44 protein-coding genes and 1 pseudogene (1 of these 45 running past the window's edge) are annotated in these 42928 nt (G+C 63.5%); 27 read left to right on the plus strand and 18 right to left on the minus strand.

Annotated features, from left to right (window positions below):
• The 3 genes from G0P99_RS05340 to G0P99_RS05350 all read left to right on the plus strand — a co-directional run.
• Positions 1-676 carry the 3' end of a peptide chain release factor 3 gene (locus G0P99_RS05340; RefSeq protein WP_164128361.1) on the plus strand. It extends 932 nt beyond the left edge of the window, so the window shows 676 of its 1608 coding nt (coding positions 933-1608); its start codon lies beyond the left edge, outside the window; its stop codon occupies positions 674-676.
• 52 nt (positions 677-728) lie between these two features.
• Entirely contained in the window at positions 729-1664 is a 936-nt protein-coding gene (locus tag G0P99_RS05345; RefSeq protein ID WP_164128362.1) for a glycosyltransferase family 2 protein, read from the plus strand.
• 192 nt (positions 1665-1856) lie between these two features.
• Complete coding sequence (locus G0P99_RS05350; RefSeq protein ID WP_203582977.1) at positions 1857-3299, plus strand: DEAD/DEAH box helicase; 1443 nt, start codon at positions 1857-1859, stop codon at positions 3297-3299.
• Between the two features lie 195 nt (positions 3300-3494).
• Here G0P99_RS05350 and G0P99_RS05355 read toward each other — a convergent pair whose 3' ends face one another.
• From G0P99_RS05355 to G0P99_RS05365, 3 genes are read right to left on the minus strand one after another with little or no spacing between them, the layout of a single operon-like run.
• Complete coding sequence (locus G0P99_RS05355) at positions 3495-4397, minus strand: EamA family transporter (protein WP_164128363.1); 903 nt, start codon at positions 4395-4397, stop codon at positions 3495-3497.
• A 20-nt stretch (positions 4398-4417) separates the two neighbouring features.
• On the minus strand, positions 4418-5320 hold the full coding sequence (locus G0P99_RS05360; RefSeq protein ID WP_164128364.1) for a fatty acid desaturase: 903 nt from the start codon (positions 5318-5320) through the stop codon (positions 4418-4420).
• Positions 5313-5516: a DUF2061 domain-containing protein gene (locus G0P99_RS05365; protein ID WP_164128365.1), complete on the minus strand. Its 204-nt coding sequence runs from the start codon at positions 5514-5516 to the stop codon at positions 5313-5315. Before G0P99_RS05365 ends, G0P99_RS05360 begins: the two co-directional genes overlap by 8 nt.
• A gap of 106 nt (positions 5517-5622) precedes the next feature.
• On the opposite strand from G0P99_RS05365, the gene G0P99_RS05370 reads away from it, so the two are divergent.
• The 3 genes from G0P99_RS05370 to G0P99_RS05380 all read left to right on the plus strand — a co-directional run bounded on the left by G0P99_RS05370 (position 5623) and on the right by G0P99_RS05380 (position 7407).
• Positions 5623-6486, plus strand: coding sequence for a helix-turn-helix domain-containing protein (locus G0P99_RS05370; RefSeq protein ID WP_164128366.1), 864 nt, complete (start codon positions 5623-5625; stop codon positions 6484-6486).
• Positions 6487-6583: 97 nt separating this feature from the next.
• Positions 6584-6766, plus strand: a complete 183-nt coding sequence (locus G0P99_RS05375; RefSeq protein ID WP_164128367.1) for a hypothetical protein — start codon at positions 6584-6586, stop codon at positions 6764-6766.
• 74 nt (positions 6767-6840) lie between these two features.
• Positions 6841-7407 (plus strand): hemerythrin domain-containing protein, encoded by a 567-nt coding sequence (locus G0P99_RS05380; protein ID WP_164128368.1) that lies wholly within the window; start codon positions 6841-6843, stop codon positions 7405-7407.
• A 148-nt stretch (positions 7408-7555) separates the two neighbouring features.
• On the opposite strand, the gene G0P99_RS05385 is transcribed toward G0P99_RS05380, so the two are convergent.
• Genes G0P99_RS05385 through G0P99_RS05400 form a run of 4 tightly spaced genes read right to left on the minus strand, consistent with a single transcriptional unit; the run spans position 7556 to position 11271 of the window.
• Positions 7556-8317: an SDR family NAD(P)-dependent oxidoreductase gene (locus G0P99_RS05385; RefSeq protein ID WP_164128369.1), complete on the minus strand. Its 762-nt coding sequence runs from the start codon at positions 8315-8317 to the stop codon at positions 7556-7558.
• The gene (locus tag G0P99_RS05390) at positions 8314-9777 is read right to left on the minus strand and encodes a carnitine 3-dehydrogenase (RefSeq protein WP_203582978.1); all 1464 of its coding nucleotides are present in this window, start codon (positions 9775-9777) and stop codon (positions 8314-8316) included. Before G0P99_RS05390 ends, G0P99_RS05385 begins: the two co-directional genes overlap by 4 nt.
• A 34-nt stretch (positions 9778-9811) precedes the next feature.
• On the minus strand, positions 9812-10357 hold the full coding sequence (locus tag G0P99_RS05395; protein ID WP_164128371.1) for a lipocalin family protein: 546 nt from the start codon (positions 10355-10357) through the stop codon (positions 9812-9814).
• On the minus strand, positions 10354-11271 hold the full coding sequence (locus G0P99_RS05400) for a 3-keto-5-aminohexanoate cleavage protein (RefSeq protein ID WP_164128372.1): 918 nt from the start codon (positions 11269-11271) through the stop codon (positions 10354-10356). The genes G0P99_RS05395 and G0P99_RS05400 overlap by 4 nt, the downstream gene beginning before the upstream one ends.
• A 133-nt stretch (positions 11272-11404) precedes the next feature.
• Here G0P99_RS05400 and G0P99_RS05405 point away from each other — a divergent pair, with 133 nt between their 5' ends.
• Positions 11405-12391: a GlxA family transcriptional regulator gene (locus G0P99_RS05405; RefSeq protein ID WP_164128373.1), complete on the plus strand. Its 987-nt coding sequence runs from the start codon at positions 11405-11407 to the stop codon at positions 12389-12391.
• A 3-nt stretch (positions 12392-12394) separates the two neighbouring features.
• Here G0P99_RS05405 and G0P99_RS05410 read toward each other — a convergent pair whose 3' ends face one another.
• Both G0P99_RS05410 and G0P99_RS05415 read right to left on the minus strand, forming a co-directional pair.
• On the minus strand, positions 12395-12646 hold the full coding sequence (locus G0P99_RS05410; RefSeq protein ID WP_164128374.1) for a hypothetical protein: 252 nt from the start codon (positions 12644-12646) through the stop codon (positions 12395-12397).
• A gap of 10 nt (positions 12647-12656) precedes the next feature.
• Positions 12657-13157 carry a helix-turn-helix domain-containing protein gene (locus G0P99_RS05415; RefSeq protein WP_164128375.1) on the minus strand — a complete coding sequence of 167 codons (501 nt, stop codon included), beginning with the start codon at positions 13155-13157 and terminating at the stop codon, positions 12657-12659.
• 424 nt (positions 13158-13581) lie between these two features.
• Between G0P99_RS05415 and G0P99_RS05420 the strand changes: the two genes are divergently transcribed.
• From G0P99_RS05420 to G0P99_RS05465, 9 genes and pseudogenes are all read left to right on the plus strand, one after another.
• A complete protein-coding gene (locus G0P99_RS05420; protein WP_164128376.1) occupies positions 13582-15402 on the plus strand; it encodes a transposase domain-containing protein in 1821 nt (606 codons plus the stop codon).
• Positions 15403-15469: 67 nt separating this feature from the next.
• Complete coding sequence (locus tag G0P99_RS05425; RefSeq protein WP_164128377.1) at positions 15470-16246, plus strand: AAA family ATPase; 777 nt, start codon at positions 15470-15472, stop codon at positions 16244-16246.
• On the plus strand, positions 16239-16550 hold the full coding sequence (locus G0P99_RS05430; protein ID WP_164128378.1) for a hypothetical protein: 312 nt from the start codon (positions 16239-16241) through the stop codon (positions 16548-16550). The genes G0P99_RS05425 and G0P99_RS05430 overlap by 8 nt, the downstream gene beginning before the upstream one ends.
• The gene (locus tag G0P99_RS05435; protein WP_164128379.1) at positions 16547-16945 is read left to right on the plus strand and encodes a hypothetical protein; all 399 of its coding nucleotides are present in this window, start codon (positions 16547-16549) and stop codon (positions 16943-16945) included. The genes G0P99_RS05430 and G0P99_RS05435 overlap by 4 nt, the downstream gene beginning before the upstream one ends.
• A complete protein-coding gene (locus G0P99_RS05440; RefSeq protein WP_164128380.1) occupies positions 16942-17352 on the plus strand; it encodes a regulatory protein GemA in 411 nt (136 codons plus the stop codon). Before G0P99_RS05435 ends, G0P99_RS05440 begins: the two co-directional genes overlap by 4 nt.
• A 395-nt stretch (positions 17353-17747) precedes the next feature.
• Positions 17748-18179 carry a hypothetical protein gene (locus G0P99_RS05445; protein ID WP_164128381.1) on the plus strand — a complete coding sequence of 144 codons (432 nt, stop codon included), beginning with the start codon at positions 17748-17750 and terminating at the stop codon, positions 18177-18179.
• Between the two features lie 11 nt (positions 18180-18190).
• Entirely contained in the window at positions 18191-19090 is a 900-nt protein-coding gene (locus G0P99_RS05450) for a Mu-like prophage major head subunit gpT family protein (RefSeq protein WP_164128382.1), read from the plus strand.
• Positions 19091-19092: 2 nt separating this feature from the next.
• Positions 19093-20034 (plus strand): annotated as a pseudogene (locus G0P99_RS05455) (phage protease).
• A gap of 188 nt (positions 20035-20222) precedes the next feature.
• Complete coding sequence (locus tag G0P99_RS05465; RefSeq protein ID WP_370462716.1) at positions 20223-20585, plus strand: helix-turn-helix domain-containing protein; 363 nt, start codon at positions 20223-20225, stop codon at positions 20583-20585.
• On the opposite strand, the gene G0P99_RS05470 is transcribed toward G0P99_RS05465, so the two are convergent.
• Positions 20558-20923, minus strand: a complete 366-nt coding sequence (locus G0P99_RS05470; RefSeq protein ID WP_164128385.1) for a hypothetical protein — start codon at positions 20921-20923, stop codon at positions 20558-20560. The genes G0P99_RS05465 and G0P99_RS05470 overlap by 28 nt on opposite strands.
• A gap of 215 nt (positions 20924-21138) precedes the next feature.
• On the minus strand, positions 21139-21558 hold the full coding sequence (locus tag G0P99_RS05475; protein WP_164128386.1) for an Hsp20/alpha crystallin family protein: 420 nt from the start codon (positions 21556-21558) through the stop codon (positions 21139-21141).
• A 140-nt stretch (positions 21559-21698) separates the two neighbouring features.
• Between G0P99_RS05475 and G0P99_RS05480 the strand changes: the two genes are divergently transcribed.
• From G0P99_RS05480 to G0P99_RS05520, 9 genes are all read left to right on the plus strand, one after another.
• Entirely contained in the window at positions 21699-22367 is a 669-nt protein-coding gene (locus G0P99_RS05480; protein WP_164128387.1) for a nitroreductase, read from the plus strand.
• Positions 22355-23269 carry a carbohydrate kinase gene (locus tag G0P99_RS05485; RefSeq protein WP_164128388.1) on the plus strand — a complete coding sequence of 305 codons (915 nt, stop codon included), beginning with the start codon at positions 22355-22357 and terminating at the stop codon, positions 23267-23269. The genes G0P99_RS05480 and G0P99_RS05485 overlap by 13 nt, the downstream gene beginning before the upstream one ends.
• Positions 23257-23694, plus strand: coding sequence for a D-aminoacyl-tRNA deacylase (gene dtd / locus G0P99_RS05490; protein ID WP_164128389.1), 438 nt, complete (start codon positions 23257-23259; stop codon positions 23692-23694). Before G0P99_RS05485 ends, dtd begins: the two co-directional genes overlap by 13 nt.
• Complete coding sequence (locus tag G0P99_RS05495) at positions 23691-24797, plus strand: DUF4147 domain-containing protein (RefSeq protein ID WP_239059692.1); 1107 nt, start codon at positions 23691-23693, stop codon at positions 24795-24797. Before dtd ends, G0P99_RS05495 begins: the two co-directional genes overlap by 4 nt.
• Before the next feature lie 51 nt (positions 24798-24848).
• Complete coding sequence (locus G0P99_RS05500; RefSeq protein ID WP_164128390.1) at positions 24849-26843, plus strand: CocE/NonD family hydrolase; 1995 nt, start codon at positions 24849-24851, stop codon at positions 26841-26843.
• Positions 26844-26965: 122 nt separating this feature from the next.
• Complete coding sequence (locus G0P99_RS05505) at positions 26966-28549, plus strand: ABC transporter substrate-binding protein (RefSeq protein ID WP_164128391.1); 1584 nt, start codon at positions 26966-26968, stop codon at positions 28547-28549.
• Between the two features lie 15 nt (positions 28550-28564).
• A complete protein-coding gene (locus G0P99_RS05510) occupies positions 28565-29521 on the plus strand; it encodes an ABC transporter permease (RefSeq protein WP_164128392.1) in 957 nt (318 codons plus the stop codon).
• A complete protein-coding gene (locus G0P99_RS05515; RefSeq protein ID WP_164128393.1) occupies positions 29518-30333 on the plus strand; it encodes an ABC transporter permease in 816 nt (271 codons plus the stop codon). The genes G0P99_RS05510 and G0P99_RS05515 overlap by 4 nt, the downstream gene beginning before the upstream one ends.
• Positions 30330-31967 carry an ABC transporter ATP-binding protein gene (locus G0P99_RS05520; RefSeq protein WP_164128394.1) on the plus strand — a complete coding sequence of 546 codons (1638 nt, stop codon included), beginning with the start codon at positions 30330-30332 and terminating at the stop codon, positions 31965-31967. Before G0P99_RS05515 ends, G0P99_RS05520 begins: the two co-directional genes overlap by 4 nt.
• Before the next feature lie 68 nt (positions 31968-32035).
• Here the strand turns inward: G0P99_RS05520 and G0P99_RS05525 are convergent, their stop codons facing one another.
• Positions 32036-32263 carry a tautomerase family protein gene (locus tag G0P99_RS05525; RefSeq protein ID WP_164128395.1) on the minus strand — a complete coding sequence of 76 codons (228 nt, stop codon included), beginning with the start codon at positions 32261-32263 and terminating at the stop codon, positions 32036-32038.
• A gap of 161 nt (positions 32264-32424) precedes the next feature.
• Between G0P99_RS05525 and G0P99_RS05530 the strand changes: the two genes are divergently transcribed.
• On the plus strand, positions 32425-33111 hold the full coding sequence (locus G0P99_RS05530) for a helix-turn-helix domain-containing protein (RefSeq protein WP_164128396.1): 687 nt from the start codon (positions 32425-32427) through the stop codon (positions 33109-33111).
• 8 nt (positions 33112-33119) lie between these two features.
• Here the strand turns inward: G0P99_RS05530 and G0P99_RS05535 are convergent, their stop codons facing one another.
• Entirely contained in the window at positions 33120-34355 is a 1236-nt protein-coding gene (locus tag G0P99_RS05535; protein ID WP_239059693.1) for a hypothetical protein, read from the minus strand.
• Positions 34356-34619: 264 nt separating this feature from the next.
• Here G0P99_RS05535 and G0P99_RS05540 point away from each other — a divergent pair, with 264 nt between their 5' ends.
• Complete coding sequence (locus tag G0P99_RS05540; RefSeq protein WP_164128398.1) at positions 34620-35456, plus strand: alkaline phosphatase family protein; 837 nt, start codon at positions 34620-34622, stop codon at positions 35454-35456.
• Positions 35457-35528: 72 nt separating this feature from the next.
• On the opposite strand, the gene G0P99_RS05545 is transcribed toward G0P99_RS05540, so the two are convergent.
• The 5 genes from G0P99_RS05545 to G0P99_RS05565 all read right to left on the minus strand — a co-directional run bounded on the left by G0P99_RS05545 (position 35529) and on the right by G0P99_RS05565 (position 41400).
• The gene (locus G0P99_RS05545) at positions 35529-35912 is read right to left on the minus strand and encodes a RidA family protein (RefSeq protein ID WP_164128399.1); all 384 of its coding nucleotides are present in this window, start codon (positions 35910-35912) and stop codon (positions 35529-35531) included.
• A 146-nt stretch (positions 35913-36058) separates the two neighbouring features.
• A complete protein-coding gene (locus tag G0P99_RS05550; RefSeq protein ID WP_164128400.1) occupies positions 36059-36982 on the minus strand; it encodes an alpha/beta hydrolase in 924 nt (307 codons plus the stop codon).
• Positions 36983-36993: 11 nt separating this feature from the next.
• On the minus strand, positions 36994-38883 hold the full coding sequence (locus G0P99_RS05555) for an acyl-CoA synthetase (RefSeq protein ID WP_164128401.1): 1890 nt from the start codon (positions 38881-38883) through the stop codon (positions 36994-36996).
• Between the two features lie 225 nt (positions 38884-39108).
• Positions 39109-39537, minus strand: a complete 429-nt coding sequence (gene lysM, locus G0P99_RS05560; RefSeq protein ID WP_164128402.1) for a peptidoglycan-binding protein LysM — start codon at positions 39535-39537, stop codon at positions 39109-39111.
• Between the two features lie 63 nt (positions 39538-39600).
• Positions 39601-41400 carry an ABC transporter transmembrane domain-containing protein gene (locus tag G0P99_RS05565; RefSeq protein ID WP_164128403.1) on the minus strand — a complete coding sequence of 600 codons (1800 nt, stop codon included), beginning with the start codon at positions 41398-41400 and terminating at the stop codon, positions 39601-39603.
• Positions 41401-42928 lie beyond the last annotated feature (1528 nt).

The following is a 42928-nucleotide window of genomic DNA, read 5'->3' on the forward strand; positions in this document are numbered from 1 at the left end:
CATGGACCCCAAGCATCGCGACCGGGTCGCCTTTGTCCGGCTGGCCTCGGGTCATTTCCAGCGCGGCATGAAGCTGACCCATGTGCGGTCGAAGAAACCGATGGCGATCTCGAACCCGGTGCTGTTCCTTGCCTCGGACCGGGAACTGGCCGAAGAGGCCTGGGCCGGGGACATCATCGGCATCCCGAACCACGGCCAGTTACGGATCGGCGACACGCTCACCGAGGGCGAGGCACTGCGGGTGACCGGTATCCCCTCTTTCGCGCCGGAACTGTTGCAGGGCGTGCGCGCGGGCGATCCGATGAAGGCCAAGCATCTGGAAAAGGCGCTGATGCAGTTTGCCGAGGAAGGCGCCGCCAAGGTGTTCAAGCCGATGATCGGCTCAGGCTTTATCGTCGGTGTCGTGGGCGCACTGCAATTCGAAGTGCTGGCCAGCCGGATCGAGCTGGAATACGGGCTGCCGGTGCGGTTCGACGGCTCGCAATTCACCTCGGCCCGCTGGGTGTCGGGCGACAAGGTGGCGATGGACAAGTTCGTGAACGCCAACAAGCAGCACATCGCGCATGACCATGACGGCGACGTTGTCTATCTGACGCGGCTGCAATGGGACATCGACCGGGTGATCCGCGATTACCCCGAGCTTAAGCTGACCGCGACCAAAGAGATGATGACCTGAGCCGCGCCCTGCCCTAGGCTGTGCGCACAGGCAATGGGCAAGGAAATCGGGCATGGGCGACAAGGGCGTGACCTGGGGCGTTGTGGCGACCGTCAAGGCGCCCGAGCGCGATATCCTGCGGTTTGCCGCATGGCATCTGGAACTGGGCGCGCACCGGCTCTTTCTCTATCTCGACGACCCGGATCCGGGCGTGTTCAACCGGCTCAAGGCGCATCCGCGCCTCCGGGTCTGGGCCTGCGACGAGGCCTATTGGACGCGCCGCAAGCTGGCCCGTCCGGCCAAGCACCAGGCGCGCCAGACAATGAACGCGCGCCACGCCTATAACCGCGCCGATGTGGACTGGCTGGCGCATGTGGACGTGGACGAGTTCATCTGGCCGGAAACGCCGCTGGCCGGGATCCTGGGCGGGTTCGGGCCGCAGGTTCTGTGCGCCCGGATGCGCCCGATCGAGGCGCTGGCCGGTGACCCTGCGCTGTACAAGGCGTTCATCCCCGGTGGGCCTGAGCGGGATGAAACGGTACGGCGGCTCTATCCGACCTATGGCGCCTTTGTCAAAGGCGGGTTCATGAGCCATGTCGCGGGCAAGGTGATCGCGCGCACCGGGCTGGAAAAGGTCGATTTCCGCATCCACAACATCTTTCGCAACAAGGAGATGAACCCCGGGCAGGTGGAGCTGGACACTGTCGATCTGTGCCACCGGCACGGTGCCGACTGGGATCACTGGATCGCGGCCTATCGCTATCGTATCGCCAAGGGGTCGTACCGGCCCGAACTGGCCCCCAATGTCCCGCGCGAGGTGGGCGGGCTGAGCATGCATGAGTTGCTGAGCACCATCGAGGAGGAAAGCGGCGAGGCCGGGCTGCGCGCCTTTTTCGACGAGATGAACGCGGTGTCGCCCGAGGCGCGCGCGCGGCTGGAGGCGGCAGGGATGCTGAAACGGCGCGCGCTGGATCTGGACGCGGCGATGCAGAAACAGTTTCCCTATTAAATACTCACTGTTGCCCGTTTCGCAACAGTGCGTGTAAATCTCGGTGCTGCACCTGCAACATTTGACGCTGGCCGGGGATTTTGCTATGCCCCGCCCAGCCGTAGCGCGCCCTGACCGGCGCAGCGCCCATGATGGGCCCGGCAGTACGACTGACGCGCGGGCCCGGTGAGTGTCCGCATATATCGGACACACATGACAAAATTCTCTGAACTGAACCTGAATCCCAAGGTCCTCAAGGCCGTCGAAGAAGCCGGTTACGAAACCCCCACCCCGATTCAGGCAGGCGCGATTCCTCCCGCTCTGGAAGGGCGCGACGTGCTGGGCATCGCCCAGACCGGCACCGGCAAGACCGCCAGCTTTACCCTGCCGATGATCACGCTCTTGGCCCGTGGCCGCGCCCGGGCGCGGATGCCGCGCAGCCTGGTGCTGTGCCCGACGCGGGAACTGGCCGCGCAGGTGGCCGAGAACTTCGACACCTATACCAAACACCTGAAACTGACCAAGGCGCTGCTCATTGGCGGGGTCAGCTTCAAGGAGCAGGATGCGCTGATCGACCGGGGCGTCGACGTTCTGATCGCCACGCCGGGCCGGTTGCTCGACCATTTCGAGCGCGGCAAGCTCCTGCTGACCGGCGTGCAGATCATGGTGGTGGACGAGGCCGACCGGATGCTCGACATGGGGTTCATCCCCGATATCGAGCGCATCTTCAGCCTGACCCCCTTTACCCGCCAGACGCTGTTCTTCTCGGCCACGATGGCGCCCGAGATCGAGCGGATCACCAATACCTTCCTCAGCGCGCCCGCGCGGATCGAGGTGGCCCGCCAGGCCACCGCGTCGGAGACCATCGAACAGGGTGTGGTGCAGTTCAAGGGCTCGCGCCGTGACCGCGAGGCCAGCGAGAAACGCGCCGTTCTGCGGGCGCTGATCGACGCCGAGGGCGAGACATGCACCAACGCGATCATCTTCTGCAACCGCAAGACGGATGTGGATATCGTCGCGAAATCGCTGCAAAAATACGGCTATGACGCGGCGCCGATCCATGGCGATCTGGACCAGAGCCAGCGCACCCGCACGCTGGACGGCTTCCGCGAAGGCAAACTGCGCCTGCTGGTGGCCTCGGACGTGGCGGCGCGCGGGCTGGATGTGCCCTCGGTCAGCCATGTGTTCAACTTCGACGTGCCCGGCCACCCCGAGGACTACGTGCACCGGATCGGCCGCACCGGCCGCGCCGGCCGCGACGGCAAGGCGATCACGCTCTGCATCCCGCGCGACGAAAAGGCGCTGGATGCGATCGAAAAGCTGATCCAGAAAGCCATCCCGCGGCTGGAGAATCCGGTCAACCTCGAAGAACTGCCCGAGCCGAAACCACGGCGCGAGGAGCGCAAGGGCAAGTCGGACAAGCCGCGCCGCGAGACCGAGAATCGGGCCGACAAGGCCCCGCGCGAGGACAAGCGCGAAGCCCGTCCCGAGGAGACCCGGAGCGAACCGCGCGAGGACAAGCGCGAGCGCACACCCCGGACCGACGACAAGCGCGGCCGCGACCGGTCCGAGGATCGCGGCGGCAAGGTGGTGGGCATGGGCGACCACCTGCCCAGCTTCATTGCGCTCAGCTTCGAGGAACGCCGGGCGGGCTGAGCCCGGCGCACGCGGAGTACAGGCCCCCGGATCGACGCACGTGCAATCGGGCTTCTTTCTGGTCAGGAAATACTCCGGAGCGCGAGGCAGCGCCTCGCAAAAACCCGCCGCGCGGCACGCGCGGCCCGGCCCAACGCCGGACGGGGCGCTCGCAAGAGCGCACCAGGCCGGGGGCGGGAGCGCCCCGCGCTCGGGTCAGATCGCCAGCACCAATGCCAGGATCGAGAGGCCCAAGAGCCCGATGCCCGCGATCTCGCGCCCGGTGATCTTTTCCCGGAAAAACAGGGTCGAGGCCATCAGGCTGAAGATCAGCTCCACCTGCCCCAGCGCCTTGACATAGGCCGCGTTCTGAAGCGTGAAGGCGAGAAACCAGCAGAACGATCCGCCAAGGCTGGTCAGCCCGATAAAGGCACCTGTATTCCGCGTGGCCCAGACCGCGGCCAGCTGCGCCCGGTCGCGCCACCAGAGCCAGAGCGCCATCGACACCAGCTGGAACGACACCACGGCGGCCAGCGTCACCAGTGCCCGGAACCAGGGCGTCAGATCGCCCAGCTCCAGCGAGGCGGCCCGGTAGCTGACCGCCGAAAAGGCAAAGAGCACGCCCGAGCCCAGCCCCAGTTGCGAAGCGCGGTTGGTCAGGTGGCGCCACCAGGCGCCAGATCCTCCGGGTGTTTTCGACAACAGCAGCACCGCCGCCAGCCCCAGCAGGATCGCGCCCAGCGCGCCGATGGACACGCCCTCGCCCAAAATGACAAAGCCGACGATCGCGGTCTGGATCACCTCGGTCTTCTTGAAGGTGATGCCGACGGCAAAGTTGCGCTGTTTGAACAGCGCCACCACGCAGATGGTGGCAAGGATCTGGGCGGTGCCACCGATGGCCACGAACAGCCAGAACCGTGGTCCCAGCTCTGGCAGGTCATAGCCGCCTGCGGTGGTGGCAATCAGCAGCCCCGCCAGCGCCAGCGGCGCGGAATAGAGGAAGCGGGCAAAGGTGGCGCCCGAGGCCGACAGTTTCACCGTCGCCAGCGATTTTTGCAGCATGAACCGCACGGTCTGAAACAGCGCAGCGGCGAGGGTGACGGGGATCCAGAGGCTCATGCGCCTCTTGTGGCCTCAAATCAGGGCTTTGGCCAGAGCGGATGCGGCACCGGATCCTTGGCGCGCCAGAAATAGCGGCGGAACACCTCGGCATAAGAGGCGTAGCTGTAGCCCTCGTTGCAGTTGAGATACCGCTCCTTGCCGGCCCTGTAGAGCGCGGGCAGCGCATACCAGGGCGCGCCCGGGTTCATGTGATGGACCACGTGATAGTTATTGTTTAGGAACAGAAAGGCGAGCGGCCCCCTGTCCTCGATCACCACGGTGCGGGCGCGTGATTTTTCATGCGCGCGATGCTCCAGAAAAGTGCGGATCTTGAGCAGGCCCAGACCGATATAGGCCGAGAGTGCAAAGGCCCAGATGGGCATGGGCGACAGCGACACGACCCAGAGCACCACCGCCAAGCCAGGCAGGTGCAGCGCCCAGGCGAGAAGGATCGCGCGGTCGCCGCGTAGCGCGCCGCGCGCCTCGTCACGCAGGAAACAGGCGGTTCCGATCAGCGGACCCAGCACCATGCGCCCCGCCAGCGTGTTGTTGAGCGCATAGAGGCGCCGCTGCCAGCCCGGCAGGCGGCCCCAGATGGCGGGGTCGAGATAGTTGCTCTCGGGGTCGTCATAGGGGTCGGTCAGGTTGGCATCTTGGTGATGGGCCAGATGCAGGTCGCGGAACCGGTTATAGGGGATGCAGAGCGTCAGCGGCAGCGCCATCAGCGCCTCGTTCAGCCAGCGATAGCGGAACGGGTGGCCATGCAGCGCCTCATGCGTCAGCGAGGAATGCAGCGCCGCGACCAGCCCCATCGCAGGAATGGCGAGCCAGAGCGACAGCCCGGCCAGCCCGAAAATCACCAGCAGCCAAGCCGCATAGCAGGCGAGGATCAGCGCGAAAGTGCCCCATTCGGCGCGCTCGGGCAGGCGCGGCTCAGACATGGCGGCCCCAGCGGATGCCGGCCCAGACACGTTCGTAGACCAGGTAGAGGGTAAAACCCAACGCCGTGTTCACCAGTGCCAGCGTGCCGCCGATGGCGGCAGATCCTGTCGCCGCAAGGCCCACCAGGGTCATCGTGACAAGGCCCAAAAGGTTCCAGATCAACGCCTTCAGGACCGATCTTCGCCGCGTTTCCATTCCATCTCCTGCCTGTAGTTTTCACAAAACTGTTACTGCCTTGTGAGGCGTGCGGGAATTCGGAAAATGATTAACAAAATTCAGCAACTGTGATAATTATCACCGCATGTGGGAAAAGATGGACAAGCGTGACCGGGCGGCGCAGTTCCGGATTCGGCTCGGGCGGGCGATGGATCAGCGCCAGACCAGCCAGAGCGCGCTGGCGCGGCAAGTGGGGGTGGATCGCTCGACGATCTCTCAATTGCTGACTGGCGATGGCGCGCGCCTGCCCAATGCGCATGTGGTGGGGGCCTGCGCCTCGGCGCTGGGGGTGTCGGCCGACTGGCTCCTGAGCCTGTCGGATCGGCCCGAAAGTGCCGCCGAACTGCTGGCCAGTTCGCTGACCATGGCCGAGGCGCCCCGCGCGCTGGTGGATGAGCGAATCTATGAATGGCACCGAGAGGCGGCGGGGTACAAGATCCGCTATGTGCCCGCCGCCCTGCCCGACATGATGAAGACGCGCGCCTTTCTGGAATGGGAATACGCGCCGCATCTGGGGCGGACGGCGGATCAGGCGATCGGCGCGTCCGAGGACAGGCTGGCCTGGATGCGCAGCGCCCAGTCGGATTACGAGATCGCCATGCCCCTGTTCGAGTTGCACAGTTTTGCCCATGCCACCGGGTATTACCACGGGCTGCCGCTGGATCTGCGGCTGGAGCAGATCGACCGGTTCCTCGCGTTGAGCGAGCAGCTCTACCCGCGACTGCGCATCTATCTCTACGATGCCAAGCGGCTATATTCTGCGCCGATGACGATCTTTGGCCCGCTGCTCTGCGCCTTTTATGCGGGCAGCCATTACATGGCGTTCCGCGACAAGGACCGGATCGAGGTGTTCACCCGCCATTTCGACACGCTGGTGCGCGAGGCGGACCTGACCGCGCGGGACCTGCCTGAGCATCTGCGGCAGCTCAGGGCGGCGATTGCCCGCTGAATTCGGCGCGCGGGATGCGCGCGGCGCGGTTCTCTGCTATGATGGGACACCTGACACCAGACAGGACCAACCGGACCCAAAGAACGGAGGAGACCCGATGGACGCAATCAGGAGCGCTGAATATGCCCGCGCGCTTTATGCAGCACATGGCGACCGGGCCGAGGCAGAAGCGGCCCAAAAGGAACAGCATTGCAAGGCAATGGGCAATCTGGACGAGGCCGAGAGCTGGCAGGCGGTGCGCCGTGCCATCCGGCAGATGCGCGGCGCGAACCAGAGCTGAGGCCAGAGGTTTTTCTGCGCAATATGGCTGCCGGGTGCCTGTCACGCGGCAAGTGATGCTGTATATCGTCCGGAATGGATGATTTGCTTTTCGATAGCAGGGCCGGATTGCCCGAAGCGTTGCGGGTGCTGCTTACCGCGCATCCGCGCGAGAGCTGGCAGGCCGATCCCAATTTTCACGGGCTGGTCAGTTTCTGGCTGGAGCGTCACATGATGTTCCGTCAGATCATGGCGCATATGCAGGCCGAGACCCGGGCATTCCTGGATGCCGAGCGGGACCCGGCGCGGTTCGCGCAGGGCATCGCGCGCTATGGCGGCATGTTCGTGAACCAGTTGCACGGGCATCACCAGATCGAGGACCAGCACTATTTTCCCCTTCTCAGGACCAAGGACAGCCGTATCGAGGCGGGGTTCGACCTGTTGGATGCGGACCACCATGCGCTGGACGGCCTGCTGAACCGGTTCGTGGAGCAGGCAAATGCGGCGATCCAGGGGGCCAATGGCCCTCAGGCGCGCAGCAGCGCCGGGAGGCTGCTGGCGGGACTGGGCGATCTGGAGCGGATGATCGGCCGACATCTGGAGGATGAAGAAGACCTGATCGTGCCGATCATCCTGAAACACGGCGCCGACAATCTGGGATAGCCATAGGAACAGCGGTTGGCGAACAACAGTGGTCCTTGTACCCGATAGCCTGTCCGCAAGGCGCGACGGTCACACGATTTCGACGAAATCGTGTCCACAAGGTTTGTGACAAACCTTGTTCCCGCGCATCTGCGCGGTGCCGCCCCAATCAGACCTTGGGGTCGGGGTTCACCGTATGGCCATCGACCGCGATCACCTGCCCTGACACCAGCCGCGCCGCGTCGGACCCCAGAAACACCGCCATGTTGGCGATATCCGACGCCTCGACAAACCGGCCCATCGAGGTGCCTGAGGCATAACCGGCATAGACCTGGTCCCGGGTCATGCCCTTGGCGGCCGCCTCGCGCGCCAGCACGCCCTCCATCCGTGGCCCTTCGACCGCGCCGGGGCAGATCACGTTGCAGCGGATCCCGTGCGGTCCCAGCTCCATCGCCAATGTCTTGGCAAGGCCGATCACCCCCCATTTCGCCGCCGCATAAGGCGAGCGGTGCGGATAGCCATACTGCCCGGCGGTGGACGACGTGATGACGATACTGCCCGCGCCCTGCCGTTTCAGCAGGGGGGCGGCGTATTTGGCACACAGAAACGCGCCGTCGAGATTGACCGCGATGCAGGCGCGCCAACCGTCGAGCGGCATGTCCTCAACCAGCGCGGTCGGCCCGGCGATCCCGGCATTGGAACAGAGCGTATCAAGCCCGCCCCAGTCGGCCTCTATTTCGGCAAAGAGCGCCGCGACCGACGCCTCATCCGCCACATCGACAACACTCTGTCGCCAGTGGTCGGGACAGGCGGCAAGCGCCGCCTTGTCCACATCCGCGATCCAGACCCGCGCCCCCGCCGCATCGAAGGCCTCGGCCATGGCGCGACCGATCCCCGAGGCGCCGGCGGTGATCAGAACGCGCGCGCTCATGCCGGTTTCCGGATCGCGCTGCCCGCGCCCTCAGGGTAGGACAGGTCTGCCTGCGCCTCGGCGATGCGGGCCATGGCGGCCTCGATTTCGGGCGAGGGCGCACAGGGTTTGCGGGTTTCCAGGCTCACATGCAACAGGAAGCTTTCGCCGGTGGCGAGCAGCGTGTCGCCTTCGTACATGCGGTGGAAGAGATGCAGCTTCTTGCCCTGCCCCAGCAGCATCTGGGTTTCGACCCGGATCCGCGCCCCCGCGTGGGTCTCGTCCAGATGGCGGATATGGGTCTCGGCGGTGAAATAGCTGCCACCGCTGGCGATGTAGTCGGCATCGCAGCCGATGATCTCCATGAACCGGTCGGTGGAATTGGCAAACGCCTCCAGATATTTCGACTCGGTCATGTGGCCGTTGTAATCCGTCCAGTCGAGCGGCACCGCGCGCGACAAGGTCAGGATCGGCTGGGTCAGATCGGCAGTCTCCAGATCGGGCAGCGCCTTGGGCTTCAGCGCCGCGTCATGCTTGTTCAGCACCGCGCCCGCACCCCAGTTCTGCGCCTTGAGCGCCCGCATCATGCCGACAAGGTTGTTGTCGCGGATGCGTTCCAGCTCGCGGATCGTATGGTGCCCCGATTGCGCATCCGACTGGCCCGCGATCAGGTCGACCAGTTCGTCAGTGAATTCGGGCACATCCATCAGCTTGGTCCAGGGCCAGCTGAGGCAGGGGCCGAACTGCGCCATGAAATGCTTCATGCCCGCTTCGCCGCCCGCCACGCGGTAGGTTTCGAACAGGCCCATCTGCGCCCAACGGATACCAAAGCCCATGCGGATCGCCTCGTCGATCTCTTCAGTGGTGGCGATGCCGTCCTTGACCAGCCACAGCGCCTCGCGCCAGACGGCCTCCAGAAAGCGGTCGGCGATATGGGCGTCGATCTCCTTGCGCACATGCAGCGGGAACTGCCCCAGTCCTCGCATGATCTCCTTGGCGCGTTCGATCATCTCGGGGCTGTTTTCCGGCGTTGTCACCAGTTCGATCAGCGGCAGCAGGTAGACCGGGTTGAACGGGTGCGTCACCACGATCTGACCGGGGCGCAGCGCGCCCTCCTGCAATTCGCTAGGCTTGAAGCCAGAGGTCGAGGAGCCAAGGATCGCCTGCGGATCGCAGGTCTCCTGGATCGAGCGATAGACCTTGAGTTTCAGGTCCAGACGTTCGGGCACACTTTCCTGGATCCAGGCGACTCCGTTGACCGCCTCACCAAGATCGGTGTGAAAGCTGAGCTTGCCTTCGGGCGGCAGCGGCACGTCGCTGAGGCCAGGCAGCGAGCGGCGGGCATTGGCCAGCACCTCGCCAATCTTGCGTTCGGCCTCGGGGTCGGGATCGAACACCCGCACATCCCAGCCGTTGAGCAGAAAGCGCGCGGCCCAGCCGCCGCCGATCACGCCACCACCGATGATTGCAGCCGTTGTCATGACGGCCTCTCCTTCTTTGTCCATATTCCGTGTTTCAACGCGGATCTTGTGCCACGTCGATCAGTTTGCTCGTGTCATAGCCATTGGCGGTCAGTGCCGCCTCGGCCCGGGCGCGTATGTCGGCGCCGATCCGGGGTTCGCGCGCCAGGATCCAGCCGGTCTTGCCGCGCGGGGTGCCGATGGCGGCGACGGTGTAGCCCTCGTCGATATAGAGAACCCAATAGTCGCCGCGCGCAAAGGGCAGCCAAGGCACAAAGGTGACAGACAGCTTGCCCGGCCCCTCGACCCGCGCCACACCTTCGGCCGTGGTCACCGGCCCGTCGAGCGCGCCCTTGCGGCAGGTGTTGGTCACACTCACCTGCCCGTCGTCGCGCAGGGCATAATCGGCGGTGACGCCGACGCAGCCCTCTTCGAACCGGTTCGGAAAGCGCGCGATCTCGTACCAGCGGCCCAGATAGCGGTCGATGTCCAGCGCCGGCACCGCGCCGATCGCGACCGAGCGGTCGCGATAGGTCTCGGCCCCTGCCACTGACGCGGCAAGGGCGAGGCCCGCAGCAAGCGCCGCCGCGAGCCGGTTCACTTCGCCACCGGTGCGCGTTTCACCAGGCCCAGCTTTTCGCGCACTTTCTGCGGGCCGATCACCCGCGCGCCCATGTTCGACACGATGCCTGCGGCCCGTTCGACCAGTTGCCAGTTCTCGGCCAGCACGCCCTTGTCGAGCCAGAGATTATCCTCGAGCCCGACGCGCACATTACCCCCCGCCAGCACCGACGCGGCGGCATAGGCCATCTGGTTACGGCCCAGCGCAAAGGCCGAGAAGGTCCAGTCGTCGGGCACATTGTTGACCATCGCCATGAAGGTATTGAGGTCATCAGGCGCGCCCCACGGCACGCCCATGCAGAGCTGGACCAGCGCCGGACCCTCGAGCACGCCATCCTTGACCAGTTGCTTGGCGTACCACAGGTGGCCGGTGTCGAACGCCTCGATCTCGGGTTTCACCCCCAGTTCGGTCATCATCCGGCCCATGGCGGTCAGCATGCCGGGCGTGTTGGTCATCACGTAATCGGCCTCGGCAAAGTTCATGGTGCCGCAGTCGAGCGTGCAGATCTCGGGCAGGCATTCGGCCACATGCGCCACCCGCTCGGTGGCGCCGACCATATCGGTGCCCTTTTCACGCAGCGGCAGCGGGTTCTCGACATCGCCGAATATCATGTCGCCGCCCATGCCGGCGGTCAGGTTCAGAACCACGTCGACCTCGGCGTCGCGGATGCGGTCCGTCACTTCGCGATAGAGGTCCAACCGGCGCGACGGCGCGCCGGTCTCAGGGTCGCGCACGTGGCAATGCACCACTGCGGCCCCCGCCTTGGCCGCCGCGATTGCGCTGTCGGCGATCTGTTTGGGCGAGCGCGGCACATGCGGGCTGCGATCCTGGGTGCCGCCCGAACCGGTGACGGCGCAGGTGATGAAGACCTCGCGGTTCATTTCCAGAGGCATGTCGGTTTTCCCTTGTTTTTACCGGCTTCTCCCCCGGGTTGTCCCCAGATTTGTCCCCGGATTCCGATTTGCGTTGTGTTCGACTCTGGCGCAGCCTTGCGGCGACCACTTGCCAGAATGCGAATCGAACTTGATGAAATCCGCAAAAAACATTCTCCAGCCGGAACACCGCGCGCTGAAATGCGCGCTTCTGGTGCTGGACGATTGCAACACGCTCAGCTTTGCCGCCGCGGTTGACCCGATGCGCGCCGCCAACCGGCTGGCCGACCGGCACGCGTTCGACTGGGACTATGTCACCGCCACCGACGCGCCCGCGCGGTTGACCTGCGGGCTGATGGTGCCGGGCCTGCCGCTGGCGCGGCTCGAAACCTGCGACCTCCTGATCGTCGTGGCGGGCTTCCAGCTGGCGCGCCACGCCACGCCCAGCCTGCTGGCCGGGCTGCGCCGGATCGCGGCGGGCGGCGCCACGCTGGCCGGGATCGACGGGGGCCCGTGGCTCTTGGCCGAAGCCGGTCTGCTCGACGGTCACGCCGCCACCACCCATTGGGAGGATCTGGACAATTTCGCCAGTCGCTTCCCTGCCATAGACGTGCGCAGCGACCGCTTTGCCATTTCAGGCAACCGGCTGACCTCGGGCGGGGCGATGCCCGCGATCGAGATGATGCTGCATATCATCGCCGCCCGCCATGGCGCGGGCTTTGCCGCGCGGGTGGCAGGGCTTTTCCTCTACGAAGGCGCGCCAGAGCCTGGCAAGCCGCAGCGTCGCACCGGCGCGCCGCACCGCCACAACAAGCTGACCGCGCGGGCCAACGCGCTGATGGAGGCGGCGCTGGACGAGCCGCTGCCCCTGGCCGAAATCGCCGAGACGCTGGGTACCAGCCCGCGCACCCTGCAACAGCAGTTCCGCCTGCGCCTGGGCACCACGCCGCAGGACCATTATCTGCAACTGCGCCTGGCCGAGGCGCGGCGACTGGTCACCGACACCGACATGCCGCTGATGGAGGTGGCGCAGGCCACCGGCTTTACCTCGCAATCGAGCTTTGCCCGCGCCTTTCGCACCCAGCACGGCCAATCCGCCCGCGACCTGCGACAGGCTCGCACCCAGCCCGCCACGCCCTGATCTTCATTTCGCTGCAAATACTCCGGGGGAGTCGCGCGGGACGCGCGACGGGGGCAGATGACGGGTTTCAGCGGGTTTGATACCTGCCCAAAAAAGATCGCGCAAAATCAGCGTGTTAGAAGTGGGCGATTTCAGCGGGTTTGATACCTTTCGGGCGATTTCGGGCCGGAAAGGCGGTTTCGCCGCAAAGGGCGCTGGAAAAAATCCAGTGTTTTCAATGGATGCGTGTAAGAAGTCATGCGCAATATTGCGCATGGCGCACGGTCTAATCGCTGCCGAATGAACCACTGTCTGACACCAGTAGTTGGACCAGTTTATCCACTTCAGCCTGACAATCTTCTTCCGTGCCATTTGAAGGCGTCTGCCGGTATTCTAGGAAGCGAAGCATGGTCTTGGCGCTGTAGTGCCATATTGGCTTTCCCGCCACTTTGCCCGATTGGATAATCGGCTTTGAGGTGTTGTTTTGAAGCTGTTCCAGTTCAACAAGTAACTGATGCGCAACAGAGAAGACCATGAGCGCATCGCTATACTTTGCTTCCTTAGCCGGTGTGGAATCCGCTGCAAGACCGGCGAGCCAATCAATTGAAACACCCATTCCATTTGCAATGGCTACTACTGCATCAAAGCCAGGGCGCTGAGGGTCCTTCAGTCTTAAATAGTTTGCCAGGGATGCTTTGGACAAACCGCATCGCTCTGCCATCTCTTGAATAGACAATCCCTCGGACGCTTGGAGGGTACGTAGTCTCTTTGCCAGGTCACTACTCATCGAAAGCTCACAACGCTAGTTGATGCACCTTATTGGAGATACTAGTATCTAATAAGATACTTAAGTCCCCGATAAGGCTTCATATGACAACCTCTTACCACGATACTCGGATCAAACTCTACAGGAGAGTTCGTGCCGGTTTCACTGCACAAGGAAAGTCCTTGCACAAGTGGTGTTCGGAGAATGGCGTTGCAATGCAAAACGCTCGTGCGGCTATCTTAGGTATTTGGATAGGTCCGAAAGCCGACGTCTTGGTTAAGCGAATAGTCAAGGACGCTGGGCCGCTATGAGCGATACCGTCCGAGTTCTCGACATTGCAGGTCTTGCAAATGTCCCTATTCACCGGACATCCGCAAAAAAATGGTTGGACGCCAGAGGTGTTAGAACACAAAGAGATTTAAGCGACGGTCGTCGAACTGAGCAGGTGTCTCTCTCCGACCTTCCCGAGGACGTGCGGCTTGCGTGGTGGGAACGGGAGCTTGACCGGCTGCACTTGGAGCCGGGCGCACGGGACGACGCAGCCCATACGGCATTCATGGCGCAACCGGCCAAGGCGCGGGCGCGGGCGGAGCGGAAAGCGGCCATTGCCTCGATGCTGTCCGCGCTCCGGGTGCAGGGTTTGAAGGAGGGGGAACGTTTCGCCCTGGTGCGCAAGCGGTTCGAGGACAAGGGCACATCAACAGCCTCTTTGAAGCGGCTTTCAAAGGCTGTTGAAGGGGTCGATCCGATCAACTACGCGCCAGCGCTCCTGGACGATTACAAGGTGACGGCCAAACGTGCCGAGGTGAGCGACGACGCCTGGCGGTTTTTCATGACCATGATCCGTGACGCCGCGCCGGACTGGCCCTTGAAAGAGGCATGGCAACGGGTGCGGGACACGGGCCGGGAAACAGGATGGGCGGTGCCTTCATACCCGACCTTCTACCGGCGGTGGGCGGAGCTTGATGAAGCGCAGCGGTTGGAAGCGCGGCTGGGCAAGGCGGATGCGGTCAAGCGACTGAGCCTTCCGGCGATGCGGGACAAGACGAGCCTCATGGCGCTGGAAGAGGTATCGCTCGACGGTCGCACTCAGGATTTCTGGGGCCGATGGGAAAATGGGTCCGTATCGCGTCCGGTGATACTCATGTTGGTGGATGTGGCCTCCGACACAGTGCTGGATTGGGAGCTTGCCCCGTCCGAGAACGCGGCGGCGACGGTTCGCCTGGTCAAGCGGGTGTGCAAGAGCTTCGGCATCTTCGACACGCTCTATACCGACAACGGTTCGGCCTTCGCCGGGCACCTGGTGGCGGGCGGGAACCCGCACCGCTTCCGCAATGGCGCGCCCAAGGGGCTGCAACCAATGGGAATTTGCCAGATCATGGGGATCAAGCTGCGCTTCGCCATGCCTGGCAACGCGCAAGCCAAGATCGCTGAACGCATCTTCGCCACGCTGTCGCGGACGGTGGATGATGGACCGGAATTCAAGGGTGCCCATGCTGGCCATGCGCCGGGGGCAAGCCCTAATTCCAAGGTGGCTCCGGTGCCGATAGAGACAGTGCGGGCTGTGCTGGCCCGCGAGATTGGGCGGCACAACCGGGAAGCCGGGCGGCGGAGCCAAGGTGCGCGCGGGCGGTCCTATGAGGCGGTGCTGCGGGACGGGCTGGCGGAGCGGGAGGCACTCGGACGGCCCGTGCGGTGTCCTACCGCCGACCAACTCTACCTTGCCGGGCTGATCTGGAAGCCGGTGTCGGTGGACCGCTATGGGCGCGTGGCGGCGAACGGATGGACCTATGGCGGGCCGGAGACGCAGGAGGCTCTTATCCGCTTTCATGGCACCGGGCGGCAAGTCCTGCTGGGCCGAGACCCGGACGATTTCAGCGCACCGGCTATCGCCTATGACGACGCGGGCGACCTGATCTGCCGGGATATCCAGCCGGTCAAGCGTGGAGCCTATGGTAGCGCGGACGGCATCCGGGACGCGGCGCGCAACCGCAAGGCCGCGCGCGAGGCGGTGAAGGCGGCGGCCGTGGCGAACGACTATCTGGACGACGACGCTTATGCGCGCGCTACAGCGGCGCTCTATGCATCGGCAGAGGCCGACGAAACGCCGCCGCCAAAGCCGCGCAAGGTTGTTGGCGGGCGGTTCGGCACGCCCCTGCGCGAGCGCGCTCCGAAGCCGGAGATGGGCCACGAACTGGCCAAGGTTATCGAGGAATTCGACCGCGCCAAGGGTTTCGACCCATGGGGGGTCTTGAGCGGCCAGTGACGCGCTGCAACGCGTCACTGGCCATTTACCAGCGGGCGCGAGCCCGCACAGCAAAGCGGAGAGAAGGATGGCAGAGCATCTGCAACTCATCAACCCCAAACAGACGCGACACGCGTCGGGCCTGGTCATGACGCAAACCGCGTCGGACATCCTGCGGTCGGTCCAGATCGTGGCGGAGGAACCCGGTACGCCGACCATGGTTGCGGGTATTCCGGGGATCGGCAAATCCGAGACCCTTTTGCGCTATGTCCAGACAAACCCCGAGACCATCAAGCTCGATATCGTCGCGGGCGAAGGGCGTATCTGGGACCTGGCAGCGGCTTTCATGGAGCGTTTCGACATGGGTGTTCCGAACAGCCGCAGGATGCGCGAGGAACGCCAGAGGATCACGGAAGCAATCGGGCCGGAACGCATCGTGATCATAGACGAGGCGCAATACCTGGCGAACTACAATCCGCGTGGCGGCTTCAACTTCGATGCATACGAATGGATACGCGCCATGGCAGAGGAGGGTTTCTTTTCAGTCGTTTTCTGCGGTGACCTGTCCCTTGCCGACGCGATCGGTTCGGTTCCGCAGCTTCGCCGCCGCATAGTGCGGCCTGTGGTGATCCGCTCTATTCCCAAGGGCGATGTCGTGGCCTTCGCCGCGTCACGCGGGGTGACGGATCGCCCGATTACCGATGCCCTGGCGGCCATGGCCAAGCGGCAAGGCGGGTTGGCGGATGTAAAGCGCACCCTGGACCATGCGGCACAGCGGGCAAATGGCGGGGCAATCACGGCGGGCGACGTAAAGGCGGCACTTCTATACCTGGGCCTTTTAGCCAATGGAGGCGGAAATGCCTGAGCTTGTCGACACAGCTAAAGGCGACGCGGCGCTGGAGATTTGGCGCGAGGGCGAGGTGTTTTTGGCTCAATGCGAAAACACCGCTGAGCTTCTGCATTTTTTCCTTCACGCAAGCGACACGGTTGCATTCCTACGCAATCGCTTTGCCGAAGGCGGCCAGATGAAAGAGCCTGCCCAACTCTATTCTCTCCTTTCCGTTCTGGACGATGCAATGAATGGAACCAAGCGGGCTTTGGCCGAGAGCAGTATCCATTTTCTTGAAACGCTTGCCGCGCAAACAGCCTGGAAAGGGGGCCTGCAATGACCGTTGAGCGCATGAGCGACCACGACTGGAAGATGCAGATGGCGGCGGAGGGCAAGGCGGTTTACGTGCCGGGCAAGACGGCGGCGGAAATGGCCGAAGAAACCGCCCGTGAGGCAGAGGACCGGGCGCGGCTGATGTCGCGCGATATCACTCTGACGCAACAGCAATGGAGCGCTGTCGACACGGCGATCCCCGATGTCATCTGCGTGATGCACGACGTGAAGAATGTGTTCTCCCTGTTCGCCTGGGCCGACGATCTGGACGCCCATTCGGTCAATTCCGTGCTTCGGCTCTGCGCAAGAGCCATCGAGAGCATGGCGGACAAGGAACTCGAAGTGCTTGACAGCTTGGACAAGGAGCTACGCGCGGCGCGCAAAGGAGGGTGTGAACAATGACCATTTCCGCAAACCAGCTGAAACTTCTTTGGACGGCGAAGACGAAGCTGAAACTGAGCGAAGCCATGTTTCGGTCCGCCCTGGTTCAGATCGCGGGCGTGACTAGCACCAAGGAACTGGACCGGGACGGTTTTGCCGCTCTGATGGGCTTCTTCGTATATTGCGGGTTCAAGCCCCTCACCAGCCGGGGGCCGAACTACGGCGACAGGCCGGGCATGGCGAGCTTTGCCCAGATCGAGCTGATCCGCGACCTCTGGCACGAATGGACCAAGGGAGAGGGGGACGAAGACAGCCTGAACACCTGGTTGACCCGTCACTGGGGGTTGTCCAGCCTCCGGTTCCTCCCCAGGGAGCGGGCACCGAAGATCATCACGGCGCTCAAGGCGATGAAACGCCGCGCCGCCTGACCTGGCAGAACGAAAGAGACGGGGCGGTGCGCTTGCGCCGCCCCTTTCACGTCCAGAGGCCACGGGAGCGCGCTACAGCGGCGCAACGGTTTTCCGGGGTCCACCCTCATGAAAACCGCCAAAGGGTATTCAAACGGTATTCAAATCGGCTCTCCGGCGAAGCTGCAACTGTCTCGCCTGGCTGCACTTGAAGTATCGCCCGTTTTCCGTATTGTTGTCGGTGATCGGCGCATGTGCTCATCGGGCATTTTAACCCGAGACGTTTCGGGCGTTAGAGGCGGGGTCGATCAACCTTCCATCGTTCGTGTCCGACTAGCCCACCGGTCCCGGTGGGTTAATTCGATCCGCAGAAATCCGCATCCTGTCCGTGATTTTCCACAAATGGAGACCGACAGGTGCCAGCACTCACTTCCGACCGCAACACCCACGCAGCGCAGGGCGATGCCCGGCAAGGCGCAGTGGCTGCGGGCGAACGCATTTTCGCCGGGGCGCTCATCATGCGCAACGCGACCGGCTACCTGGTCAAAGGGGCCACCGCGCTCAACCTGGTTGGTGTCGGTCGCGCCGAAGAGGCATCCGACAATACCGGCGGCGCTGACGGCGATATCTCGGTTCCCTACCGGCCCGGCGTCTTCCTCTACAGAAACGATCTGTCCGACCCGGTGACGCTGGCCGATTGCGGCTCGGTCTGTTTTGCCGTGGATGACCAGACCGTGGCGGCAACGGACGGTACCGGCACCCGCTCCAAGGCGGGCATCGTGGACATGATCGACCCCAATGGCGTCAGGGTCCGCCTGGACGAAGCCTTGACCAAAATCGCGAACTGACAGGACGCCTCATGATCATCAATGCACAAACCGTCGATCTCGCCTTCAGAGGGTTCCAGACCGTCTATGGGGACGCCTATCTTGAGGCACCGACCCATAAGGACAAGATCGCGATGACGGTGTCGAGTACCAGCGCCGACGAAACCTATGGCTGGCTGGGAATGTTCCCGCAACTGCGCGAATGGATCGGCCCGCGCCATGTTCACAATCTCAAGGCGTCGGGCTTCACGATCAAGAACCGCAAGTTCGAAAGCACCGTTTCGGTCGAGCGGGACCACATCAGCGACGACAAGCTGGGCATCTACAAACCGGCCTTTTCCGAGATGGGTTCGCTTGCGGCCAATCATCCCGAGGAACTGGTGTTCGGATTGCTGGCCTCCGGTTTTGAAGCCACATGTCATGACGGGCATCCGTTCTTTGCGGATGACCATCCACAGACGAATTCGAAGGGCGAGGACATCACGGTCTCGAACTTCGAAGACGGGGGCGGCCCTGCCTGGTATCTTCTGGATACGGCCCGCACGGTCAAGCCGTTGATCTGGCAGGAGAGAGAACCCTATGAGTTCCAGTCGCTCACGGATCATGACGACGCCCATGTCTTTTTCAACGACCAGTTCGTCTATGGCGTCCGGGCGCGGGTGAATGCCGGTTTCGGTCTCTGGCAACTCGGGTTCGGCAGCAAGGCCACTCTGAACGCGGCCAACCACGCGGCTGCGCGCGCGGCGATGATGGACTACCGCAGCGACGGCGGGCGCATTCTCGGGATCAGACCGACAACCCTTGTCGTTCCGCCCGAACTCGAAGACGCGGCGCTTCACCTGCTCAACACGGAAACGTCCGACGGTGGCGGATCGAACCCTTGGAAGGGGACGGCGGAACTGATCGTGACGCCCTTCGTCAAGGCGGCTTGATCATGGAACGGGTCGCCACTTGTGACCGGGAATTGCCCGGCGAAGCCCCTGACTGGGTACACCTGTTCCCGCTTGGCGAGATGACGGGCCGGGACGGGCGCCGGTTCAGCCTCTCGGACCCGAACGCGGTCATTGATGCGTTCCGGCGCGGTGGCGTCGATCTGCCGGTTGACTACGACCATCAGAATGACCGGCCTCCGCAATCCGGGGGGCCGGTGCCTGCCGCAGGCTGGATCAAGGATCTCAAGATCACCGAGACCGGCCTTTGGGGGCGGGTGGAGTGGACGGCCCAGGCGCGGGAACTGATCGGGGCAAAGGCGTACCGCTATCTCAGCCCGTCCTTCCTCTACCTGAAGGAGGGACGGACCATAACCCGGCTGAAAGGCGCGGGCCTGGTTCACAACCCCAACCTCGAACTCGAAGCGCTCGCAAGTCAGGAGAGCAAGATGGACGAAATGGATTTCCGGGCGAAACTTGCTGGCCTTGTGAAGCTGGACCCCGAGGCAGACGATCAGGACATTCTGGACGCCGTGTCGGCGCTGGTCGAGCAGGCGGCGCAGATGTCGCAACAGGGCCACGATGCAGGGTTGCCCGATCCGTCGCGCTATGTCCCGATTGAAGCGGTTCAGGAGCTGATGCGGGACCGGTCCAGAACGCAGACCGAGCAACAGTCGGAACGGGCAACGGCCAAGGTCGGGAACGCCCTGGCCAAAGGCTAAATCACGCCCGCCATGAAGCCTTGGGCGACCGCGCTTTGCCGACAGGACGAAGCCAGTTTCGACAGGTTCCTGTCGAGCGCGGTCCCGGTCTGGAAAGGGTTGTCCGAAGAACTGTTCGCGGGGCGTCAGGCACCGTCTGCTTCCAGCCATGCCACTGATACCTCCGATGCGGAGGCGGCGGTTTGCGCGCAACTGGGTCTTGCGCCCGGATCGTTGAGTAAGTGACCGCAGGCGGCCAGGACCGGCCGCCGTCATTCCCCGGCCGGGTTCCTGGTACCGGTCCATGGGAAACCCCGGCCTGCAAGGTGTTGACGCGGGCCGGGGGCAATCGCCGCCCAGGGAAGGAAGGCCAGAGCCGACATGCCGCCCATGCGTTTCCCGTTTCCCTGTTTCGATCCGGCGGAGACGCGCGTGTGAGCCTGCCTGTGCGTTCTTTCCCCAAGCCACCGGCCCAGGTCGAACCCTATGTTGCCGTTCTCGGGATCGACCTCACGGTTGAATTCCTGCTCAAGTTCGGCGGCGCGGAACTTTATGTGCCGGAAAATCCCAAGGGAAGCGGTCGGCTCGAAGCGCTTATCGGTGCGGAAAAAGTGCAGGCATTGGCTGCACGCGACTACCTCTTGCCCCGGCGCGTTCCCCTGGCCAATCCTTGGCTTTCGGCCTGCCTGCACGCCATGGGCTATCCCGTAGCGGAAATCGCCCGGAAGGTCCGAGCCTCCGAATCGACCGTCCGAACCCATCTTCAACGCTACAGCGCAAGGAGTAACGCGCCATGAGCCTCCGGCGCGATCTGGACGCCGCGTTGGGCAAGCTCCGGGAAGCGGACGAACTGCTCAGCGCCGCGCGAACGGTTCAGAGGCAGGGTTTGGAACTGCATTCGAACGGTCTTCGAGAGGCCGTCGAAACCGGTTTGAACGCGCTTGAACCGGAAGCGGTCCCGATCACGGATCACCGCCGACACCATCGCCCGGGACCGCCGCCCCGCATTGACAGCGACCCGGAGTTGCAGGCATTCATTCGGGCGCGGATCGACCGGCTGACGTTCATCCAGATCTCCGAGGCGGTCAAAGAGGCTTTCCCGCCCGAGCGCCGCGTCGGCAAGAGCAGCATTCACGCCTGGTGGTCCCGAAACGCACCCACAGGCTCCGCCGTCCAGAGTTCGCCAACATCTCCGGGCGGTCCCGGATAGCCCGAGGATACCCGGCATAGTCCGGTATCAAACCCGTTGAAACGCCAGTATCAAACCAACTGAATACTAACAGCAGAGCCCCCCACGACGCAGAATAACCGCCCCGGCCCGCTCTCTCCCTCGGGCCGGGGCGCATGGCGTCAGCCGCGCGAGACCTTGATCTTCTGCGCCGCGGCCGGGGCCTCCTGGACCCGTTTTGGCACGCGGACGTGCAGCACGCCATCCTTCATCCTGGCTTCCGCCTTGGCGCCTTCGGCATCCTCGGGCAGGCGGAACGAGCGGCGGAAGGCGCCATACTGGCGCTCGGAGAAATACCAGGTGTCACCCTTCTTCTCTTCATGGGTCTTCTTCTCGCCCCTTATGGTGACGACGCCATTCTCGACGGTCAGTTCGATGTCATTTTCCGAGACGCCGGGCAGTTCCATCGAGATGTCATAGGCCGCGTCATTGCCTGAGGCTTCGGTCGCAGGGCTCAGCCAATCGGCCAGTTTTGCACCAAAGGTGCGGAACGGGTCATAGAGCGATGGCCAGAAGCCAGCGTGATCGGATTTTTCAACCATGGTCGGTCCTCCTTTTTCCGTTTGGTCCGAGTCTTGCACGGCGCGCGCCCGCGCGCCTTGATCCGGCGCAAATTCGCAGCGCGATCTTGCGCCTTTGCCGACCTGCCGCCATGGTGCGCGGCAACAAGGAGAAAGACGTGATGACCCTGAGCGACCTCGACGATCTGCTGGCCGCCCGCCATTCCTGCCGGGCGTTCCGCGCCGACCCGGTGCCGCGCGCCGATATCGAGCGGATCGTGTCCACCGCGCGGCGGGTGCCGAGCTGGTGCAACGCGCAGCCCTGGCAACTGGTGATCACCAGCGGCGCCGAGACCGACGCGTTCCGGGCGGCCCTGATGGAGGAAGTGCAGCGCGGTACAGCAAAGCCCGACCTTGGCTTTCCCTCCGGCTATTCCGGTGTCTATCAGGACCGCCGGCGCACCTGCGGCTGGGCCTTGTACGAAGCGGTGGGCGTGGAGAAGGGCGACCGCGCCGGCTCGGCGGCGCAGATGATGAAGAATTTCTCGCTGTTCGACGCCCCCCATTGCGCCATCGTTTCCAGCCCGGCCGAACTGGGCGGCTATGGCGCGATGGATTGCGGCGGTTTTGTCACCGCCTTCACGCTCGCGGCACAGGCGCTGGGGGTGGCGACCATCCCGCAGGCGGCGGTCGCCTCTTATGCACCGTTCCTGCACCGCTATTTCGGGATTGGCGAGGACCGGCTGATCCTCTGCGCCATCTCGTTTGGCTATTCCGACACCGGGCATCCGGCGAACGCGTTCCGGACGGAACGTGCCCCCTTGGCCGAGTTCGTCGAATGGCGGGGCTGAGCCGCCCCGCGATCCTGTGCTGTGGCGAGGCGGTGGCCGATCTTGTCCCCGCCACGCTGGCTGACGGCGGCGTGGGGTTTCGCCCGGTCGCTGGCGGTGCTGCCGTCAATTCCGCGATCGCCCTGGCCCGGCTGGGGGTTCCTGCCGGATTTGTCGGCGGGCTGTCGGGCGACCCGATGGGCCGGATGCTGCGCGCGCAGATGGAGGCTGCGGGGGTGAACCTGGCCCTGGCGCAGCGCCGAACGGAGCCCACGACACTGGCGCTCGCCCACTCTCTGCCGGATGGCACCCGGTTCGACCTCTATGACCAAGGCAGCGCAGGGCGTGTCTTTGACGATGCGCCCGAGATGCCTGAGAGGGTACGGGCGCTGGTTTTTGGTGGCATCAGCCTGATCCACGATCCGGCCGCAACCACGTTCGAGGCGCTGGCGGCGCAGGCAACAGACGGATTGATCTGGCTCGACCTCAACATCCGGCCCGGGCTTGTCACCGACGCGGCCTCCTATCGCGCCCGGCTGAGCCGGTTGATGGCGCGGGCCGATGTGGTCAAACTGTCGGACGAGGACCTGCACTGGTGGGGAGAAGTGCCGGACCTGCGCCCCGGTCAGATGCTGATCATCAGCCATGGCGCGCGCGGCGCCACCGCGCGTCTGGGGGGAACGGAAATCACACTGCCCGCTCCCAGCGTCGTGGTTGCCGATACGGTCGGCGCGGGCGATGTACTGAACGCGGGCTGTCTGGCCTGGCTCTGGCAGGCGGACCTGCTGGAGACCCCGCTGAGCCTGGACCGGTCCGATCTCGAAGGGATGCTGACCCATGGCATCCGCGCCGCCGCGCTGAGCGTGACACGCCCCGGCGCGGCCGCCCCAACCCGGGAGGAACTGCTGACATGCGTGCCCTGATCCAACGTGTGGCCCATGCCTCGGTCACGGTCGAGGGTGAGAAGATCGGCCAGACCGGGCCGGGTCTGTTGATCCTGATCTGCTCCATGGCGGGCGACGGCGAGGCGCAGGCGGATCTGCTGGCCGCCAAGATCGCGCGCCTGCGCATCTTCAAGGACGAGGCGGGCAAGATGAACCGCTCGGTTCTGGATATCGGCGGCGGGGCGCTGGTGGTGAGCCAGTTCACCCTGGCCGCCGACACCTCGCGTGGGAACCGGCCGGGGTTCTCGACCGCAGCGCCGCCTGCCGAGGGCGAGCGGCTGTACCAGTATTTCGCCACGCAGCTTGCCGCGCAGGGCGTGCCGGTGGAAACCGGGCAGTTCGGCGCGGACATGAAGGTCGCGCTGCTCAACGATGGCCCCGTCACCATATGGATGGAAGCATGATGACCGAAGAGGATATGGCGCGCGCGATCTGGCAGGCCGGGGTGGACGCGGTCGGAGGCTATGCCGCGACCGCCGCCGCGCTGGAGGACATGCCGCGCCCGGATCGCATACTGGCGGTGGGCAAGGCGGCGGCGAGCATGGCGCGGGCTGCGCTCGACCACTTCGGGCCAGTGCCCTGTCTGGTGGTGACCAAAGACGGGCATGGCGCCGACCTGCCGGGGACGGCCCAGTTGATCGAAGCATCACATCCGGTGCCGGATGCGCGCAGCCTGGCCGGTGGCCGGGCGCTGCGGCAGGCGGTCGAGGCGATGGATGCGGGCAGTCACTTGTTGCTTCTGGTGTCGGGCGGGGCCTCGTCACTGGCCGAGGATCTGGTGGAAGGCAAGACGCTGGACGATCTGGCGGCGCTGAACCGGGCGATGCTGGCCGAGGGGCTGGACATCACCGCGATGAACGCGCGACGGCGGCAGATTTCCCGGATCAAGGGCGGCGGCCTGCTGGCCGCGTTCAAGGGCGCCCGGGCGGATGTGCTGGCGATTTCCGATGTGCCGGGCGACGATCTGATGGTGATCGGCTCGGGGATCGGGGCGCGGCCTGCCAACCCGGCCTTTCGGGGCGCGGCAAAGATCATCGCGTCGAACGCCATTGCAAGGGCAGCGGCGGCGGCCAGGGCGCGTGAGCTGGGTCTGGCGGTTCTGGGTGAGGAAGAGGCGCTGCACGACGATCTCTTCGTTTTAGCGGGCCAGATTGGTCCCCGCCTCTGCGCCCTGCCCGCCGGTGTGCTGGTGCTGGGCGGCGAGCCCACTGTGGTGCTGCCGCCCGATCCGGGCAGAGGCGGCCGCAACCAGGGGCTGGCGCTGGCGCTGGCACGCGAGATCGCCGGGCAGGAAAACCTGTGTGTTGTTGTCGGTGGCACCGACGGGACCGATGGCCCGACCGAGGCTGCGGGCGGTATCGTTACCGGCCAGACCTGGGGACCGGGCGCAGCCGAGGCGCTGGCCGCTGCCGACAGCGGCAGCTGGCTGGAGCGGCACGGCGCCTTGCTGACAACCGGCCCAACCGGTACCAATGTGATGGACCTGCTGGTCGCAGTTCGCGCCTGAACGGTCGCAATCCTGCTCAGATTCCCGCGACCGCTCTGAAAGAGTTCGGCCATGACCACGACCAATGCGCTGCGCGAGATCGAAGAACTGGCTGACATGGGCATCACCCTGTCGGATGGCACGCGGCTGTCTGCCCGGGTGTGGCGCCCGGTTGACAGCGGCACCGACCCGGTGCCCGCGATCCTGGAATACCTGCCCTATCGCAAGCGCGACGGCACCTGTGCCCGCGATGCGTTGACCCATCCCTGGATGGCCAAGCGCGGCTATGCCTGCATCCGCGTCGATATCCGCGGCAATGGCGACAGCCAGGGGGTGATGGAAGACGAGTACACCCAGCAGGAACTGGATGACGCGGTCGAGGTGATCCACTGGCTGGCCGCGCAGCCCTGGTGCAGCGGGACGGTCGGCATGATGGGCATCAGCTGGGGCGGGTTCAACTCGCTCCAGGTCGCGGCGATGCAGCCCGACCCGCTGAAGGCGATCATCACGCTCTGCTCGACCGTGGACCGTTATGCCGAGGATATCCATTTCAAGGGCGGATGCCTGTTGAACGAAAACCTGGGCTGGGGCGCCACCATGTGGTGTTTCTCATCCCGCGCGCCCGACCCGGCGCTGGTGGGCGAGGCCTGGCGCGAGATGTGGTTGGAGCGGCTGCGGGCGCAACCTTTCCTGCCCGAGATTTGGTTGCAGCATCAGACGCGCGACGCCTATTGGCAGCATGGCTCGATCTGCGAGGATTTCATGGCGGTCAAAACGCCGACGCTGGCGATCAGCGGCTGGGGTGACAGTTACATGAACACGGTGCCGCAGCTGGTCGACAATCTGCAAACGGTGGTCAAGGGGATCAACGGGCCGTGGATCCACAAGTACCCGCATTTCGCCATCCCCGGCCCCCGCATCGGGTTCCTGCAAGAGGCGCTGCGCTGGTGGGACCGCTGGCTGAAGGGGGTAGAGAACGGCGTCGAGGATGAGCCCGATTACCGCGCCTACGTGATGGACGGGATCGCGCCCGAGACAAAGAGCCTCTTCCGTCCTGGGCGATGGATCGCGGAACAGGCGGGCTCCACCCGCCACCTGCCGGTGGAGACGCTGCATCTGACCGACAACGGGTTGGGGGCCAAAGGATCGCTGACCGCCCAGGTCAGCACCCCCTTGCATGCAGGCATGGATTGCGGCGAATACGGGTCGTTCTTTGCCGGGCCGGAACTGCCCGGCGACCAGCGGCTGGACGATGCGCTGTCGGTGACCTTCGACAGCGCCCCCCTGCCCCAGCGGATGGATATCGTCGGCGCCCCGCGTATCCGGCTGCGGCTGAGTTCCGACAAGCCGCAGGCGCAGATCGCGGTGCGGCTGAACCATGTGCTGCCCGATGGCACCTCAGCCCGGATCACCTGGGGCGTGCTGAACCTGACCCATCGCGACAGCCATGCGGCGCCGCAGGTGCTGGAGCCCGGGCGAGTCTATGACATCACCTTTGACCTCGACCATATCGGATATCGCGTGCCCGCCGGGCACCGGCTCAGAGTGGCGGTGTCGTCCTCCTACTGGCCGATGATCTGGCCCTCGCCCGAACGGACCTGCCTGACACTGCACGAGGCCGCCATCGACCTGCCACAGCGTCCGGCGGGCGAGGCCGACGAATGGGTGTTCCCACCCGAAGACGCGGACCCGCCCTGGGACATCCGCACCCTGCGCGAGGCATCGAACATCCGCCGGACCGAGATCGACAAGGCCAGCGGTGAAGTCCGCCTGATCATCGTCGATGACAGCGGTCTGGTCGAAGATGTGAACCATGGTGCCGTTTCCGGCACCATCGCGCGGGAAACCTGGGTGATTCACCCCGATGACCCACTCTCGGCCCGCGGATCCTGTCACTGGACCAGCGAAACCGGGCGTGGCGACCTCAGGCTGAGAACGGAAACGACCTGCGAAATGTGGTCGGATGCGGAGTATTTCCACCTCAAATCGGGCATTTCCGCATTCGAAAACGACACGCTATTGTATCAAAACGACAAGGTTTCACGAATCAGGCGCAACATGGCCTGAAGGACGAGGGAATGGCGAGAGGACATTCACGCTTGCCCAGTCCGACGAAATACGCAAACGTTGATTCACCAGTCAACAAAAACGGCGCGCAAAGCGCCCAACCACTCAACCGGGAGACTTCGATGAAGGAACAACTAGATTTCATGGCCGGCCGCGTGACCGCAGGCCAGATGACCCGCCGCGAATTCATGGGCAAGGCCGCCGCATTGGGCGTGTCGGCCGCCGTGGCCAGCTCGATCTTTGCACAGGCGGCTCGGGCCTCGGAACCCAAGCGCGGCGGCGTGGTCAAGCTTGGCTCGGTCGGCGGTGAATCGACCAACTCGCTCGATCCGGCAACCTATGCCAGCCAGGTCCCCTATCACAACGGCAACCAGTTCGGCGACACGCTGGTGCAGGTGGCCGCCGACGGTACGATCGAGAACCGCCTGGCCGAAAGCGTCGAGGCCAGCGCCGACGCCAAGACCTGGACCTTCAAGATCCGCCAGGGCGTCGAATTCCACAACGGCAAGACGATGACCGCCGAGGACGTACTGAAGACGATGCAGCGCCATTCGAATGAGGATTCGAAGTCCGGTGCTCTTGGCATCATGAAGGGCATCGAGTCGATGAAGGTCGACGGCGACTACTTCCACGTTACCCTGGGCGACGCCAACGCCGACCTTCCCTATCTGATGGCCGACTATCACCTGATCATCCAGCCCGATGGCGGCATGGACGATCCGGGCGCGGGCATCGGCACCGGCCCCTACAAGATGGACGTGAACGAGCCGGGCGTGCGCCATGTCTATTCGAAATTTGCCAACTACTGGGCAGATGACGCCTATTTCGACGGTGTCGAGATCCTTGTCATCAACGATGCCACCGCACGGACCGCAGCACTTCAGTCGGGCCAGGTACACATCATCAACCGCGTCGAGCCCAAGGTCGCGGGCCTCTTGAGCCGCGCACCGAACCTGACCGTGCATTCGACCCCGGGCCGCGGCCACTATGTGTTCATCATGCATGTGGACAAGGCGCCGTTCGACAACAACGACCTGCGCATGGCGCTGAAGCATGCGATCAACCGCGAGGAACTGGTCGAGAAGATCCTGCGCGGCTATGGCTCGGTGGGCAATGACATGCCGATCAACGCGGCCTACCCGCTGTTCGACAGTGCGATCCCGCAGCGGACCTATGACGCGGCCAAGGCGGCGGAATACTACAAGGCATCCGGTCACGATGGCTCGCCCATCGAGCTGCGCGTGTCCGATGTGGCCTTCCCCGGTGCCGTCGACGCAGCCGCGCTGTTCCAGCAGACCGCAGCAGCCGCCGGCATCCCGCTGGAGATCAAGCGCGAGCCCGGCGACGGCTACTGGTCCGAAGTCTGGAACGTGCAACCGTTCTGCGCCTCGTATTGGGGCGGGCGTCCGGTGCAGGACCAGATGTACTCGACCGCGTACCTGTCAACGGCCGACTGGAACGACACCAAGTTCAAGAACGCCGATTTCGACGCGATGCTGCTGCAGGCACGCGCCGAACTGGATCCGGCCAAGCGCAAGGAGATCTATTCCAAGATGGGAATGTTGCTGCGCGACACCGGTGGCCTGATCTGCCCGATGTTCAACGATTTCGTCGATGCCACCAGCAATACGCTGGCCGGCTGGGAAACCGATCCCAACGGCGAATTGATGAGCGGTCAGATCACCCGCAAAATGTGGTTTGCCTGATCCGGGTCCGGCAGCATGCACCCGATCGTGAAACTTGTGTCCCAGCGCCTTGCGCTGGGACTCATGCTCCTCTTTGGCGCTTCGGCCCTGATTTTCGGCCTGACCGAAGCGCTTCCCGGAGACGCCGCGCAAGCCGTCCTGGGTCAATCCGCAACCCCCGAGTCCCTGGCGAACCTGCGCGAGGAAATGGGCCTCGACCGTCCTGCGCTGACGCGCTACTTCGAATGGCTGGGCGGCATTCTGCAAGGCGATCTGGGCAAATCGCTGACCAACAAGCTCGACATCGCTGAATCGGTCGGCGGCCGTCTGGGCAACACGCTTTTCCTCGCCTTCTGGGCCGCCATCGTGTCGGTGCCGCTGGCGATTTTCCTGGGTCTACTCGCTGTGCGCTATCGCAACCGCTGGCCCGACAAGGTGATCTCGGCGGTGACGCTGACCACCATTTCCATCCCCGAATTCCTGATCGGCTACGTTCTGGTCTATTTCGTCGCTGTGAAGCTGGGCATGTTCTCGCCGCTGGCGATGATCAATGACAGCATGAGCCTGGGGCAGAAGCTGAACGCCATCGCCCTGCCGGTGATCGTGCTGACCATGGTGGTGCTGGCGCATATGATGCGGATGACCCGCGCCGCGATCCTGAACGTGATGCAATCGGCCTATATCGAAACTGCCGAGTTGAAGGGGTTGACCAACTTCAAGATCATTTATCGCCACGCCTTTCCCAACGCGATCGCGCCGATCGTCAACGTGGTGATGCTGAACCTCGCCTATCTGGTGGTGGGCGTCGTGGTGGTCGAGGTGGTGTTCGTCTATCCCGGCATGGGGCAGTATCTGGTCGATCACGTGACCAAGCGTGACGTGCCGGTTGTGCTGGCCTGCGGGGTCATCTTTGCCGCGATCTATATCGGCCTGAACATGGTCGCCGATATCGTTGCCATTCTGGCCAATCCCAGACTGAGGCATCCGAAATGAAGAACATTCCAATTTCCGCCGCCATCGGCCTTTTCCTGACGGCAATGTATTTCATCGGGGCGATCTTTGCCCCGCTTCTGGCCCCCTATGGCATGGCCGAGGTGGTGGGCGATGTGTGGGAGCCGTCGAGCAGCGAGTATCTGCTGGGCACCGACAATATCGGCCGCGACCTGCTGAGCCGGATGATCTATGGCGGGCGCACCACCATCTTTGTCGCCACCATGGCCACCATCCTCAGCTTTACCACCGGGTCGATCCTGGGCTTTCTGGCCGCCGTGCTGGGCGGCTGGGCCGATCAGTTTATGTCGCGCACGGTCGATCTGATCATGTCGATCCCCTCGCTGATCACCGCCCTGGTGGTGCTGGCCATGGTGCCTGTGACCATTCCCGTGCTGATCCTGGTGATGGGCTTTCTCGACGCCACCCGCGTCTATCGCCTGGCCCGCGCCGTGGCAGTCGACATCAACGTGATGGATTATGTCGAGGCCGCCAAGCTGCGCGGCGAAGGCCGTGTCTGGGTGATCTTTCGCGAGATCCTGCCTAACGCCCTGTCACCGCTGGTGGCCGAGCTGGGCCTGCGCTTCATCTTCATGGTGCTGTTCATCTCGACCCTGTCGTTCCTGGGCCTGGGCGTGCAACCGCCGCTGGCCGATTGGGGCGGCATCGTGAAAGAGAACAAGGATGGCATCGTTTATGGCATCGGCGCGGCGCTTTATCCGGCCGTGGCCATCGCCACCCTGGCCATCTCGGTCAACCTGGTGGCCGACTGGGTGCTGAACCGCACCACATCGCTGAAAGGAGGCCGGGGATGAGCGAACCGCTTCTCAAGGTCCGTGGCCTCAAGATCGGCGCCACCGTCTATCCGCCGGGCGAAAAGCCCCATGATATCGAAATCGTGCACGGGGTCGATTTCGACCTCGAGCGCGGCAAGGTGCTGGGGCTGATCGGTGAATCCGGGGCCGGCAAATCGACCATCGGGCTGGCCTCGATGGCCTATGGTCGCGGCGGGGTCAAGATCACCGGCGGCGAGGTCTGGGTCAACGGGCGCGACATCCTCAAGACCTCGCTCAAGGATATCCGCGGCTTGCGCGGCGGCGAGGTCACCTATGTCAGCCAGTCGGCGGCAGCATCGTTCAACCCTGCCCGCAAGATCATGGAACAGGTGATCGAGGCGGCAGTGGAACAGAAGAAGTTCACCAAGAAAGAGGCCGAGGCACGGGCACGCGCCCTGTTTGCCAAGCTGGGCCTGCCCGATCCGGACAATATCGGCGAGCGCTATCCCCACCAGGTCTCGGGCGGGCAGTTGCAGCGGTGCATGACGGCGCTGGCGCTGTGCCCCGAGCCCGATCTGGTGGTGTTCGACGAACCCACCACGGCGCTGGACGTCACCACCCAGATCGACGTGCTGATGGCGATCAAGGACGCGATCCGGGACACCGGCGTTGGCGCGCTCTACATCACCCACGACCTAGCGGTGGTGGCGCAGGTGAGCGACGACATCATGGTGCTGCGGATGGGCGACATGGTCGAATATGGTGAGACCGACCAGATCATCAACCGCCCGCAGGAAGAGTATACTCAGGCGCTGGTGTCGGTCCGCTCGATCGAGCATGAGGAGAAACAGCCCACGCCCGAGCCGGTGCTGTCGGTCAAGGGCATCTCGGCCCGGTACAAGGGGCTGGCCTTTGACGTGCTGCATGACGTCACCGTCGACCTGCATCCGGGCCAGACCCTGGCCGTGGTGGGGGAGAGCGGCTCGGGCAAGTCGACGCTGGCGCGCGTGATCACCGGCCTGTTGCCGCCGCGCGAGGGCGAGATCACCTTTGCCGGTCGGACACTCAGCCGCGATCTGGCCGGGCGTTCGCGCGAGGATCTGCGCGAATTGCAGATGATCTACCAGATGGCGGATGTGGCGATGAACCCGCGCCAGACCGTGGGCACCATCATCGGGCGGCCGCTGGAGTTCTATTTCGGCATGCGTGGCGCGGAAAAACGCAAGCGCATCATCGAATTGCTGGACGAGATCGAGATGGGCGAGAAGTTCATCGACCGTTATCCGGCGGAACTGTCGGGCGGCCAGAAACAGCGAGTGTGCATCGCAAGGTCGCTGGCGGCCAAGCCAAGGATGATCATCTGCGACGAGGTCACCAGCGCGCTGGATCCCCTTGTGGCGGACGGTATCCTGAAACTGCTGCTGGACCTGCAAAAGATCGAGAACGTGGCTTACCTGTTCATCACCCATGATCTGGCGACGGTCAAGGCGATCAGCGACTCGATCGCGGTGATGTATCAGGGCCGGGTGGTACGCTATGGCTCGAAAAGCCAGGTGCTGAGCCCGCCGTTCGACGACTATACCGACCTTTTGCTCAGCTCGGTTCCCGAGATGCGGCTGGGTTGGCTGGAAGAGGTGGTGGCCCACCGCAAGATGGAAAGCGCCGGCAACTGATCGCGCTGGAAAACGCAAAAAGGCCGGGAACCTTGGCGGGTCCCGGCCTTTTTCGTGTTGCGGCCCGCCTAGGCCGCCGTCTGTCCCTGTGCGATGGCCTGAACGGCGGCGGCGGTCAGCGGCTGGCCACCGATGGCCCAATCGCCCTCTTCCACCTCGACAACCCGGACCCATGTGTAGGGGCGCATGTTCTCGCCTTCGACGGCGATCATCGCCTCGGTCACGCGGCGCACCATGTCCGCCTTCTGTTCGGGGGTGAACACGTTCTTGATCACGTCAACGGTTACGAGCGGCATCTGGTTTTCCTCCTCTGTGCCTGACCGGTTCGCCCGGTCGATATGAGGACGTTACGAAAGATGCATTCCGCGCTATAGTTCAGGACCTGTAGCAAAGCACTACAGATTCAGAAGGAACGCACTACAGAAACTGCACTGAACAAGAAACCGGGGTTACCGTCATGCAATACGGCCAGTTCTGTCCCATCGCCAAGGCAACCGAAATTCTCGGCGAGCGCTGGACCATCCTGATCATCCGCGAATTGCTGATGGGCGCGCGCCGGTTCAACGAGTTGCAGCGGGGATTGGGCGATATCTCGCCCTCGCTGCTGACGGCACGGCTGAAGTCGCTGGAAGAGCAGGCCATGATCACACGTCGCCGTATTCCGGGGCAAAAGGGGTACGAGTACCATCCGACCCCGGCTTGCGAAGCACTGATGCCGGTCCTGTTCAACCTGGGCGAATGGGGCATCTGCTGGGCCAAGCACACGATCCTGGACCAGGATTTCGATGCCGAATTCTTGCTGTTCTACCTGGAACGCAGCATCGACCCGTCCAAGCTGCCGGGTCAGGTGGCGGTGCTGAAGTTCCGGTTTGCCGATCTGGTGGAACAGCAGGACTGGTGGCTGGTGGTGCGTGGCGATCGGACGGAGGTCTGTCTCAAGGATCCAGGCATGGATGTCGATGTGTTCTTCAACTGCACCGTGCGCACAATGGCGGATGTCTGGATGGGTGACCGCACCTATCGCGAGGCCATGCGCGCGGGCGACATGGATATGCAGGGCGACCCGGCGCTGACCCGCAATGTCACGCAGTGGCTGCGCCCCAGCATCTTCGCCGAGAGCCCGCGCGAGGCGCAGACCGCCTGACCGCCGGGTCAGAAATCCAACTTGGCGCCCACGATCACCGTGTGCGAGCGCACCCCGTCATCGGCCACGACCGTGGGCATGATGAGCGGCACGAACCCGTCGTTGAACATATACTCGGCCCCCAGTCGGAAATGCGGGTTCATCTGCATCTCGACCCCCAGAATGACCTGGTCCATCTTCTCCCAGCGGGTGCCATCGGCCCCCTGCACGCCGCGGCTGGCGCTCAGCGAATAGGTGGTCGGCTTGCCCAGCAGCATGGAGCGGTAGCGCCCCTGCACCGTCATCGCACGTACCGAATGGCCCGTTGCGGGCCAGGTGTTGGTCGTCTCGGTAAATTCCGCCATCACGTCGAAGTTTTGCCCGCTCAGCGTGGCGTTCAGGTCATAGGCGCTGTTCCAGACCCGGTTGATCCCGGCGGTCGGCGGATGGTGCGCGATGGTGCTGTCATAGATCGTGCCACGCAGGAACCCGCCGCCCAGCGTCAGATCCAGGTCATTGCCGATATCCAGCCGGTGCGACACGTTGATCGCGTAGTTTTCGTAATCGCCGTCATTGTCCGGAGTATTGACCACCCGCAGGCCCCGATGGCCGGGGATCAGGCTGAAACTGGCCAAGGTGCGGTCACTGACATAGCCCAGTTCGATCAGAGGGTCCTTGGTCTGGGCCCAGAAGTAGTGGTTCGAGTGACTGTGGGTGAACGGTGCATAGGTCGCGAAGTTACCGAAATTTACCGTCTTGCGCCCGAAGGCCAGGTAGAAGGGAGAGACGTTCAGGTCTCCGATGGCAATCCAGTACTTGCGCAGCTGGATATCGTCCTGACCGGGATATTCGACCTCGGTATATTCTCCCTGCACAAAGGCGGTCACCATCGGCAGGGTGAGTGTCGCGTTCAGCGTGATCTCGTTGACCACGCCATAGGTATCGGACGTGCCGGGCTTGTGGGTGGGCGGCAGCCGGGACAGGATCGGGTACTTGCCCGCAGTATTGGTGTTCTCGTGGATCACAGAGCCAAAAGCCCGCCCGCCAAGATAGAGCCGGTTCTGCAACAGGATGTCATTCTGCCTTGCCCGCAGGGCCAGCGCGACCTTGTTGGTCACGTTGTCCTGTCGGTCGATCATCGCCGAAGAGTAGGTGACATCGGTCGCAACCGCATTGGGGATCAACTGATAGGCCCCCGGGCGATCTTGTGCTGTGGCTGGCGATACTAGTCCGATGGCAAGCACGGCGGCCGCCAGAGACGACAAACAAAAACTCTTCAAAGCTAACTCCATATCCTCGTGCCGTGAAACACGCCACGCACGCCCCCAAGCGTCGATTATCACGAAATCGTGAGATCACCTACAGAAAACAACCTATTGAACTTGGGTGGTTTTGCGCATGTCAGCTGGAACAATGACTGAACATTTCTGACGTTCCGGGTTTCCTTTTCGACGCAAACGGGCATGACTTGCCAGGCAGAGCCGGTCAGGCTCGAATCGAACGCAGACGACCAACGCAGGGACCCCAGCATGAACCGCAAGCTCCTCCTCATCATTCTCGACGGCGTCCCCTATCGGAACTTCCGCCGGTTGTTCGGCAATCTCGAAGGCTGGGTGGACAGTGGCGAGGCGCGGGTCTGGAAACACCGCGCGGTGCTGCCCTCGACCTCAGCCAGTTGCTATGCCTCGATCCATACCGGCGTGAGCCCGCAAGAGCATGGCTGCACCGGCAACGGCAACGTGTTCCGCCTGTCGCACAAGGACGTCTTCAGCCAGGTGCGCGCGGGCGGCGGCGTGACCGGAGCGGTCACGCACAGTTTCTGGTCGCAGTTCTTTAACCGCCACCCGTTCGATTACGTGCGCGACATCGAGTATGACGAACCCGAAAGCCAGACCATCAACCATGGCCGGTTCCACACCATGACCGGATACGGGCATGACAATCAGATGACGCCCTCGGACGTGGACCTGTTCGCGACGCTGACCAACCTTTGCCTGCGGTTCGGGCTGAACTATGGCATCCTGCACACCTGCACGCTGGACAGCATGGGGCACCGGTTTTACCACGAATGCGACGAAATGGACCACGCCTGTTTCGTGATGGACGAGATGCTGGCGCCCTTCATTCCGCGCTGGCGGCAGCTGGGCTATGAGGTGATCGTCACTGCCGATCACGGCCAGGACGAGCGCGGCCATCACGGCGGGCGCGGCCCCTTGCAGCAGGAAACCGCGCTTTACTACTTTGGCGATGCCGAGGGGCCCGACGCAGAAACCGTGATCGACCAGTTGCAACTGGCGCCCACTATCCTCGGTCGTTTGGGTGCGCCGATTGCAGAAACGATGAAAGCCGCAAGCTTTCTGAAATGATCCGCTGCCTGTGGCCGGGCACAGAACCCGGTCACCCGCGCCGACAAACAGGCGGCCTGGACCCCTGCCGCACTATTCCCTCGCGGCGATGGCCTGCACCTTGACCTTGCCGCCAAAGGGCAGACGGGCCGCCTGATAGACTGTCCGCGCTGGCCGATGGCCAGGGGCAAACAGCGTCGCGTAAAGGGCGTTCACCTGCGGAAGATCATCAAGATCGGCAAACGCCAGATCGACATATACGATGTCCGATGGGGAAAACCCTGCGGCTTCTGCGATACGGAAGACGTGACCAAATGCGATCTCTGCTTCCTCACGCGCGGTTCCGGGAATGTAACCCCCGGGGCCAACCGAAAGCTGACCGCTGATCCAGCACGTGTTTCCGACGACAACCGCATTGCTGATCGGCGAGGGAGATTCAGGTACCCCGGCGACATCGACAATGTATTCACGAGTCATTTGATCCTCCTTGTGTGGATAGTCTTACGGTATCGGTTCGCAGTCCAAAGGCGGGCAGGACGGGCCAAGCGCCCAGAGCACGTATGCGGCAGTGATGGCAAAAAGCGTAGTGACTTCGGGAAACAGCCGGGGCCGTCCTGTCCGTCCTAGTCGTAGGGCCAGAGCCCCTGCCCCAGCGCCTCGATGGCGACGGTGATCCGTTCGAAACTGTCCTGCGCGCGCGTGACCGAGCCGCGGGCACGCAGGTAACCGTGGATCAGCCCTTCTTCGTTGATCCAGGCCGCGCGGCCACCGGCGGATGTGATCGCCTCGCAATACATCCGCCCGTCATCGCGCAGCGGATCGCAATCGGCGGTGATGACCACGGTAGGCGGCAGGTTCGCAAAATCGTTGTCGGACAGGGGCGCCCAGGTCGGATCGCCCGCCGGACGGGGACCATCGAAGCGGATGTCCTGATAGAATTCCACGTCTGCGGCGGTCAGCATCGGCGCCTCGGCATGTTCAGCGTAAGACGGCGCCTCGCCACTGGCGGCCAGGACCGGATAGATCAGCACCTGCCCCAGGATGGATTTCGACCGGCCGCGCACCGCATGCGCGACCGCCGCCACCAGATTGCCGCCAGCACTGTCCCCGGCCAGCACGATGGGGTCGTGAAACTCGGCCTCGGCCCATTCCACCGCTGTCCGGCAATCGTTGAACTGGACCGGGTGGCAATGCTCGGGGCAAAGCCGGTAATCGACAGCAACCACGCGATATCCTGTCTGGGCGCAGATCTCGGCGCAGACATCATCATGGCTGTCGAGACCGCCCAGGATGAACCCGCCGCCATGGGCATAGACAACGGTGCGCGTGGGATGCCCCGCCCAATAGACGCGGACCGGCACGCCGTTTGCGTCCCGGTCCTCGGTTTTGATCCGCTCCGGCCGCCCCCGGTAAAAGGCGCGGCACATGCTGTCATAGACCCGCCTCTGCCCTTCGATGTCCAGCGTGACGGCATCGTCGGGATAGCTTTCGGCGGTTCGCCGGATGAACGCCCAGGTTTCCGCGTCGATCAGCCGGCTATAGTCCATGTGTTCCCCGTTCAGGCTGCCCATTCCCAGGGTCGCGTATAGGCGCCCAGGACCTTTGCCACATCCTGTTCCGAGCTTCCCTTGGCGTCAAGCTGCGCAACAAGGCCGCGCTTCTTGTCGTCGATGACAGACACCACGCGGGCCGCGACCCCTGCGTCGGCCAGGGCTCCGTTATAGACCCGGGTGATGGCATTCTTGCGCAGGTCGGGCTTGAACACCTTGCCCACCGCCGTCTTGGGCAGTTCCGGCAGGATGGTCATATGCTTGGGATGCGCGGCGCGCTCGTGGACATGCACCTTGCAGTATTCCAGCAACTCGGCCTCGGTCGCGGTGGCACCGCCCACCAGCTCGACAAAGGCGCAGGGCACCTCGCCCGCATGGGCATCGGGCTGGCCGATGGCTCCGGCAAAGGCCACCGCCGGATGACCCAAGAGCGCCTCTTCGATCTCGGCGGGGTCGATATTGTGGCCGCCGCGAATGATCAGGTCCTTGGCCCGGCCGGTGATCCAGAGATAGCCATCCGCATCGAACCTGCCCAGATCGCCGGTGCGCAGATGGGTGCCGTAGTAGAAGAGGTCCTTGTTCTTGTCCTCTTCGGTATAGGTATGACCGGCATAGACGCCAGGGTTCGAGATGCAGATCTCGCCGATCTCGTCCACCGCGCATTCCTGGGGTCCGTCGGACGTTCCTTTGATGATCCTGACGTCCGTATAGGGGAACGGGATGCCGATCGAACCGATCTTCTTTTCTCCGTCGACCGGGTTGCAGGACACCAGACAGGTCGCCTCGGTCAAGCCGTAACCTTCGACGATGGTGACGCCGGTCGCTTCCTCGAACCGGCGGAACAATTCCACCGGCAGCGGCGCCGAGCCGGAAAACGCGGTCTTGACGGTCGAGATGTCGGCGTCGACCGGGCGCTGCATCTTGGCCGAGATCGCGGTGGGCACGGTGATGATAAAGGTGACTTTCCAGCGTTCGATCAGTTTCCAGAAATTGTCGAACACGCCATCGCCGCGATAACCTGCCGGGGTCGGGAACACCACATGCGCGCCCGACGAGATCGCCGCCATCATGATGACGTGACAGGCGAACACATGGAACAGCGGCAGCGGACACATGATGGTGTCCTCTTCGGTGAAGAGCAGCGTGTGGCCCAGCCAGCCATTGTAGATCAGGCCAGAATACTTGTGCTGCGCTACCTTGGGCATGCCGGTGGTGCCGCCGGTGTGGAAGTAGCAGGCCACGCGATCATGGGTTGCGTCCGCAAACTGCAACTCGGTCGGCTGCTTCTTCAACTCCTTGTTGAAGTTCAGATAATCGGCATGGGCCAGGTGCTCTTTATCCGCCATCTTGGGGCGTACCAGCGGCACGATCCAGGATTTCGGCGGCGTCAGATAACGGTTCAGATCGACCTCGAGCACGGTTGTCACTTGCGGTGCGTGGCGCACCGCCTCGGCCACCTTTTGCGCGATATCGGTCTTGGGAAAGGGTCTGAGCGTGACGACCACCTTGGCATTGGTCTCGCGCAGGATCGCGGCGATCTGCTCGGGCTCCAACAGCGGGTTGATCGGGTTCGCAATACCCGCGACCGCGCCGCCCAGCAGGGTGATCAGCGTCTCGTTGGTGTTGGGCAGGACATAGGCCACGACATCCTTTTCCCCGACACCCAGCTTGCGGAACAGGTTGGCCGCCTGGTTGGTCTTGGCCAGAAGATCCGACCAGGTCAGCGTCTCGGCCTTGTCGGTCGGGCCGGACAACAGCTGATAGCTTATCGCACTCCGGTTCGGGAATTTTCCGGCTGTCCGCGACAGAAGCTGGTGCAGGGTCACCGGAACATCCCGGTCCTCCCACGGCATTTCGTTTTCAACACGCGCGCGGTCTTCGAGCCCGGCAAACGGCATATGCGATCCTCCCCAAAAGGCCCGTTTCCCGGGCCATTCCATCCTTTGTGACCAAGATGCGAAGAAACGCATCCCGGCGCAAGCTGGCGCTTACCCGGATGCACCAGATAAAGCGCCAATGACGCAACGGCGGATCAAAGATGACGTTGCGACCCTGGCTCTCAAGCCTGAGAAAAAATGGGGCGGCCCGACGGGCCGCCCCTTCCCCGTGCCCGATGAGGGATTTCAGGCTTGCGGAATACGCAGCATTTGGCCGGGATAGATCTTGTCAGGATGGCTGAGCATCGGGCGGTTGGCCTCGAAAATCTCGTTATAGCGGGCGCCCTTGCCCAGGGTCTTTTCGGCTATCGCCCAAAGTGTGTCGCCCTTGGCCACGGTGTGGAACACCGGTTCGGAACCGCCCCCGGTGGTCTGGTCATCGACGGCGCCGACCCCCTCGACATTGCCGACGGCCAGGATGATCTTTTCCTTCAACTCGTCGCTGGCGGCTGCGCCTGCCAGTTTCACGGTATCGCCCTCGACCGAGATTTCGACGCCGCTGGCATCCAGGCCCAGATCCGCGATCTCCTTTTGCAGCGCCTCGACCTGCGGGTCTTCGTCACCGCCGCCAAAGAGTTTCTTGCCGCTGTCTTTTACAAAGCTCCACAAGCCCATCTCTGTCTCCTTTGGTTTTTCACCGCCGAAGATGGAGGGAGGGTACGGCCAGGATAAGGGGAATTATTCAGCCGCAAGCCCATCGGTGAACTGAAGCCGCGCCAACCGGGCATAAAGCCCGCCGCCTGCCACCAGCTCGTCATGCGTGCCCTGCGCGACGATGCGACCCGCCTCGAGCACCACGATGCGGTCGGCCTTTTTCACCGTCGCGAGGCGATGCGCCACGATCAGCGTGGTGCGGTCGGCGCTCAGCCGTTCGACCGCCTGTTGCACCGCGCGCTCGCTTTCGGCGTCGAGCGCTGAGGTCGCCTCGTCCAAGAGCAGCACCGGCGCGTCGCGCAGGATGGCGCGAGCGATGGCGATACGTTGTTTCTGGCCGCCCGACAGCATCACCCCGCGTTCGCCCACAAAGCTGTCATAGCCTTCGGGCAGGGCCGCGATGAACTCATGCGCGGCGGCGGCGCGGGCGGCGTCCTCGACCTCGGCGTCAGAGGCCGAGGGGCGGCCAAAGCGGATGTTTTCCCGCGCCGAAGCAGCAAAGATCACCGGGTCCTGCGGCACCAGCGCCATGTGGCGACGGAAATCAGCGCGTGCCAGCGTGGTCAGGTCCTGCCCGTCCAGCAGCACCCGGCCCGATTGCGGGTCATAGAACCGCTGGATCAGCTGGATCACCGTGGTCTTGCCTGCGCCCGAGGGGCCGACAAAGGCCACCGTCTCGCCCGGCTGCACGGTCAGGCTCATGCCGTCAAGCGCCACCTGATCGGGCCGCGCCGGATAGCGGAAGCTCACATTTTCAAAGGTGATTTCGCCCCGCACCGGCAGTACCAGCGTCGCCGGGGCCGCGGGATCGTTCACCGTATCGTCGGTATTAAGCAATTCCACCAACCGCTCGGTCGCGCCTGCGGCGCGTTGCAGTTCGCTCCAGATCTCGGACAGCGCCGCCACCGCGCCCGCCATGATCACCGAATAGATCACGAACTGGATCAGAGTGCCCTCGGTCATGAGGCCCGCACGCACGTCGTTGGCCCCCATCCACAATACGCCCACAATGCCCGAAAATACGAGGAAGATGACGATCACCGTCAGAACCGCCCGCGTGGTGATGCGGCGGCGCGAGACGTCATAAGCGGTTTCGGTCACCTGCGCAAAGGCCGCGCGACTGGCGGTTTCGTTGGTATAGGATTGCACGGTCTGTACCGCGCCCAGCGCCTCGCCCGCGTTGCCGGAACTGGCGGCAATCCAGTCCTGGTTCTCGCGGCTGATGGCGCGCAGGCGGCGGCCCAGCACCAGGATCGGCACCAGAACAAGTGGCACGATCAGCAACACCATCGCCGTCAACTTGGCCGAGGTGAGCAGCATCAGAACAAGCCCGCCCATGAACATCAGCAGGTTGCGCAAGGCGATCGACGCGGACGAGCCGAGCACCGACTGGATCAGCGTGGTGTCGGTGGTGATCCGGCTCAGCACCTCGCCGGTCATGATGCGCTCAAAGAACTCCGGGCTCATGCCGATGACGCGGTCGAACACCGCCTTGCGGATATCGGCAACCACGCGTTCGCCCAGCCGGGTGACAAGGGTGTAGCGAAGCCCGGTGCCCAGCGCCAGGACGGCCGCGACCCCCAGCGCCGCCATGAAGTAGACATCCAGCATGTCACCGTTTTCAATACGGAAATTGTCCACCACCCGACGCACGGCCAGCGGCAGGACCAGCGATGTCGTGGCGGTCAGGACAAGCGCCGCCAACGCGCCGAACATCAGCGCCTTATAGGGTGCGATGAAGGGCCAGAGCGCGGCCAGCACACCAACCTTCTTTGAAGTTGCGCGCTGTTCGGTCGCTCCGGGTGCCGGGTTTGATCGTGCCATGCGGTGTGCCGTCCTGCCTGTGCGTCTGATGTCCCCGCATCGGCGGGTCTAGGCTCAGCTTCTTGGCCTCGTCCCGGCCCGGGGTCAAGCAATCAACGTCCGAAAGGCCGAATTGACGCAAGTTTGCCGACCACGGCGCCGGGCCCGCCGCAACCGTCGAATTGACCGTTTTGTACGGGTTCTGAGGCCGGTATTGGCCGTTTTGTACAGGTCGGTACAGGTTTCCAATACCAGCGCCCACCGGCGGATCCAACCGGAAAACGATCGCATCGGACGCCGGACCAAGCGCCACCATTCGACAAAAGGATCGCCACCCGTCGCCGCGTTCCGTGGCAGGGTGGCGTTCGTTGCCCCAAGTGCTGCACCTGCAACGAACTCGGATACCTGCAATGTTACGGAGAAAAATTTCTGGAGCGGGCGACGGGAACCAAATCCATAATGCAACATGTGTCAGACTGCCTCAAATCCCTTTGACTGTTACATTTTGTAACCTTTGGGCTGTATCAAGCTGTCTCATACAGGTGTAACATGACACACCACGAGTGGGGGATAGAGTGGGGGATGAATGGCGGGCATCAATGTCGACAACGGAAGCGAGTTCATCTCGCACGAGCTTGGTCTCTGGGCCTATGCGAACGACGTAACGCTGGACTTCTCACGGCATAGGAAACCGACCGACCGACGAGTTGATGGAGGGCTTCAACATCAGCACTTCGGCGGAAACTCTGGCAACCACCGAGGGCGTGTTGGGTAGCACATAAGAAGTCATAGAACCATCTTGTCAGGGCCTGCCACAGGCGAAATGCTATGGTGGCCAGTCTCGAGAGCTGTGGTCGTGAACTCAAGTCGAACGTAAAACATTCCAGTGCCTCTTGTTTCTCAATCTCTTCCCGAAGTCGGGCAAACATTTCTACCCGGACAGATACCGTCGGGGACACCGCTCTGTCATGAACTGTTAGAGAAATTGCGAGGCAATCGCTCACGATATCCGCCAAGAGCTCGACCCGATAGTATCCGAGCTTCACAAACTCGGCACATAACCCCCCTCTGAGCACATCATATAGGTTGTAGTAGCTAATCGGTTGACTGCCACGGCTTGGAAGGTGGATTGACGGGATCAGATACCCCAAGCGAAGACAGTCCTCGGCGCTGTAACCAAGCATTGCAAATGCGTCCACAACTTCAGAGAGTTTCAGGGGGGTGTAGATGGGACATATATCCATTCGGTGCGTTCCTGTCGTCACGAAATCGTGGCCATCGTAGATTGTGGCCAACATGGTTAAACCAGTGTTAACACGAGACGGTTCCTAAAAACTGAACAGCCAGTATAAGTGGATTTTCCGCGCGACAGCAGCATGATGCTGCGAGCGAGGAGAAGAGCATGACAAGACGACCGCGCCGGAACCACAGCCCGGCCTTCAAGGCGAAAGTGGCAGTAGCCGCGATCAAGTTGAAATGCCCCATCTGAATTGGTCCACCGTTATGTATAGGGAACGGAGGACAGAGAATGGCAAACAAGCGGCACAAG

It is taken from the genome of Ruegeria sp. PrR005, from assembly GCF_010500245.1.
Lineage (GTDB): Bacteria > Pseudomonadota > Alphaproteobacteria > Rhodobacterales > Rhodobacteraceae > Ruegeria_B > Ruegeria_B marisflavi.

What these genes read in the sequence shown, in the direction of transcription:
- G0P99_RS05520 (WP_164128394.1), top strand. Translation starts at nt 30,330, where the DNA reads ATGAGCGAACCGCTTCTCAAGGTCCGTGGCCTCAAGATCGGCGCCACC.
- G0P99_RS05495 (WP_239059692.1), top strand. Translation starts at nt 23,691, where the DNA reads ATGATGACCGAAGAGGATATGGCGCGCGCGATCTGGCAGGCCGGGGTG.
- G0P99_RS05425 (WP_164128377.1), top strand. Translation starts at nt 15,470, where the DNA reads ATGGCAGAGCATCTGCAACTCATCAACCCCAAACAGACGCGACACGCG.
- G0P99_RS05480 (WP_164128387.1), top strand. Translation starts at nt 21,699, where the DNA reads ATGACCCTGAGCGACCTCGACGATCTGCTGGCCGCCCGCCATTCCTGC.
- G0P99_RS05355 (WP_164128363.1), bottom strand. Translation starts at nt 4,397, where the DNA reads ATGAGCCTCTGGATCCCCGTCACCCTCGCCGCTGCGCTGTTTCAGACC.
- G0P99_RS05410 (WP_164128374.1), bottom strand. Translation starts at nt 12,646, where the DNA reads ATGCGCAATATTGCGCATGACTTCTTACACGCATCCATTGAAAACACT.
- G0P99_RS05475 (WP_164128386.1), bottom strand. Translation starts at nt 21,558, where the DNA reads ATGGTTGAAAAATCCGATCACGCTGGCTTCTGGCCATCGCTCTATGAC.
- G0P99_RS05415 (WP_164128375.1), bottom strand. Translation starts at nt 13,157, where the DNA reads ATGAGTAGTGACCTGGCAAAGAGACTACGTACCCTCCAAGCGTCCGAG.
- G0P99_RS05500 (WP_164128390.1), top strand. Translation starts at nt 24,849, where the DNA reads ATGACCACGACCAATGCGCTGCGCGAGATCGAAGAACTGGCTGACATG.
- G0P99_RS05555 (WP_164128401.1), bottom strand. Translation starts at nt 38,883, where the DNA reads ATGCCGTTTGCCGGGCTCGAAGACCGCGCGCGTGTTGAAAACGAAATG.
- G0P99_RS05525 (WP_164128395.1), bottom strand. Translation starts at nt 32,263, where the DNA reads ATGCCGCTCGTAACCGTTGACGTGATCAAGAACGTGTTCACCCCCGAA.
- G0P99_RS05400 (WP_164128372.1), bottom strand. Translation starts at nt 11,271, where the DNA reads ATGCCTCTGGAAATGAACCGCGAGGTCTTCATCACCTGCGCCGTCACC.
- G0P99_RS05540 (WP_164128398.1), top strand. Translation starts at nt 34,620, where the DNA reads ATGAACCGCAAGCTCCTCCTCATCATTCTCGACGGCGTCCCCTATCGG.
- G0P99_RS05435 (WP_164128379.1), top strand. Translation starts at nt 16,547, where the DNA reads ATGACCGTTGAGCGCATGAGCGACCACGACTGGAAGATGCAGATGGCG.
- G0P99_RS05545 (WP_164128399.1), bottom strand. Translation starts at nt 35,912, where the DNA reads ATGACTCGTGAATACATTGTCGATGTCGCCGGGGTACCTGAATCTCCC.
- lysM (WP_164128402.1), bottom strand. Translation starts at nt 39,537, where the DNA reads ATGGGCTTGTGGAGCTTTGTAAAAGACAGCGGCAAGAAACTCTTTGGC.
- G0P99_RS05550 (WP_164128400.1), bottom strand. Translation starts at nt 36,982, where the DNA reads ATGGACTATAGCCGGCTGATCGACGCGGAAACCTGGGCGTTCATCCGG.
- G0P99_RS05345 (WP_164128362.1), top strand. Translation starts at nt 729, where the DNA reads ATGGGCGACAAGGGCGTGACCTGGGGCGTTGTGGCGACCGTCAAGGCG.
- G0P99_RS05385 (WP_164128369.1), bottom strand. Translation starts at nt 8,317, where the DNA reads ATGAGCGCGCGCGTTCTGATCACCGCCGGCGCCTCGGGGATCGGTCGC.
- G0P99_RS05370 (WP_164128366.1), top strand. Translation starts at nt 5,623, where the DNA reads ATGTGGGAAAAGATGGACAAGCGTGACCGGGCGGCGCAGTTCCGGATT.
- G0P99_RS05405 (WP_164128373.1), top strand. Translation starts at nt 11,405, where the DNA reads ATGAAATCCGCAAAAAACATTCTCCAGCCGGAACACCGCGCGCTGAAA.
- G0P99_RS05485 (WP_164128388.1), top strand. Translation starts at nt 22,355, where the DNA reads ATGGCGGGGCTGAGCCGCCCCGCGATCCTGTGCTGTGGCGAGGCGGTG.
- G0P99_RS05450 (WP_164128382.1), top strand. Translation starts at nt 18,191, where the DNA reads ATGATCATCAATGCACAAACCGTCGATCTCGCCTTCAGAGGGTTCCAG.
- G0P99_RS05375 (WP_164128367.1), top strand. Translation starts at nt 6,584, where the DNA reads ATGGACGCAATCAGGAGCGCTGAATATGCCCGCGCGCTTTATGCAGCA.
- G0P99_RS05360 (WP_164128364.1), bottom strand. Translation starts at nt 5,320, where the DNA reads ATGTCTGAGCCGCGCCTGCCCGAGCGCGCCGAATGGGGCACTTTCGCG.
- G0P99_RS05430 (WP_164128378.1), top strand. Translation starts at nt 16,239, where the DNA reads ATGCCTGAGCTTGTCGACACAGCTAAAGGCGACGCGGCGCTGGAGATT.
- G0P99_RS05565 (WP_164128403.1), bottom strand. Translation starts at nt 41,400, where the DNA reads ATGGCACGATCAAACCCGGCACCCGGAGCGACCGAACAGCGCGCAACT.
- G0P99_RS05390 (WP_203582978.1), bottom strand. Translation starts at nt 9,777, where the DNA reads ATGACAACGGCTGCAATCATCGGTGGTGGCGTGATCGGCGGCGGCTGG.
- G0P99_RS05440 (WP_164128380.1), top strand. Translation starts at nt 16,942, where the DNA reads ATGACCATTTCCGCAAACCAGCTGAAACTTCTTTGGACGGCGAAGACG.
- G0P99_RS05350 (WP_203582977.1), top strand. Translation starts at nt 1,857, where the DNA reads ATGACAAAATTCTCTGAACTGAACCTGAATCCCAAGGTCCTCAAGGCC.
- G0P99_RS05380 (WP_164128368.1), top strand. Translation starts at nt 6,841, where the DNA reads ATGGATGATTTGCTTTTCGATAGCAGGGCCGGATTGCCCGAAGCGTTG.
- G0P99_RS05505 (WP_164128391.1), top strand. Translation starts at nt 26,966, where the DNA reads ATGAAGGAACAACTAGATTTCATGGCCGGCCGCGTGACCGCAGGCCAG.
- G0P99_RS05530 (WP_164128396.1), top strand. Translation starts at nt 32,425, where the DNA reads ATGCAATACGGCCAGTTCTGTCCCATCGCCAAGGCAACCGAAATTCTC.
- dtd (WP_164128389.1), top strand. Translation starts at nt 23,257, where the DNA reads ATGCGTGCCCTGATCCAACGTGTGGCCCATGCCTCGGTCACGGTCGAG.
- G0P99_RS05510 (WP_164128392.1), top strand. Translation starts at nt 28,565, where the DNA reads ATGCACCCGATCGTGAAACTTGTGTCCCAGCGCCTTGCGCTGGGACTC.
- G0P99_RS05515 (WP_164128393.1), top strand. Translation starts at nt 29,518, where the DNA reads ATGAAGAACATTCCAATTTCCGCCGCCATCGGCCTTTTCCTGACGGCA.
- G0P99_RS05365 (WP_164128365.1), bottom strand. Translation starts at nt 5,516, where the DNA reads ATGGAAACGCGGCGAAGATCGGTCCTGAAGGCGTTGATCTGGAACCTT.